This is a genomic window from Streptococcus sp. Z554, assembly GCF_053010305.1.
The window spans coordinates 173015-230685 of record NZ_JBRKNV010000002.1; the positions used below are offsets into that span (position 1 = coordinate 173015).

Below are 57671 nucleotides of genomic sequence, written 5' to 3' on the forward strand. Positions count from 1 at the left end.
TGGCATATTCACCAGCCCAATAGAGTTTCCCACAAGTCTTAACAAGCGTCATCTTGGCTCAAATCCTTTGTCTTTGATACAATCAAGCGATAGCGTTGACCTAAGAGTTCTGATAGATGTTCCAAGTCTTTCTCTAGACAAAGAACCTTGACATTAGGTCCCGCATCCATCGTAAAGTAGCAAGCTTCTCCTTGTTTGCGTAGTTGGCGAACAAAATCCATAGCCTCATAACTAGCATCTGTCAGATAAGAGAAGGATGGAGTAGCTGTCTTTGTCGTAGCATGCATAGCAAGGGCGTTCTTTTCTGTTAATTCTCCAACTTTTTTAAAGTCGTTCTCCTTGAGATAGACCAACATATCCTTGTAGTCTTGTTCAGACTGACGAACCCACTCATCAAAAGTCGTCGAAGTTTCCACACAGAGCTTCATGCCATCTCGACTAGAGATTGGTTTTTTCTGGTCTTCCAAGACCAACATAATCATAGCAAGTTTCAAGTCAGTTTCAACTGGATAAATCTCTCCACTATCCTTGTCCCAGGCCGCCAAGGGGCCATAAAAACTACGAGATGAAGAACCCGATGCAAACTTAGCTTCCAAGGCCAATTCTCTGCGATTCAACCCAAGTTGGAAATAGGCATTACAAGCTTTTACTAAAGCAGACAAACCACTAGAACTCGAAGAAAGACCTGCCGCTGTTGGCATATTGTTCTTAGTATCTATACGAACAAAACCTGCTCCTTCAGGGCGATAGCGATCAATGATTTTACTCATCTTGGCATGCTCTGCTTCGTTTTGCAATTGACCATTGATGTAAAAAGCATCCGCAGTTGCATCTGCTGGCAAAGGAGAAAGTGTCGTCTCCGTATACATATTTTCTAAAGTCAGAGAAATACTGCTAGTCGCAGGAACCATCTCTTTTTCTGCTTTCTTCCCCCAATATTTGATAATGGCAATATTGGCATAGGAACGTACTGTTACAGGCTTTCGATCCATGTCTGAACAGCTCCTTTCTCTTCTAATCTTTCTGCTAATTCTTGCGCTTGGCTCTCATTAGCAGCCAAAGCAATGATGCAACCACCTAGACCACCACCACTCATCTTAGCTCCTAGAGCGCCATATTGAAGAGCAGTTTCAACCAAGACATCTGCCTCAGGGCTACTAACCCCTATTTCTTTTAGATTACCATGTGCTTTTGTTAAAATCTCTCCCAGCTTCACGGCATCTTTTGTCTTTATTGCTTCTTCTGCTTGCTGGGTCAAGTCTCCTAGCGCATGCAAGAACGGTAAAGCATCCTTACCCTTACTCTGTACAACTTGGATAGCTTCACGAGTATGCCCATAGACTCCTGTGTCTGCAATGACCAGATAAGCCGACAAATCCATGGCTAGTTCTTCAAAACCAACATTCTTGATAAAACGAATAGGCTGGTCACTCAGACAAGTCTTGGCATCCAATCCACTAGGGTTCATATGGGCGATCATCTCAGCGCGATTGACCAAAATTTCTAATACATCATGAGGAAGTTCTGCTTCAAAATAATCAAACACTGCGCGAATGGCTGCAATGCTAATGGCTGCTGAGGACCCCATCCCCCGTTTTTCAGGAATAGCCGAGTCAATTTGGCAACGGATGCACGCTTCTTTGATATTCAGATACTCGAGAGAAGCATAGACAGCCATAGACAAAGTGTCCTCTTCAAAAAGGCGCCATGGTGTCGCTGCTGGTACGACCCGACAAGTCACTTCAACCTCTAAGAGAGGCAAGGAGATAGCTGGATAGCCATAAACGACCGCATGCTCTCCTATTAAAATAATTTTACTATGTGCCTGACCGACACCTACTTCTTTTGTCATTTAATCCTACTATCAGACGAACATCGTCTTTTTCTAGAACAATTTTTAGAACTTTATTCCTTTCTATTTTATTATATTTTCACAAAAAAAGCGATTGTTTCCTTCACAATCGCTTATCGTTGAGATAAAAATTTAAACTGATGATTTTCTCATCCCTTAAAATAGAGTCAAGCAATGGGTCAAAAAAGCACTTGCTTGTATGCAAGTGCTCTTCGACTTTAATTGATGAAATATTACTTCTTATTCTTGCATGGTGTAACCCACACCACGCACGGTTTTAATGTAACTTTTTTGACCTTTTACATCAAGTTTACTACGTAGATAACGGATATAAACATCCACGATATTGGTTTCGGTCGCACTTTCATACTTCCAAACACTTTCCAACAACTGCTCACGAGTTAATACCTTCTTACTCCCCATAAGAGTCGCTAAAAGATCGTACTCCCGGCGTGTCAGAGCAATCATCTCATCACCACGATAGACAGTATGGTGTTCAACATCCATACGGAGATTTCGATAGGATGTTGGAACTTTCATTTGACTACAATGCTGGTCAATGAAGTCCCGGCCTCGAAAAATGGCTGCAATTCGTTCTACCAAATTTTCTATAATCACAGGCTTATAGATGTATGAAACAGCAAAACGCTGGATAGTTTCAAGTTGGTCTTGCAACTCTTCTCGGTGGTCCAAAACCATGATCACTGAGGCTGGCTTTGTCCAACTCAGCTGTTCTGCAAAATCCTGGGCTGTCATATCCCCTAAATGAGCATTCAGTAAAATCAAGTCATAGTCTGTCTGAAGAGCCATGGAAAGGGCATTTTTGCCCTCTTCTACCTGATCAACTCGGTATTGCTCTTTTTGGAGTTCCAGACTTAAAAAATGAGCTAGATTTCTTTCCTTCTCAAGTAATAAAATCCGTTTCCCCATGGCTGACCTACTTATTTTTCGTCATACCAAGAGTAGTGGAATGTTCCTTCTTTGTCTTTACGTTGGTATGTGTGGGCACCAAAGTAGTCACGTTGTGCTTGAATCAAGTTAGCTGGAAGATCCGCTGAACGGTAGCTATCAAAGTAAGTGATGGCTGCTGAGAAGGTTGGTACTGGTACTCCAGCTTGAACCGCAAGAGCTACGATATCACGAACAGATTGTTGGTACTTAGCAGTGACATCCAAGAAGTACTCATCCAAAAGAAGGTTAGCAAGGTCTGCATCACGGTTGTATGCATCCGTGATCTTTTGCAAGAAACGAGAACGGATGATACATCCATCGCGCCAGATAGAAGCGATGTCTGCAAATGGCAAGTTCCAGTTGTTTTCTTTAGATGCTACACGCAATTGTGCAAAACCTTGCGCGTATGAAATGATTTTTGAGAAGTAAAGGGCTTGACGAATCTTTTCGATCAACTCAGCCTTGTCTCCTTCAAATTTGAAAGCAGCTGGTTTTGGAAGCACCTTGCTAGCGTGTACACGTTCTTCTTTGTAAGTAGAGATGTAACGGGCAAATACTGACTCCGTAATGAGTGACAATGGGACACCAAGGTCAAGCGCTGATTGGCTAGTCCATTTACCAGTTCCCTTGTTACCTGCAGCATCCAAGATATAGTCTACGATTGGTCCATCTTGACCTTCATCATCTTTACGTCCAAGGATGTCCGCAGTGATTTCGATCAAGTAGCTATCCAATTCGCCCTTGTTCCACTCAGTAAAGATTTCAGCCATATCTTGAGCTGAAAGACCAAGCAAGTGTTGCATCAAATCATAGCTTTCTGCGATCAATTGCATATCACCGTACTCAATACCGTTGTGGACCATTTTCACGTAGTGACCAGCTCCATCAGGACCGATGTAAGTCACACATGGTTTGCCATCTTCTGGTGCTTTTGCAGAGATTTCTTCAAGAACGTCAGCTACCAATTCATAAGCTTCTTTTTGTCCACCAGGCATGATAGAAGGACCTTCAAGGGCACCTTTTTCACCACCAGAGACACCGGTACCGATAAAGTTGATACCAGAGTTGGCCAATTCTTCATTACGACGGATGGTATCTTTGTAGAAAGTATTTCCTCCGTCGATCAAGATATCGCCTTTATCCAAATGTGGAAGAAGAGCTTGGATGGTTGCATCTGTACCAGGTCCTGCTTGAACCATAAGCATGATACGACGTGGTTTTTCAATTGAGTTTACGAAGCTTTCGATATCATAGCTTGGCACGAAGTTTTTATCAGGATGGCTAGCAATTACATCTTCTGTTTTTTCTTTACTACGGTTATAAATGGCAACTGTATAGCCACGAGATTCAATATTAAGGGCAAGGTTACGACCCATTACGGCCATACCCACAACACCAAAGTTAGCTTTTGTCATGTGACACTCCTCTTGTTTAATATGTTTTATTTTATCATGTTTATTTGTGAAAAGAAAGAATTTGCTAACAATTGACTAGTAGTCTAAATCATCAGCATGGCCTGAACCGTTCCCTACAAAGTATCCTGTCTTACAGTTTAGAGTGAAGAGATAAGTTCCATCTGGTTTATAAAGATTATAATATCCATTGCCATTCACAATGTTTACACGTTCCAAGATATACTGGTTTCCGGAGATATAACCACGCGCACGAGATGTCTCAAGAATCTGTTCAAGAACACCATCAGCAAAGTTCCATGCAGGATTACTGCTATCGTTCACAGCAGATTGATTGTATGGTACTCGGCTAGCGCTTCGTTGTAAATTAACGCCTTCGCTTGACAAGCCATAGTTTGTAGATGCTGCAGTCTCGTTTGTTGAAGTAGATGGACTACTTTCTGTAGTTGGACTTGATGCTTCTTGGCTAGCAACTGTTGTCGAAGCTGTACTTGTTGTTGTACTTGTTAATTGACTCTTACCGAGGCTGATTGCTTTATCTAGCAGTTTATCAATTTCTGTATTACCAGTCTTGATTTCCGTGAATTTAGCATTCGCTTTAATTTTCGCATTTGTATCCAAGACGCCATCTGTAATAGCTGGGGTTTCAAATTGAGTATTCACTTCTTGGATAGCTTTTATTTGTGTCTCTAAGCTATCGTATTTTGATTTAGCTAGAGTATATTCTCTCGCTCCTTCAAGTTTGTCTAGAAGTTCCTTCAATTGATTTAGTTGACTAAATTGGCTATTTTTAAGAGCTGTTTTGTTTTCATCCGTATAGAATGTGTCGTAGAGTGTATTAAATTGTTCATAGACTGACTGATTGCTTACCAAGCCTGAATCTGCTGCCTTAGTTTGAAGCTCTTGAGAAGAACGCGCAATTTGACGATAAACGTAATAGCCACCTCCAAAAATGAAAAGGAATACTAGAATAATGGCTGACAAAATGACCCATTTCTTTTTATTTTGTGGTTGATCATCTGCTTGAGCAGAACGAGACAAGGGTTGCAGTTGATCTTCATTTTCCTCAGAAACCACTGCAGCTTCGGAGTTAGCAACCTCAGCCATTTCAACAGCTTCCAATTCATCCTTAAAAGGTTGCTCGAGAACTCTCGTTTCCTCTTCTGCTGCTTCTTGAGCAATGATTTCAGTTGTCTCTGCAGCTACCGCAAGTGCAATTGCTTCCTCATCCGAATTTAATGTATTTTCTGGATCAGTAGTTTCTCTCACTTCCTGGATCATCTCATCCAGGCTTTGTGTAACTTCGTCTTTTTTCGTTTGTAGATTTTCGAACTTATCGGCTTCGATTTCTTCACGGTGTTGTTTGATATATTTGTCTAAAATGGTATCATCTGGAGTCACACCAGCCTCAACTTCTTCGTTCTTACGAATGACCTGACCAACCGTTAAATCTTTAGCTTCTTCAAACTCAAATTTAGATTCTTGCTCACCCTTGTGATGGCGATTGCGTCTTTTCTTACTCATTTGCATTCCTTTCTGTTTTGACATCTTGTCTTTTCACTCGTTGACCAAAATATTGATATAAATCAACTTTCAAAGTACCGTTATAGAGTTTCCGTTTTTTATCAGCCTGACTACCATATTTACTTTCAAAAGCTTCATCACTGGTCAGAATAAATTTACTCCAGGTTTTAAGTGGTGCAAATACCTCTCCCATTTCAGCATAGAGCTTAGTGACTCCAGCGTCATCGGATAAACGTTCTCCATAGGGAGGATTGGAGATAATGACACCATTAATCTTGTCTGTTCGCAAGTCCTGCACACGCATCTGCTTAAAGTGGATATCCTTAGATACTCCCGCCGCCTGGGCATTTGCCTTAGCAATTTCCACCATGCGTCCATCAATATCACAGCCCATGATGTCTAGTTCAATCTCACGATTGATTTTTTTGCTTGCTTCCGTACGAACTTCCTGGATCAAACGGTCACTAACCCAATTCCAATCCTCAAAAGCAAAGGAACGTCGCAAACCTGGCGCCATATTACGAGCAATCATAGCAGCTTCGATACAGAAGGTTCCTGAACCGCAGGTTGGATCAATCAAGGGTTTATCTGGATACCAGTTTGATAACTGCAGAATTGCTGCAGCCATATTTTCTTTGATTGGTGCTCCACCTTTTTCAGTACGATATCCTCGTTTGAAAAGACTAGAGCCACTTGTGTCAATCATGACAGTCGCAACATCTTTAAGAATCGAAACCTCTATTTTAAACTCTGGACCATTTTCCATCAGGGGAACGCCTTCTGGTCGAGCATAATGTTTCTGCAATTTCTTGACAACTGCCTTTTTAGAAATAGCTTGAACACTAGGTTCATTATGAAGTTTTGATTTGACACACTTAGCTTTTGAAATCGGGAAACGCGCTCCAAGTGGTAGATAGTTTTCCCAATCTAAGGCAAAAACTCCTTGAAAAAGTTCTTCAAATGTTTTTGCAGGGAAAGTTCCAACAACAATCTTAATCCTATCTGCAGCTCGAAGCCACAAATTGGTTTCAATAATTGCCTTCACATCTCCTTCAAAGCGAACGCGACCATTCTCAACTTGACAGTCATAGCCAAGTGCACGAACTTCACGACCTACAACGGCCTCTAAGCCTGCTGCAGCAGTCGCGATTAAATTAAATGTTTGTTTCATGTCAGTCTTTAAAGACCTTTCTCTTGTTCACCTTTAAAAAATGAGGTTGAGAAAATTTCTCAGCCCCAACCTATATGCAATTTTCTATAAGCCATGTTTTGTTCCAGAAGTGACTAGGACCACTTCTTTCGATAATCATCTGTCTACCACTAACAGCAAAATGCTGCTAGCAGTCAGAGTACTACGTTCGTTTCCGCGCACTCCATGCCCCGACCAAAATTTGGGTTGCTAGCTTGAGGGGTTTACCGCGTTCCACTCTCTCTGTTTCCAGAGAGACTTCGTCACTGTGGCACTTTCAGAGCTACTAAAACATATCCGAAAACTTAGTCTATTCACTCGCCGTAACGATTTCTCGTCCCTAGGCTTATGGTTTCGCCTAGCACAAACACTACAGGCATCACAGCCTGTGCTAGCATGGACTTTCCTCATGAAAAGGTAAACTCTCCACGCGATTATCCAAAAATTGCACAACTGTATGATTCTTAGAAATCAGAATTTTCTGCGATTTGTTTACCAAATACTTCTTTTTCCAGACGATTCAAGCGTTTCAAGATATCAAAGTTAGTCATAGAAGTCGTACTTCCAAGCTCGGCAGGTTCAGAAGTTACAGATACCGGTGCCGACTGAGGCTTTTTCGCCAATTCTTCTTTCAATTCTGCGACTTCCAAGCGTAGTGATTTCACTAGTGCAGCATAAGTTTCATAATCCTTGATAACGTCATCTAAGAATTCATCTACCTCTGCTTTACTGTATCCACGTACTTCTCTTCCAAAATCCTGTTCAAAAATATCCTTCGCTGTAAAAATAATACTTGCCATGTCTCTCTCCATTCTCAGTTACTAGTATTATTATATAAAAAAAGGCAAACAAAAAGCAAGGTCAAAGGCTCAATTTTCGGAAAAATTTTCGGACATTTCGTTTAAATCCTCAAATGTTAATCTTTTTGTAATATAGTTGTCTTTCTTTTTCATCAGTTCGTAAAAAAATCTCAGTTTTGTTTCGTTTTCTTCATCGTAAAAAAGATAGGCTCCGTCTGTGTTTTCGAGCAAAAAAATCTGATAATCTCTCAATTGACCTTTATGTTCATAAGTCGGATAGGCATACTTAATAAAATCTACCTGTTTAAAATCACTCAATTTGACCTGGTTAGCTTCATTCCAATTCGAGCCATGTGTCTCAAAGTCAAAAATGGTCGCTAGTTGAAATCCATAGTCATCTTTCATGTCTCTAGCCACTTCTAATACCCAGTGTTCAAAACCAAGAGATCCCGTAAACACTAGCCATTGCAAGCCTTCCTCAGCCAATCTTTCCAAATCTCTACGAATGGCTTTTTTGATAATTTTTAAGCGAATATCCTTATCATTGAATAAACCTAAATCAAAAGCAGAGTATCCCAAAACCAAGGCTGTATGCATTTTTTCACCCTTTCTGAAAACGTTTGTGGTATAATAGAGTGATGTTATTGTACCAATAAGGAGGACTATGGTCAACTATCCACATAAACTTTCATCTAAATCAAGTAAAAATTCCTTACCTCAAACTAAAAATTTCGCAAATCGAGGAATGAGCTTTGAAAAGATGATAAATGCTACGAACGACTACTATCTATCACATGGAATAGCGGTTATTCATAAAAAGCCAACCCCAGTTCAAATTGTTCGGGTCGACTATCCTCAACGGAGTCGTGCTAAAATTGTTGAAGCCTATTTTAGACAGGCCTCAACCACTGACTACTCGGGTGTTTATGAAGGATTCTACATTGATTTTGAAGCAAAGGAGACTCGACAAAAAAATGCCTTCCCGATGAAGAACTTCCATTCCCATCAAATTCAACATATGGAACAAGTTCTTGAACAAAAAGGGATTTGCTTCGTCCTCATCCATTTTTCTTCTTATCAAGAAACATATTTATTACCGGCGATTGACCTCATCCGTTTTTATCATCAGGATACGGGGAAAAAATCAATGCCGCTTGATTATATTCGAGAGCATGGTTATGTAATTGAACAACAAGCTTTTCCTCAAATTCCTTATCTCGATATCGTCAAACAACATTTACTAGGTGGTAAAACAATATGAATAAACAACTTATCTGGCGTATTGCTAAGTATCTAGGAATTGGATTCTTAGTAGCCTTTATCGCTTCGATACTCATCGGTGGGAGCCTCTTCTTTTATTATGTATCTAAAGCTCCAGAACTCTCTGAAAGCAAACTAGTTGCAACAACTTCGAGTAAAATTTACGACAGCAAAAACGAATTGATTGCGGATTTAGGAGCAGAGCGTCGTGTCAATGCTCAAAGCAGTGAGATTCCTATCGAATTGGTCAATGCAATTGTCTCTATCGAGGATCATCGCTTTTTTAACCACAGAGGGATTGATAGTATCCGTATCATGGGTGCTTTCTTACGAAACCTTCGAAGTAATGGCCTCCAGGGTGGTTCAACCTTGACGCAACAGTTGATTAAGCTAACTTATTTTTCAACTTCTTCGTCAGACCAAACTATCTCTCGTAAGGCTCAGGAAGCTTGGTTAGCAATTCAGTTAGAAAGAACTGCAACCAAACAGGAAATTTTGACCTATTACATTAATAAAGTCTACATGTCTAATGGTAATTATGGTATGCAGACTGCTGCTCAAAATTACTATGGTAAAGATTTAAAAGACCTATCTATTCCACAACTGGCTCTTCTAGCCGGAATGCCACAGGCGCCTAACCAATACGATCCTTATTCTCACCCCGATGAAGCCAAGGAGCGTCGTGATCTAGTTCTATCTGAGATGCAAAAGCAAGGTTATTTAACAGCTGAACAATATGAAACGGCTATAAATACACCTATTACTGATGGTTTACAAAGTCTGAAAGGAAGCAACACCTATCCTCCATACTTAGATAATTACCTTAAAGAAGTGATTGAACAAGTTGAAACAGAGACAGGTTACAACCTTTTAACTACTGGAATGGACGTCTACACCAACGTAGACCAAGACGTTCAAAAGCGTCTTTGGGATATATACAACACAGATGAGTATGTTTATTATCCGGATGATGAACTTCAAGCAGCTTCTACTATCGTAGACGTTACAAATGGTAAAGTTATTGCTCAGCTTGGTTCAAGACACCAGTCAAGCAATGTATCCTTCGGACTCAATCAGGCCGTTGAAACCAACCGTGACTGGGGTTCTACTATGAAACCAATCACAGATTATGCACCTGCTTTGGAGTACGATATCTATGATTCAACTGCTTCAATTGTTCACGATGTTCCTTACAATTATCCTGGAACGGATATTCCTGTTTATAACTGGGATAAAGCATACTATGGAAACATCACACTACAATATGCAATCCAACAATCGCGTAACGTACCTGCCGTTGAAACACTGGAAAAGGTTGGTTTAGACAAAGCCAAGACTTTCTTGAATGGTTTAGGTATTGACTATCCGGATATGCACTATGCCAACGCTATTTCAAGTAACACGACTGAGTCAAATAAAAAGTACGGAGCAAGTAGTGAGAAAATGGCTGCTGCTTACGCTGCTTTTGCTAACGGTGGTATCTACCATAAACCAATGTACATCAATAAGGTTGTCTTTAGTGACGGTAGTTCAAAAGAGTTCTCTGACGCTGGAACTCGCGCTATGAAAGAAACAACTGCCTATATGATGACAGAAATGATGAAAACTGTACTTACCTACGGAACTGGTCGTGGTGCTTACTTATCATGGCTCCCTCAAGCTGGTAAGACGGGTACATCAAACTATACTGATTATGAAATCGAAAATTACATTAAGAGATACGATTATGTAGCTCCAGATGAATTGTTCGTAGGATATACCCGCAAATATTCAATGGCGGTTTGGACAGGTTATTCAAATCGTCTCACTCCAATCGAAGGAGATGGTTTCAGAGTAGCGGCCAACATCTATCGCTCAATGATGAGCTACCTTTCCGAGGATGATCACCCAGGTGATTGGACAATGCCTGAAGGTCTCTATCGCAATGGTGAGTATGTCTTCAAAGTCGGCGCTCGTAGCAACTGGATTCCTCAAACTACCCAACAAGCTACAACAGAGGCTCCTACTACAACGACTGAAAATCAAACCTCAGTCGTTGAAACCACGAACCCAAATACCGCACAGAACCCAACTGCTCCAAATGCAAATCAAAACCCTCAACAAAATCCAAATCTGCAAGGACAACAATAATCTTAAAAGACCTAGGAAACATCTTCCTAGGTCTTTTATTAATGAAAAAGTGGAGTTAATTACTAACTCCACCTTCTTTTATTTTACATGGCTTGCAAGATCTTCTTGCGCTTTTTTATTAGATTCTTCTTTTTCTTTCTTCCATTTATCTTGAGCTTTTTGATATTCATCAGCAGTTACTGGTTTATCTTGAAGTTCAAGGTACTTGTACAAGAGGGCTTCACTCATACCCTTGTTACCTGAGTATGCAAATGGAAGGGTGAATGGCACCATCTTAGACAACATTGGACGTCCAGTTTGAGAAGTTGTTGGAATAATCAAAGCGCTATCTGTCAACCAAGCTTGGGCAGCGGCATATTTATCATAACGTTTTGAAACATCTGTGACTTCATTGTCAGCTTCAACAACCATCTTTTCGTAATCTTCCAAACCAACTTGCTTGGCAGCGGCGTTGTTTGTACCAGAATCAAATCCTAGATAAGTCTTAGTATTTTCACCTACAGACGGTTTGATGATATCAAGGTAAGTAGATGGGTCAATGTAGTCTGGAGACCATCCAACGTTATCTGAGAGATCCCAATCTTCTCCAGCAGCTGTTTCAGCAAAGTAGGTAACATTAAGAACTTCATCTTTTTGAAGTTGTTGAATGTCAATAACAACATTGTCAGTTCCTAATGTTGCTTCAAGCGATTGTTTCAATGATTGAACACGTTGAACTTTAGTAGTATTAGTCTGGTCTACTGGCATATCCAAGTGGATTGGGAATTGAACACCTTCTGCTTGAAGAGCTTTCTTAGCCTTTGCAAATTCTGCTTTCGCTTTTTCAGGATTGTAAAGACCATCTTGAGCGTCATCTAGATTGACATCTTTCCACTCATCACCATAGGTTACCAATTTTTCTTTAACTAATTCACCAAAGTTTTTACCATCAGCTTGAACAAATGTTGGTGGTACAAACAAGTTACGAAGAAGTTTGCTTGCTCCACTTTCTCCATTGACTTGAGAAGCATAGGCTGTTCTATCAAAACCAAAAGCAATGGCTTGACGGAAGTCTTTGTTTAGGAGAGCTTTTTTAGTTGATGTCTTTTGTTCATCCGTAGTCTTAGAAGTGTACTTGTAAGACTGACGGTCAATATTTGTACCTACTAAGAAAGTTGCAGAGTCCTGAGGTGTATATACGATGTTATCCTTAAACTCTTTTTCAAGTTCAGGATATCCTGCACTTGTTGGGAAGAGACGAGCCATTGAGAAGCCGCCATCCTTAAAGGTATCTGCAAGTTTGCCTGTATCTTGACCATCCCAGAATGATAGTTTTACTTTATCAATATGAACATTGTCCTTATCCCAGTAGTTTGGATTCTTTTCAAATTCTACTGATGATTTAGCTACCAATGATTTCAACAAGAAAGGACCGTTGTAAAGAATACTGCTTGGATCAGTTGCTTTGGCAAAGTCACTTCCTTTAGAAGTAAGGAATTCTTCATTGACTGGTGCAAGAATACCCATGGTTGTCTTAGAATTCCAGAAGCTTTCTGGTTTATTCAAAGTGTATTGAACCGTCTGATCATCAATTGCCTTGATTCCAACTTCTGAGAAGTCTTTTACTTCACCTTTGACATAAGCGTCAAGACCTTTAATGGATTCTTGAACAAGATAAAGGGCTTCTGACTTATTATCAGCTGCATATTTAAGACCTGTTACAAAGTCTTGAGCTTTCACAGGTGCATACTCTTCACCTTCAGAAGTGTACCACTTAGCATCTTTACGGATTGTATAAGTGTAAGTCAAACCATCTTGAGATACTGACCAGTCTTCTGCCATAGATGGCACGAAGTTCCCGTAACGGTCATTCTCCATCAAACCGTCAACAACATTACTTGTGATATTAGCAACCGCAGCCTTACCTGTTGTCAGATAGTTGAGGCTGTCTGGATCTGTTTCATAAACGTAAGAAAAAGTTTTCTCACCTTTTGCACTAGAGCCTGAACCTGAACAAGCTGCCAAAACACCTGACGCTAACAGAGTCACTCCTGCTAAGGCCATTACTTTTGAAAATTTCATAATAAACTCCTTTTTGACTTTTTATACATTATAGTCCCTTTTCAGCCATGTGTCAATACAATTTTCAGAATTTTTCAAATTAATTTGAAAATATTTTCTTCCTAGATTTCTAATGTGAAAATCTTTTTAGGAAAATTTCAATCATTGACATTTATCAACTATATCTTTATGATATAATGAAAGAAGAAAGTTGAAAGGAAATACCATGTCAAAAGAAGTTATTGTTGAAAGTTTTGAACTAGACCATACGATTGTAAAAGCTCCTTATGTCCGATTGATTGGAGAAGAGACTGGACCGAAAGGAGATATCATTTCTAACTTTGATATCCGCTTGGTTCAACCAAATGAAGACTCTATCCCTACTGCTGGACTTCATACAATTGAGCACCTCTTGGCTAAACTAATCCGTACTCGCATCGACGGTATGATTGATTGTTCACCATTTGGTTGTCGTACAGGGTTTCATATGATTATGTGGGGACGTCATACTAGCGCTGAAATCGCTACTGTCATCAAGGATTCACTGAAGGAAATCGCTGAAACAACAACTTGGGAAGATGTCCCAGGAACAACTATTGAATCTTGTGGCAACTACAAGGACCACAGCTTATTTTCAGCTAAGGAATGGGCAAAATTAATTCTCCAACAAGGAATCTCAGACGATGCCTTTGAACGTCATGTCATTTAATAATAAAAAAGAGGCTAGGACTTTTGTCCTAGCCTTTCAATTATCTATGGATTGTGGAGCAAGACGCAGTGGTTGAGTGGGCTCTACTACGCTGATTTCATCAACTTTTACAGCCCTACTCAACTGTGCGGAGGTAGGACGACGAAATCGAATTCTAACGAATTACCGATTTCTGTCCCACTCTCTTTTTTATTTTCGAAATCTTGATTTAGGCTTTTTCACGAATGACCAAAACACCATCTTCCATGTCAGCTTCTAGGTGTTTAGCATCAAGATTATCCAAGTGGAAATCTGTCACTTTATCTCGGATTTGTTGTTCAACCACACGACGGAGTGGACGAACCCCCATAACTTCATCATATCCTTCCTCAGTCATGTATTCTTTGGCTGCATCACTCACTGCCAAGTCAATTTCTTTCTTAGCAAGTGTCTTATTGACATCAACCAACATCAAATCAACAATTTTAGAAAGATCTTCCTTGCTCAAGTGTGAGAACTCAATCACTGCGTTAAAGCGATTCAAGAATTCTGGACGGAAGTAAGGTTTCAAACGATCCATGAGTTCTGGTTTGTCCGCATCTTCTGTCAAGTTAGCTTCATAACCAAAGCCAGCGTTTGAAGTTGCGATAATCACCGTATTCTTGAAGTTGACAGTGTTACCTTGACCATCTGTCAAACGACCATCGTCCAAGACTTGAAGGAGAAGGGTGATGACTTGAGGGTCAGCCTTTTCAATCTCATCCAAAAGTACGATTGAGTATGGATTGCGACGGACGCGTTCTGTCAAGGTATTGTTGTTGTCATCGTAACCAACATAACCTGCAGTTGTACCAATCAATTTAGATACGGCTGTACGATCACTGTATTCTGACATATCCAAACGGATGATAGCATCTTTAGTACCGAACATATCAAGCGCTAATTGTTTAGCCAACTCTGTCTTACCAACACCAGTAGGTCCTACAAATAGGAAGCTACCGATTGGACGGTTCCCTTCGTCAAATCCTGCACGGTTCCGACGGATCGCTTTTGCAACGGCTTCAACGGCCTTATCTTGACCGATAACCTTGGTTTGCAAACGGTGACCCATATCTTTCAAACGTTCGATATCAGTTGCACCCATTTGCGATACTGGAATACCAGTCATACGTTCGACAGACTCTGCTACGTCATTGACAGTTGCAGTTACCTTGTGATCCTCTGTATGGTTAGCAATTTGTTTTTCCAATTCTTCGATACGGACTTTTGCATTTAGAGCTGCTTCATAGTCTTCTTTGGCTGCTGCTTCTTCTTGTTTGATTTTTTCCGCTTGGATTTCGTGCTCAACCGCATGTACATCTGTTACTGGGTGTTGAGCCGCCAAGTGAGCAGCTGTCACGTCGACCAAGTCGATTGCCTTATCAGGCAAGCTACGTTGTGGAATGTATTGAACAGAGTAATCAACGGCAGCTTTCAAGACTTCATCTGGCAAGACAACATTGTGGTGTTGTTGATAAAGATCACGAATCCCTTGGAGGATCTTGAATGTATCTTCAGCAGATGGAGCATTAACCTTGACTTCGTTGAAACGACGTGCTAGGGCAGCATTTTTCAAGATGGTGTTACGGTATTCATCCTGAGTAGTTGCACCAATAACTGTCAATTCACCACGAGAAAGGGCTGGTTTCAAGATGTCCGCAAGGCCTTTAGAACCTTGACCATCACCTGTGCTACCTGCACCTAGGATTTGGTGGATTTCATCGAAGAAGAGAATAATATTTCCAGCTTCTTTGACCTCATTTACCAAATTTTGAATGTTTTCTTCAAAGCTACCACGGTATTGAGTACCAGCTTCAAGACCTGAAATATCTATAGAAATGATTTCTTTGTTCTTGATAGCTGCTGGAACATCACCATTTACAATAGCTTGTGCCAAACCTTCTACTACTGCAGTTTTACCAACACCAGCATCACCAACAAGAACTGGATTGTTCTTAGTACGGCGAGAAAGAATTTCAGAAGTTTCTTGAATTTCTTTATTACGTCCAATAACTGGATCCAACTTACCTTCACGAGCTTCTGCTGTTAAGTTACGTCCAAGTTTTGCAAGAATCCCATCTTGTTTCATAGCTTTACCTTGAACGTATTGAGCTTGTTCACTACCTTCGCTTGGTAGTTGACCTGTTTGACGGTAAATAGCAAATTCTTCAGGTGTTACTTCACGACCGTTAATCAAGTAACGACGGTTTTCTGAACTGTATCCACGCATACCACCCATCAATTGGTTAAATAAATCATCCATGTTGTTAAAGTTATTAAAGTTGTTGTTCATATTTCATACCTCGTTTGTTTTCAAATTTACTTAGTCAAAATAATTTGACTTACTCTGACCTTTGTTTTAAAAAATTTAGACTAGCTATTTGCTACTCTACGTATAATTTCAGGTTTTTCTTTATCCAATACAGGTTTTTCGATTGGACTTCTAAAAATACTAATGTTAACCATAGGTTGTACCTCTTTTCTAGGTTTTACCCATACTTTGATCTTAAGATACTATATACAATCACCTTAAAATCAAGGTTTTCTAAGGACTTTCCTTATCCTTATGTTCTTAGTATATCACTTTGGTCAGTTTTAGTCAAGAGATTTGACCAAATTTGACTAATTTTTTTTAAAAAATTTTTATAACAAAAAAACCAGTCATATTGACTGGTTTTTAAATTGCTATTTATGAATCTTAGCTCAATGCATCATCCATTGAAAGTACTTCGTGGAAGACACGTTGTGTCAATTCAGTTTTTTGTTCTGGAGTGAGGTATTTAGTGTTTACACAGTATCCAGAGATACGTACGATTACGTCTTCACCTGACATGATCTTTTCGTAAACATCGTTCAAGTCCATAACGTTCAAGTTCACGTGTTGTCCACCGTTTTCAAAGTAACCATCAAGGATTGTTACCAAGTTATCAACTTGTTCGTCACGAGTTTTACCAAGAGCACGTGGTGATACTTGAGTTGTCAATGAGATACCATCAGCTGCATAACCAAAGTCAAGGCTAGCAAGTGAGTTCAAGTTTTGCAACCATCCACCTTTAGCTTTGTTAGATGGGTTAGCACCTGGTGAGAAGAATTCCAATTTAGACAAGTTCACAGAACCATCTTCGTTGAGGTATACACCTTTGTGGACTGGTGAGTTACCAGTTTGTTTAGAGTAAGCAACGTTAGATGTGATTGTCAAAAGTGATACTGTAGCTTCTGCGTCTTTGTAAAGTTTGTGGCTACGTAGACGAGTTGTATAAGCTTCAATCAACCATTCTGCCAATTCGTTTGAACGTGGGTCATCTTCACCCCAACGTGGGTATTCACCGATTGTTTCGTAATCGTAGATGTAGCCATTTTCGTCACGAATTGGTTTAACTGTAGCGTACTTGATAGCTGACAATGTGTCAACAGTGTTAGCGAATCCACAGATACCGAATCCCATGTTAGCACGTTGTTTAGTTGGCAAGAAGGCCATTTGAACAGCTTCGTAGTTGTACTTGTCAGTCATGTAGTGGATGATGTTCAAAGCATCTACGTAAGTGTCAGTCAACCAGTCAAGAGATTTTTCAAAGTTAGCTTTAACTGATTCGAATTCAAGAACTTCGTCACGGATAGGATCGATGTCAAATACTTTGTAGTCTTTGTGAACATCGTCGTAACCACCGTTCAAACCAGTAAGAAGAGCTTTAAGAACGTTAACGCGAGCACCGAAGTACTGGATGTTGTGACGTTGTTCTTCGTTTTCTGGGTCAAGTGGAGACACACAACATGAGATACAGCTCATTTCACCGTATCCATCTTTAGCCATTGTTGTAACACCTTCGTATTGGATTGAAGAGTGTTTGTGGCTCATGTGCATACAGTAGCGACGGAAGTTGTATGGCAATTTGTCAGTCCAAAGAACTGTCAAGTTTGGTTCTGGAGAGTTACCGATGTTATCAAGAGTGTTCAAGAAACGGTAGTCCATCTTAGTAACACGGTGACGACCGTCGTTACCCATACCAGCCATAGAAGTTGTGATGAAGGTTGGGTCACCTGAGTACAATTGGTCATAAGCTTTTGTACGAGCAAATTTAACTGTACGAAGTTTCATAACGAAATCATCAACAAACTCTTGGATTTCTGATTCAGTAAATGTACCACGAGCAAGGTCACGTTCAGCAAAGATATCCAAGACGATTGGCACACGACCTAGAGATGTAGCTGCACCGTTGATAACGCGGCAGACAGCCATGAAGGCAATGTTTACCCATTGGATAGCTTCTTTAACGTTCATCGCTGGTTTACGAACATCAACTCCGTAAAGGTCACCTAAACGAACAACTTCTTGTAATGCTTGATATTGAAGGTAGATTTCTTCACGAAGACGGATTGTCTCTTCATCGATTTCTTTGATAGCATTCCAATCATTCAATTTTTCTTGCATCAAGAAGTCAGCTCCATAAAGAGCAAGACGTGCGTACACACCAATGATACGTCCACGTGAGTATGAGTCTGGAAGACCAGTTACAGTGTGAGCGTGACGAGCACGACGGATGTTTGAAGTGTAAGCACGGAAGATACCATCGTTAACAGTTGTTACGTATTTAGTGAAAATTTCGTGAACAGCTGGATCTGGTTCGTATCCATTTTCTTTCAAAGTAGTTTCAGCCATACGGATACCACCTTTTGGCATGAAGTTCAATTTGAAGAGTTCATCGTTTTGGATACCATAAATCAATTCGTTTTCTTTGTCGATAAATCCAGCAGGAATATCAGCAATAGAAGTTGGACGAGTGTCCATTGGGAAACGAGTTTCTTCGTAGTGTGCTTTAGTTTCTTCTACGATTTTTTTAATGTGAAGTGAACGCTCTGTTGGTCCTGCAAGGAAGCTTTCATCTCCATCATAAGGTGTGTAGTTAGCTTGTACAAAGCGTGTTACACTTGCTTTTTCTTTCCAGTCAACACCTTTAAAGCCTTCCCAGGCTTTGTCAAAAATGTCCTGTGCTTCAACAACTGTTTTAACAACCATGTTAATGTCCTCTTTTATCTTTCTAGTAACAGTCATCTGTTACATTCATGTATTCAGTATACCACACAGTAAACGATTTCAACAAGTGAAATCACTATTTTTAAACACTTTCTTTTATAATACAGTTGTTATTTTCTTATAAACTGTAGTATAGTTTTGAAAAAGAATTGACTATTTCCTATTTTTTCAGAAAAAAGGTATAATAAGGCTAGAAAATCTACCAAAGAAAGGCCATTTCATGCTGATATTTCCACTGATGAATGATTTATCCCGTAAAATTATCCATATTGACATGGATGCCTTTTTTGCTGCTGTGGAAATTCGTGACAATCCCAAGCTAAAAGGCAAACCCGTTATTATTGGTAGCGACCCTAGGAAAACAGGTGGTCGGGGTGTTGTTTCAACCTGTAGTTATGAAGCCAGAGCATTCGGCATTCACTCAGCCATGAGTTCCAAAGAGGCTTATGAACGCTGTCCTCAAGCTATTTTTATTTCTGGGAACTACGAAAAATATAGTACTGTTGGCCAACAGATTCGAGCTATTTTTAAACGATATACGGATAAAATTGAACCCATGAGTATCGACGAAGCTTATCTAGATGTAACTGACAACAAGCTTGGTATCAAATCTGCTGTTAAAATTGCTCGTTTAATTCAGCAGGATATTTGGAATGAATTACAATTAACAGCTTCTGCTGGTGTATCATACAATAAATTTTTAGCTAAATTGGCAAGTGACTATCAAAAGCCTCGCGGTTTGACAGTCATTCTTCCTGATGATGCTGAAGATTTTCTCAAACAAATGGATATCGCAAAATTCCACGGTGTGGGCAAGAAAACAGTTGAAAAACTCCATCAAATGGGTGTATATACGGGTACTGACCTTTTAGAGGTTTCTGAAATCACTCTCATTGATCGTTTCGGAAGACTCGGTTTTGATCTGTATCGCAAAGCTCGTGGCATTGATAATTCTCCCGTCAAATCAAATCGTATCCGTAAGTCCATCGGAAAAGAAAAAACCTATAGCAAAATTCTCAACATTGAAGAAGATGTCAAAAAAGAGCTAACTCTCCTTTCGGAAAAAGTCGCCCTTAATCTTCAAAAACATGACAAATCAGGAAAGATTGTTATTTTAAAAATTCGCTACTCTGATTTTACCACCTTGACGAAGCGAAAAACTTTAGAGCAGCAAACACAAGACCCTGAACAAATTGCTCAAAGTATTATCCAACTTTACGAAGCACTGAGTGACAAAGATAAGGGTGTTCGCTTATTGGGTGTCACTGTGACTGGATTTTAAAAACCTTGAAGGAATTTACCCTCAAGGTTTTTTTCTTATACAAATAAACGAACAAAGCTATAAAGTAGCAAGACACTACCAAGGACAATGCGGTATTTACCAAACACCGTAAAGTCGTGTTTTTTGACATAGCTAGTTAAGAAACGAATGGAAACCATGCTGACTGCAAAAGCCACTACCATGGCTACCAAGAGCAAGAAGAATTGACCAAAGCTCAAGACTTCTCCTGCTTTGATAAATTTAAAAATCTTCAAAGCGCTGGCTCCAAACATAACTGGAATTCCTAGATAGAAGGTAAACTCTGTCACCACCGAACGACTAGTACCGTTCAACAAACCACCTACGATAGTGGCACCTGAACGACTAGTACCTGGCAAAAGGGCCAAGACCTGGAAAAGTCCAATATAGAGGGCTGTTTTATAAGGTAATTTATCTAACTCAGTAACTGTTGGCTCAATTGCTTGCGCTTTGTTGCGTTTTTCAAGATAGATAAAGGCAACCCCATAAACAATCAACATAATGGCTACTGATACCATATTGTGAAAGTGAGTGTCAAACCAGTCATCAAATTTAAAGACTAGAAGAAGAGGTAAAGTCGCAACAAAAACTTTGGACCATAACTGCCAAGTTTTACGGACTTGTACCTTATCCTTACCTGGCTTGAAGGGATTAAGCTTGTTAAAGTAGATAACCATAACGGCTAAGATGGCACCCAGTTGAATGACTACATTAAACATAGACATGAAGGCTTCATTTTGATCTTTATACTGGATAAACTCTTCCGCTAGGATTAAGTGGCCAGTACTTGAAATCGGCAACCATTCCGTAATTCCTTCAACAATCCCAAAAAAGATTGATTTTAAAATTTCAATAAAATACATAGATTACTCCTTTTTCTATCTTTCATTATATCATACTTTTAAAGGCTGTGTTGAGTTTTCTTTAGAAAGCACCAACACTTCCACCACCGCCACCACCTGAGAATCCTCCACCAGAGCCACCACTCCCAGATGATACAGAGAAGGTACTTGCTGTATTTGCGACCGAAGTGTATTGATGAATGTGAGCAGTAGACGTATAAAACTGTTTATCCCATCCAGCAGATACATAAAGATTCATATCTGCATTTTCAAGTTGGATATTGCGAAGCTTCATGATTTTATTCACTTTCTTGGCGTATCCATAGAGAGTCGCATAGACCAAAAGGCGATTCCAAAGTACAATGCTCTCTAGTTCAGCCTTATCAAGATGAGCTATATCCCGAAGCATGTTTTCAAAACTTGTCCAGAGATAAAAGGCTTCTGCTCCCTCTTCATTTAAGACTCCATCACGAGAAGGACCTCGAGTCACAAAATGAACTAAAGTACTAGCTAGCAACCCCATGAAACCGAGTGACAGTAAAGGAAGTGAAAAATAACCATGTGTTCGTAAGCTATAGTAGAAGATGAGAAGGCCGACAATACCTGTTACAGCCGAGCAGACTTTCATTTTTTTGACAATATTATTTTCTTGATCCGTCAAAGGACGATAATAACTTGGAATTCGTAAAATGTTCACCTTGTCTCGAACACAACTTTGCATACGTTCAAGTCGTCTCTCGAAGGAACGTTTGAGGTGAAAGCCAAATTCTCGAATATGCTTCTCATCAGCTTCCTTAGCTCCATGGAACAAAACTGAAGAAACTTGATACTCAGGGAAAAGATCTGAAAGAGCCAGTTCTTTATTTGTAGAAAGAGTCATCCGTAGGCATTCCTTCTCAAAATTAGACAAACCCTTTTCATTGTTAATTTTGATCCATGGCTCTTCTTCACCTTGAAAAATGGATAAATTCCCGCGATCGACTAAATCTAACAAGGTTGCCTGGATTAGTTGTTCAAAACTGAACTTACCAAACTTCTGCTTGTTTAGAGGGCTAACTTCCTCTAAGGATGTTGAATAGATTGCTTCTGCCAAAACCATTGGAGGTAGGTCCATTGGGGGTTCGTAAAGACGATGATTCTTTGGATATACCTTTTTAAGAGTCGTATGCTGACGAAATTCTCTATAATAGTGGATTGTTACTAGCAACAGAGCCGTAAAGAAGATTGGAAAAATCCATTTTATCATGACCTTGGCGTGAACTTTTTCAGCCTTTATTTCTACCTCAACTCTTTTAAAGTTACTTAGATTATCTTCATCCAGTCCTTGGCTTGGAGCACTTGAGAAAGCTTCTCTCGGCCAATAGGCATGCAGCTCAACTTGACGATTTCTAGGAAGATTTTTCATCTTCACCCGATACATATCGTTTACCTTCTCTACACTCCCCTCATTGAGGAGTTTACCGGTATGGAAAAAGAGTTTTTCGGCTGGTTTGTCCGATGTTACTCGAAATTCTAAATCTTTAATATCCCCTGAACTATCTGTCAGTGGTTGCCAATTCAGCTCAGCAATATCCTGATATAAGAAAAGAAGATTTTTCAATTGCCAAGTAACAGTTACCCGAACAGTATCTCCTGCATTTCCCGGATTAAAGATGGTGACCTTGTAGCCTTCCTCTTCTTCCTTAGTATACGAGAGAACGTCTTGAACAAGTTGGCCATTTTTGGATACTAAGACAGTTGGTTCATCATCAATCTCAAAGCCTTCTGGCATTTTCCCTGCTTTTCCTAGTCCAATCAATTGACCATTAAAGTCATCTTTAAATTTGTAGGTGATTGTTTGTTGGAAAACTGCTGTATTATCTGCATGAATATTCAAATCACCCTTATAGGATAGAATGTCGAAGTCTACTGCAAAAACAAGGCTCGGTATAAATAGTAAAAAAGTAAATACCAGAGCAAGTAGCCATCTCTTTTTCATCTTACATTCCCTTTCACATTTTTTCACTATTATATCATTTTTTAGAACTTAAGATTTGCTTGTATTGAAAATCTCACCATTTTTAGATACAATAGAGGGAGCCATTTTTAGACTAGAAATAGGAGAAAACATGAAAAAATTATGCTTATCTATCCTTGCTAGCCTAGCCCTGACCCTAGGACTAGTTAGCCAGGTCCAAGCCGATGAATATTTACGCATCGGGATGGAAGCAGCTTACGCACCTTTTAACTGGACCCAAGACGACGATAGCAACGGTGCTGTCAAGATTGACGGAACCAACCAATACGCTAATGGTTATGACGTTCAAATTGCAAAAAAAATCGCTAAAGACCTCGGTAAAGAACCACTGATTGTTAAAACAAAATGGGAAGGACTCGTTCCAGCGCTGACTTCTGGCAAAATTGATATGATTATTGCAGGTATGAGCCCAACTGCTGAACGTAAGCAAGAAATTACCTTCTCAAGCAGTTACTACACTAGTGAACCTGTTCTCTTAGTAAAGAAAGACTCAAGCTATGCTAATGCTACTAGCTTAAATGACTTTGAAGGTGCTAAAATCACTTCTCAACAAGGTGTTTACCTTTATGATTTGATTTCACAAATACCAGGAGCTAAAAAAGAAACAGCTATGGGTGATTTTGCACAAATGCGTCAAGCTCTTGAAGCTGGTGTCATTGACGCCTATGTTTCTGAACGTCCTGAGGCTCTAACCGCTGAGTCAGCAAATGCCAAGTTCAAAATGATTCAACCTGAACCTGGTTTTAAAACTGGGGAAGAAGATACCTCTATCGCAATCGGTCTTCGTAAAGATGATGACCGTATCAGCCAAATCAATGCTAGCATCGAAACCATTTCTAAGGAAGAACAAGTTGCACTAATGGATCGTATGATCAAGGAACAACCTGTTCAAGCTACAACTACTGAAGAAAACAGTAGTAGTTTCTTTAGTCAAGTTGCTAAAATTCTAACTGAGAACTGGCAACAACTCCTGCGCGGTGCTGGAATCACACTTTTGATTTCAATTATCGGTACCATCGTTGGTCTCGTTATTGGTCTTGCTATCGGTGTTTTCCGTACTGCCCCTCAATCTGAAAATCAATTTATCTACCTTATCCAAAATCTACTTGGTTGGATTCTCAATATTTATATTGAAATTTTCCGTGGAACACCTATGATTGTACAATCTATGGTTATCTACTATGGAACTGCTCAAGCTTTTGGAATTAACCTTGACCGTACTCTTGCTGCTATCTTTATCGTTTCCATCAATACCGGTGCCTACATGACCGAAATCGTTCGTGGTGGTATCCTGGCTGTCGACAAGGGACAATTTGAAGCGGCAACTGCACTTGGTATGACTCATAATCAAACCATGCGTAAGATCGTTCTACCTCAAGTCGTTCGAAACATTTTGCCTGCAACTGGTAATGAGTTTGTTATCAATATCAAGGATACTTCTGTATTGAATGTTATCTCTGTTGTAGAACTTTACTTCTCAGGAAATACGGTAGCGACACAAACCTACCAATACTTCCAAACCTTTACCATCATCGCAGTTATCTACTTTGTCCTCACCTTTACAGTGACACGTATCCTCCGCTACATCGAAAAACGGATGGATATGGATACCTATACTACAGGTGCTAACCAAATGCAAACGGAGGATTTGAAATAATGAATCAACCCATTCTTGAAATCAAACACCTCAAAAAATCCTATGGACAAAACGAGGTTCTAAAAGATATTTCCCTTACTATTCACAAAGGTGAGGTTATTTCTATCATCGGAAGTTCTGGTAGTGGTAAATCAACCTTCCTACGTTCGATCAACCTTCTCGAAACACCAACTGAAGGTGAAATCCTTTATCACGGTGAAAACGTCCTCGAAAAAGGCTATAACCTCACTCACTATCGTGAAAAATTAGGAATGGTCTTTCAATCCTTCAACCTCTTTGAAAATCTCAACGTACTTGAAAATACAATCGTTGCCCAAACAACTGTACTCAAACGCGACCGCTCAGAAGCAGAGAAAATTGCAAAAGAAAATCTTGAAAAAGTTGGTATGGGAGAACGTTACTGGCAAGCTAAACCTAAACAACTTTCCGGTGGTCAAAAGCAACGTGTGGCTATTGCTCGCGCACTTTCAATGAATCCTGATGCCATCCTCTTTGACGAGCCTACTTCAGCGCTTGACCCTGAAATGGTTGGTGAAGTCCTTAAAATCATGCAAGACTTAGCTCAAGAAGGCTTGACCATGATCGTCGTGACCCACGAAATGGAATTTGCTCGCGATGTATCACACCGTGTCATCTTTATGGATAAGGGCGTCATTGCTGAAGAAGGCAAACCAGAAGAACTATTTACAAATCCTAAAGAAGAACGTACAAAAGAATTTTTACAACGTTATCTTCGATAAAAAAGACTGCAATTGCAGTCTTTTTTCTATTCCTACAAATGAAAAGGCAGATTCTTTTCGAACCTGCCTATATCCAAAGACTAATCTTCAAATTTTTCATGATTTTTATTGTAGAAATCAATTAAGCCGAGGGCTGTTTCAAAGGAAATGTTTTTAACTTTTGCACGTCCCTGAGCCAAAGCAATGATAGACATCTCACGCGCATTCGTTTCCTTAGAAATACGATACCCTGTGATTTTCTTATCACGAACCCAGCTAACAACTGCTTCTACTTTTTCAAAGTTAGACTTAGCCATGTTATTCTCCTATTGTTTTTCTTTACGCAATTTCATTCTATATATTTTTATAATATTTGTCAATTAAAACACATATATTAATAACGTTATTGCGTTAAGATTGTAATTATTTAGCTTTCAAAGCTGATAATATATGGGTTCGTATATCTTCAACTCCATTAGGATTTGCTGGCAAGAATATTGCATTATTTCCTTGTTTATCTGCAAAATTATTCAATGTATCCAAATACTGATTGGTTAATAGGATTGACATAATTTGTTCTTCAGTTAATTCGACATTGGCTCCTTTTAACTCTTTAATAGAATCAGCAAGTCCATCAACAATTGCTTTTCGCTGCTCTGCGATCCCCACACCATGGAGGCGATCTTTTTCTGCCTCAGCTTCTGCCGCTGTAACGATCTTAATCTTATCTGCTTCAGCCAATTCTTGAGCTGCCACTCTCTTACGTTGGGCAGCATTAATTTCGTTCATGGATTGTTTGACTTCTGCATCCGGCTCAACTTTGGTAATGAGCGTCTTAACGATAATATACCCATACGTCGACATTTCTTCTGCTACTTGCTTTTGAACTTCTAATGCAATTTCATCTTTTTTCTCAAACAATTCATCCAAAGTTAACTTAGGAACAGATGAGCGCAATGCATCTTCGATATAAGATTTAATCTGAGCTTCAGGTCTCATCAATTTATAGTAAGCGTCTGTAACGTTTAACTCATTTACACGGTACTGAGTTGCGACATTCATGGTCACAAAAACGTTATCTTGGGTTTTGGTTTCAACCACGATCTCACTCTGTAAAAGGCGTAGCTGCACACGAGCTGCAATTTTGTCAATGCCAAATGGTGCCCGTAGATGAATACCACTATTACTTAACTTTTGATACTTACCAAATCGTTCGATAATTGCAACAGACTGTTGACGAACGACATAAACAGAGCTCACTAACACAGCTCCTACAATAAGCATTAGAATTAATAGAACAAGTAAAACTTTTAAAACCATGGGAATCTCCCCCTTTCTTCACTTACATTATAGCACTCGTATATAGGTTAGGCAAATAATATGATAAAAATTTTATAGGATTTTAAACAAGCATATTATATAAGGTCTCGTTCCCATTCAAGTTAATATAAGACGGATCAAACTTCTCCATCCGGTGGATTAACCCAGCATAATCATGCTTGTTAGCAAGGGCAATCCCAATTAAGACAGGTCCTGTTCCCTTACTAGCACGTTTAATATACTCAAAACGAGTGATATCATCATTCGGTCCCAAGATATCATTTACAAATTCTCGAAGAGCCCCTGGACGTTGTGGGAAGTTGACCACAAAGTAATGCTTGATTCCATCATAAATCAAGGCACGTTCTTCCATCTCTGGCATCCGGTTGATATCGTTATTGCCTCCAGAGATGATACAACAAATGGTCTTACCTTTTATATAATCTGACAGTACTTCAAGAGCCGCCACACTAGCAGCACCTGCAGGCTCAGCTACAATCCCTTGTTTAGAGTATAGATCAATCAAGGTTTCAGAAATCAAACCTTCATCCACTCCGATAAGCGTTTCAACGTTTTTACGAGTTGCTTCATAGGTCAACTGCCCAACCTTCTGCACAGCAATCCCGTCCGCAAACTTATCAATTTCTTTGAGTTTAACCGGTCCCCCAGCCTCAAAGGCTGCCTTCATGGAACGAGCTCCGTTAGCTTCTACACCGATCACTTCAATTGTTGGATTTGTTTCTTTTATATAAGTAGAAACTCCCGCAATGAGCCCTCCACCTCCTACAGGCACCAAAACAGTATCAAAATCAATAGATTCTTTTCGTGCTTCTTCTAAAATTTCGTAGGCTACGGTTCCTTGACCTGCTTGAACATAGGAGTCATCAAAGGGATCAATAAAAGTACGATTTTCAGCAACTGTATAGTCTTGAGCTGCCTTGGCCGAGGCATCAAAGGTATCACCAACTAATTTGATGGTTACAAAATCTCCACCAAAGAAACGAACTTGCCCAATCTTCTGTTGAGGTGTTGTAATGGGCATAAAAATGGTTGCAGGAATTTTCATCTCATTACAAGTGTATGCTACTCCTTGGGCATGATTTCCGGCTGATGCACAAACTACTCCACGTTCACGCTCTTCCTTAGTCAGTTGCGAAATGGCATAATATGCTCCACGAATCTTAAAAGAACGCACTCGTTGGGCATTTTCTTTTTTGAGATAAATTTTTGCGCCGTATTTTTCTGATAGGTAATGATCATAGTCAAGCGGTGTTTCAGCTACCACACCCTTTAAAACTTTATGGGCTTTCACCACATCTTTTGCACTTATCATATTTTCTCTTTCTTGATAGGATCCAAAATGTGAAAGCGAGCTCGGTCCCCCCAACTCGCCTTCATGTTTACATATTAGTTGTAGATTTTGAATGCGTCATCGTCGTTTTTACCGACAAATGGCATTGCTTTACGCAATTCAGCACCAACCTTTTCAATTTCAAGGTTCGCAGCTTGTTCACGGTAGGCAGTTAATTTTGGACGTCCAGCTTTGTAGTCGTTTACGAAGTCATTTGCAAATTTACCATTTTGGATGTCCGCAAGAACTGCTTTCATGTTTTCTTTCACTTGTTCAGTAATGACACGTGGACCTGAAACGTAATCACCGTATTCAGCAGTGTTTGAAATAGATTGACGCATTTTCTTGAATCCACCTTCGTAAATCAAGTCAACGATCAATTTCATTTCGTGAAGGACTTCAAAGTAAGCCAATTCTGGTGCATAACCAGCTTCAGTCAAGACTTCGAAACCTGCTTCCATCAAGGCAGTCAAACCACCACAAAGAACGGCTTGTTCACCGAACAAATCTTCTTCTGTTTCTTCTTTAAAGCTTGTTTCAAGAAGTCCAACGCGTGCTGAACCAACACCTTTAGCCCAGTCCATAGCGATATCTTTCGCATTTCCTGTAGCATCTTGATAAACTGCATAAAGTGCTGGAACACCAAATCCTTCTTCGTAAGTACGACGTACCAAGTGTCCTGGTCCTTTAGGAGCACACATGAAGACATCAACATCTGCAGGAACTTTGATGAATTCAAAGTGAATGTTGAAACCATGTGCAAATCCGACAGCATTCCCAGCTTCCAAGTTTGGAGCCACTTCTTCTGCATAAAGGTCAGCTTGGATTTCATCTGGTGCCAAGATCATGATGACATCCGCTAATTTAGTTGCTTCTGCTACTGTGTAAGTATCAAAACCATCTTCTTTTGCTTTCTCAAAAGATTTACCAGGACGAACCCCGATGATCACATCATGACCTGAATCACGTAAGTTTTGAGCGTGTGCATGTCCCTGTGAACCATAACCGATAACGGCGATTTTTTTACCTTCAAGTGCTGCTACTTTTACATCTTTTTCGTATTCCATTTGAACTGCCATAGTTTTTTCTCTCTTTTCTATTTTTATTGCCTGTTAGGCTATTTTAACAAATTTAGGTTATTTTTTACTCAATGAAAATCAAAGAGCAAATTAGGAAGCTAACCACAGGCTGTACCTGAGTACGCCAAGGCGAAGCTGACGTGATTTGAATTTGATTTTCAAAGAGTATTAGTCACGGGTAAATCCAGTTGCACCAGTACGAGCAATATTCTTAATACCATATGGTCGAATAACCCGAATCAAGGCTTCACTCTTTTCTGCATTCCCAGTCATCTGAACGGTGATGGAGCTTGGAGCTACATCAACTACCGTTGCACGGAAAGGCTGGATAATCGCTAAGATTTCTGCTCGCTTCTCCGCAGGAGCTGAAATCTTTACCAAAATAACTTCGCGCTCTAAGTGCGGTTTATCTGTGATATCACGAACACGAATCACATCGACCTGGCGGTTGAGTTGCTTGATGATTTGTTCCACTTCATCCTGAGATGCGACATCAATGATAATCGTAATCCGTGACACATTGGGATTTTCTGTCGCCCCTACCGAAATACTCTCAATGTTAACTTGGCGTCTAGACAAGACACCAGTAAAGCGATTGAGAACTCCGGATCGGTTTTGAAGTTTGGCTGTTAACATTCTACGCATTAAACTTCACCCCCAACATTTCATGGTTACTCTTACCAGCTGGTACCATTGGTAAAACATGCTCTTTACGAGAAATGTCTACCTCGATAAACATTGGTACATCCTCTGTGATGACTTCCAGATCCTTCTCTAATGTTTCAGGATTGTCAAATTTATAATTCTTAATTCCATAGGCTTGAGCCATCAACTGGAAATCTGGAAGGCTATCAAAGACTGACTCTGATGTTCGTCCATCATAGAAGGCTTCTTGCCACTGACGAACCATGCCTAGTGAATGGTTATTCAGCATGATGACCTTGATTGGAATCTTATAAATGTTTAAGATTGCCAATTCCTGATTGGTCATTTGGAAACCACCATCACCGACAAAGAGAACGACTTCTTTATCTGGATTGGCAATTTTTGCTCCGATAGCTGCAGGAACTCCGAATCCCATAGTTCCTAGGCCACCTGATGTTACGAGTTGACGCTCGTTTTGGTATGGATAGTATTGAGCCGTCCACATTTGGTGTTGTCCAACGTCAGTTACGACAATGGCATCACCCTTGGTCAATTCACCAATACGTTCAATAACTGCTTGTGGTTGGACAACACGTTCCTTCTTATCATAAGAACGAACACGATTCTTATCTTTTGTAACTTTTTCAATCCATTTTTCAGTATTGTTACGAACGATTGGCTCCGCTAGTAACTGCTGCAAAGCCTTTTTCGCATCACCAACAACTGGAATATCAACTGCAATAATCTTACCAATCTCTGCGGGATCGATATCTATATGCGCTACTTTAGCATTCTTAGCAAAGGTCTTTGGATTTCCAGTCAAACGGTCATCAAAACGACAACCAATAGAAATCATGAAATCTGCTTCAGTCATAGCAATGTTAGCTGCAAAGGAACCATGCATTCCACCCATTCCCAAAAATAGAGGGTGGCTAGTTGAAATTGTTCCTTGTCCCAAAAGACTTGTCACAACTGGAATTTGATAGCGCTCTGCAAATTCATTTAACTCTGCAGCAGCCTCAGCATAACTAATACCACCACCAGCCAATAAGACTGGTTTCTTAGCCTTAGAGAGTTGTTTCAAGATTTTCTTGATTTGCATCTCATTTGGCTCTAGAGTTGGTTGATAACCTGGTAAATCTATCACTGATGAATAGACGAAGTCCGTTTCAAGGGCAGAAACATCTTTTGGTAAGTCAATGACAACTGGTCCTGGGCGACCTGTAGTTGCAATATGTACAGCCTCTGTAATCACACGTGGAATATCCGCCGTCTCTCGAACCTGATAGTTGTACTTGGTAATCGGCATGGTAATCCCAACAATATCTGCTTCTTGGAAAGCATCCTTACCGATTCCCGCTCTTGCGACTTGTCCTGTGAAAACCAAAAGGGGAACACTATCACTCATGGCATCTGCAATACCCGTAATGGCATTCGTAGCTCCTGGTCCACTTGTGACGACTGCGACACCAAGTTTTCCTGTTGACTTAGCATAACCTTCAGCTTCATGAAGACAACCTTGTTCATGACGACCTAGAATATGGCGAATACCTTTAAAATTATAAATAGCATCATATAAAGGCAATACAGCTCCGCCTGGATAACCAAAGATCGTGTCAATTCCTAAATCACGGAGTGTTTCCAAAACAAGTTCTGATCCCGACTTTGGTGAATCTAAAATGATTTTCTCCATCGTTCCCCTTTCTGTTCTCTTAAAATGACTTGTTTCTATAATACCATTTTTTCAAAAATTTTCAAGGCAAAATAAGCAATTTTCTGAATTTTCTATCTAGACGTTTTTTCACATACTTTTGCTTGCTTATCTTGATACTCGATTTCATTATTTTGAGAAATATAAAAAGGTTGAGACAGATCTGTCTTCAACCTTTTTTTTATATTTTCTACTTATTAAAGTGAGTTAACGTCAACCTTGATACCCACACCTTGAGTAGTTGTGATTGTCAAGCTTGTTACGTAAGTTCCTTTAGCTGTAGCTGGTTTAGCTTTTTGGATTGTTTCGTTGAATGCTTTGAAGTTTTCAACCAACTTGTCAGCTTCAAATGAAACTTTACCGATGATTGCTTGTACGATACCTGCACGGTCAGCACGGTAAGTGATCTTACCACCTTTAGACTCTTCAACTGCTTTAGCAACATCCATTGTTACAGTACCAGTTTTAGGGTTTGGCATCAAGTTACGTGGTCCAAGGACACGTCCAAGACGTCCAACAAGAGCCATCATGTCAGGTGTAGCGATAACTACGTCGAAGTCCAACCAACCGTCGTTGATTTTCGCAACAAGGTCGTCTTCACCAACGAAGTCTGCACCAGCAGCTTTTGCTTCTTCAGCTTTTGCACCACGTGCAAATACAAGAACGCGAGCTGTTTTACCAGTACCGTTTGGCAATACCATTGCTCCACGGATTTGTTGGTCAGCTTTTTTCACGTCGATGTTCAAGTTGTATGCAACTTCTACAGTTGCGTCAAATTTTGCAAAGTTAGTTTCTTTTGCAAGAGCTACAGCTTCTTCTACGCTGTATGCTTTTGTGCTGTCGATTTTCTCAAGAGCAGCACGAAGTTGTTTGCTTTTTTTAGCCATTTTCTATTCTCCTTGTAAGTGGTTCAATCGATTTTCATCTCCCACGTCACTTCTCGAAATGATGAAGTCTTGCGGGTTATATAGGGAAGTTATTGATTAGTCAACAACAGTGAATCCCATAGAACGAGCAGTACCTTCGATCATACGCATTGCAGACTCAATGTTTGCAGCGTTCAAATCTGGCATCTTAGTTTCTGCAATTTCTTGTACTTGTGCACGAGTAACTGTAGCAACTTTAGTTTTGTTAGGTGTACCTGATCCTTTTTCAACACCTGCAGCTTTTTTCAAAAGAACAGCAGCTGGTGGTGTTTTAGTAACGAAAGTAAATGATTTATCTTCGTATACTGAGATAACAACTGGAATGATCATACCAGCTTGATCAGCTGTACGAGCGTTGAACTCTTTTGTGAATCCCATGATGTTGATACCAGCTTGACCAAGAGCAGGTCCAACCGGTGGAGCTGGTGTAGCTTTACCAGCAGGGATTTGCAATTTTACAAGTTTTTCGACTTTTTTAGCCATTTTTAAATCCTCCTTTGTGGTTTTGGCGGTAATTTAGAGATTTTTACCTCCCACAAGTATGTTTTACACATACCCTACTATTATACACTAATCTCTCTCAAATGCAAGAGAAAAATTCTATTTTTAGAGAAATTTTATAACTGAATTCGACTATTATTTCTTTCGTTAAAAACCCCTGAACTACAAACAAAAAACCGCTCTATTTTGAGCGATTATAAGGGATACTAAATTTTGTAGGAGTCCAGCTTTAAGAGCAGGCTTGTCCCTTTTTCAGTACTTCCGCTCTCCACAAATCCAAGGGACTCAAAACATCGTCTGGAGGCATAATTGAAATCATAGATTTCCTGAACTTTTAATTCTTTCCATCCTCTTTGTCGAGCTAGATCAATCAAAGTCTTCAAAACCTTACATCCAAGTCCTTGATGCTGATAAGTTGGATTGCCAATCACAATAGGAATATTCTCCAGAGATAAGGTGACATCCCCAATCGGAAGCCACTCTCCCTTTTCTCGAAACTCAATCCAGAACAAATCCCCGTGTTCCTCTAAATAGGAATACATGGCATTTAATTTTTCCAAACTATAGGGAATTCGAATGCCATCTACCAGTTCCACCAAATCCACATCTTGATACCAGGATAAAGCTGTATCACGATGATCTGCTAAAAAATAGGGAACTAGACGTAGATAATCATCTATCTGAATAATCTTTGGCATCTTTTTTTACTCCTAACAACTGCTTCACTGCTTGATTAAAACCATCACACCAGTTGTACCATTTTGCTTCATACTCATCTTGTGGTAAGATACGATTTTTTAGATCCAGAATAGAGTATATTTTCTTTTCCTCGCAAGCTTGTGCATAAAGGTTATATAGCTCATCACCACCATCTTTATCCCATTCAGCAGAAATCGTATTTTGACCCGCCAACAAAGCTTGATAAGCTCTGTGATGTCCGTCTGTAATTAGCAAGCGATCTCCAAATGCAAGAACACTGATTGGATTAATACTTGGCTTTTCTACCGACTGATAAAGCATCTGAATATCTTGCAACTTCTTTTCTGATAAGTATAGTTGGGTCGGATGAAGATCTTTTATCTTGACTTCCATTTTTTCTCCTCAAGAAGAGTTAATAACTACTTTTGTTTGCCTGTGAAGCGCCATTGAAAGCGAAGTTTGTCATAAAACGGAAATTCAATGAAGAGAATTCCAAGACCTAAGCACAAGCTAGCTAGAACATCTGACGGATAGTGGACACCTAGATAGACTCTGGAAATGATCACACTTACTAGGTAGATTCCCAGTGAAATCTGGAGAATAAGTCTTACAGTCCTATCTTTCACTCTCTGACCCACAATGATGATTAGAGAGCCAATTAAAAGAGTTACTGCTAGAGAGTGCCCACTAGGGAAAGAAAATCCTTTCTCCTCCACTAAGTGTAGAATTTCTGGCCGTGGACGTTGATAGAGGAGTTTTAGAGACACAATTAAAATACCTGCCAAGCTAAGATTACCTGCTACTAAAAGACTTTCGGACTTCCACTTTTTTAGATAAAAGATTGCAGTCAATAGAATTGCCCAAGAAATAACGTTTGGCAAGTCAATCAGGCGAGTAATCCCCCGAAAGATAGTTGTCAATATAGCTGGTAAATCTCCACGGATTGCTGTCTGGATAGACGAATCAAATGGTATCAATTGTTCTGGATAAAACTTAACGACATAACCCAGAATTACAAATAGTAAAAGGGCGAAAGAGCCCTTTGTTAAATATGTTTGTTTATCTTTCATAACGTTTTAAAGTTACCTTTAGGAAGACATAAATCAACCAAAATGCTAGTGCAAAGATAATACCCTCAATTAAGTTAAAAGGTAAAACCATTGTCAACAAATAGTTACTAAGTCCTAGTATTTTCTCAATATCAAAATTAGCAAACTTAGCATATAATGGGACAGCATAAACATAGTTAAGAACTAGCATAGCCAAGGTCAAACCAATCGTACCAGCAAGAGAAGCTAGAGCAAAACGAATTGGCGTCCGATCTTTTTTCCAAATCAAACCAAATGCAAGAACAAAAACTCCTAAAGCCACAATATTCATGGGCAAACCGATATAGGTGCTGACTCCTTGATTGTTTAAAATTAACTTAAGCAAGGAACGGAGTAAAATTATCACAAAAGCTGCAGGTAAATCAAGTACTATTAACCCTACCAAAACCGGTAAGATGCTGAACTCAATCCTCAAAAAGGGCGCCGCAGGCAAGAGTGGAAAGTCAAAGTACATCAACACAAATGAAAGTGCTGATAAAATTGCAATAGTCGACAATCGACGTGTGTTTGTCATAACAGGTTCCTCCAATTTTCTATAAAATCAGAAGAAGTTGGAAAGTCCCACTCTATCTATCAACTCAACTATATCAAAAACAATCTATTGGTCAAAAACACCAAAAGAACTTCCTATATATTTAAGTGGAATAGATAAAATTATTCTTTCGTCTTCTCCCATCCAGACTATACTGTCGGTTGTGGAATCACACCACATCAGCTTGCGCTCGCGGACTTCTTTTAGAGTAAGGAAATGGAGATTTTTCTTTTAGACTAGGCGACAAGCTGTAGGCATAACTTTTGGTTAGGCAAAGCTTGGCAACAAAGTATAAAAGGAAAAGAATATTTCCGAGTAAAAGTCACCGCCGGTCGGGAATCTCACCCAGCCCTGAAGACCCTTTTATGATAACAAAAAAAGCATGCAAGCGCAAGCTTTTGATATCTTATAACTATTTTATTTCAACTTATCCGTTTCGTAGGTGTGTACTAATTCGAGACCTGCAAAGTTTTGCTGACGGAGAGCCTCGTAGACAATCATACATACTGTGTTGGATACATTTAGGCTACGAACATGTTCATCATTCATAGGAATTCTGAGAGCTTTTTCAGGATGATCGCGCATAAAATCCTCAGGCAAGCCCTTATCTTCACGCCCAAAGAGAAAATAGTGATCCCCTTCTGTCGTAAAGTCTGCATCTGAGTAGACCTTTTCTGCAAACTTAGAAATCAAGTAAACCTGGCCATTCATTTTTTCCATAAATTCATCTAAACTATCATAAAAATAGATTTCAAGCTTATCCCAATAATCCAGGCCCGCACGCTTCATTTTACGATCATCAATCGGAAAGCCCATCGGTTTGATAATATGAAGGGGCGCATTCGTCGCCGCACAGGTTCGTGCAATATTTCCCGTATTTTGTGGAATTTGTGGTTCAAACAATACAATATGATTGGCCATGCCTTGCTTCCTCTCACTGGTGCAAAAAAATAGCCACACTGCCCGGAGTCAAGCTCAGCAAACAGCGTGGTTAAGGCATCGTTAACTTACCTCACAACAGGTTTGAAGTAAATCAGCGAAACTACTTTTTTAGTATATCACTTTCAGCCTGATTGTCAATAGAAATGATTTGATTTTTTTCATTTTTTTTACAAGCATATTTACAAAAGTTAAAAATCCAACTTTCAACCACAAATTTCATAAAATTTACCTAGATTGGGAATTTTCGGAACAAGTTTTTTCATAAACATATGATGTTTAAAGCAAAATATTTATTCGAATTCCCCTAATCCCTTTATTAAAGAAGGAAACAGTCGGTTGTTGAGTGCATTTTTTTCTAAAAAAAGGTATGATAGAGACATATTGAAAAAGTAGGTTAACTAACTATGAAGATTATTCTTGTCGGAGGGGGAAAAGTAGGTTCTGCCCTCTGTCGTTCACTTGTTGCTGACAACCATGATGTTGTCTTAATTGAACAGAACGAAACTGTTCTAAAATACTTGACTAGCCGTTTTGATATTATGGGAATCGCAGGTAACGGAGCTGACTTTGCTATGTTAGAAGCAGCCAATGTTCAAGATTGTGATATTTTCATTGCCATGACTCAATACGACGAGGTCAACATGGTTTCGGCTGTTTTAGCCAAAAAAATGGGAGCAAAAGAAACCATTGTTCGTGTGCGTAATCCTGAATATTCCAACCCTTACTTTAAAGAAAAAAATATTCTTGGATTTTCACTCATTGTAAATCCTGAACTCCTAGCAGCTCGTGCTATCGCTAATATTATAGACTTCCCCAATGCTCTTTCTGTTGAGCGTTTTGTGGGTGGTTTAGTAAGTCTAATGGAATTTGTCGTTCGAAAAGATAGCAATATTTGTCAGATGTCTATTGCTGATTTTCGTAAAAAGTTCGGCAACGTTATCGTCTGTGCCATCGAACGCGATCATAAACTGATGATTCCTAGTGGAGATTTTGTTCTAGAAGATAAAGACCGCATCTTTGTAACAGGACATCGTGTCGATATGATGCTCTTCCACAACTATATTAAGTCCAGAGTTGTTAAGAGTCTGCTCATTATTGGAGCTGGTAAGATTGCATACTACCTACTAGGTATTTTAAAAGACAGTCGAATTGATATAAAAGTTATTGAGGTTAATCCTGAAAGAGCTGCCTTTTTCAGCGAAAAATTCCCTAAACTCTATATAGTCCAAGGTGATGGAACAACTAAGGACACCCTCTTAGAAGAAAGCGCCCAAAACTACGATGCTGTTGCCACTTTGACAGGAGTCGACGAGGAAAATATCATTACCTCTATGTTTTTGGATAATGTAGGCGTTCAAAAGAATATTACTAAGGTAAACCGAACAAGCCTATTGGAAATCATTCATGCGACAGATTTCTCAAGTATTATCACGCCTAAGACAATCGCTGTTGATACCATCATGCACTTTATCCACGGTCGTGTAAATGCGCAGTATTCTGACCTTCAAGCCATGCACCACCTTGCAAACGGACAGGTAGAAACCCTTCAGTTCTTGATTAAGGAAGCCAATAAAATGACTGGCAAACCTTTGTCTCAACTGAAGCTCAAAAAGGATGTCTTGATCGCTGCTATTATCCGCAATGGAAAAACAATCTTCCCAACTGGAGAAGACACACTTCAAGTCGGTGATAAGCTTGTGGTTATCACTTTGCTATCAAACATCACCAAGATTTATGATTTGTTAGAGAGGTAAGCTATGAATAGAAGTATGGTACGCTTTCTTCTTGCAAAGCTACTCTTGATTGAAGCTGTTCTACTCTTGGTACCAGTTAGTGTCGCTTTTTACTATCAAGAATCCAGTCAAGTATTTACAGCTCTTTTCTATACCATTGGAATCCTTGTTGTTCTGGGTCTTCTCGGAATTATCAAAAAGCCTAAAAAACAACGTATCTACGCAAAAGAAGGAGTCTTAATTGTAGCTCTATGTTGGATTCTCTGGTCTTTCTTTGGTTCCCTTCCCTTTGTCTTTTCGGGTCAAATCCCCAATTTTATCGATGCCTTCTTCGAAACTAGTTCCGGCTTCACTACTACGGGAGCAACTATCTTAAATGACGTTTCTGTATTAAGTCGTTCGCTTCTGTTTTGGCGGAGCTTTACCCACCTCATTGGAGGGATGGGGGTGCTAGTTTTTGCCCTAGCTATTATGGACAATGCAAAAAATAGTCACCTTGAGGTTATGAAGGCTGAGGTTCCTGGACCAGTGTTTGGTAAGGTAGTATCTAAGCTAAAAAATACAGCCCAAATCCTCTACATCCTTTACCTGGCAATGTTTGCCCTTTTTGTAGTGATCTATTACCTCGCTGACATGCCACTCTATGATAGCTTCGTTATCGCTATGGGGACTGCAGGAACTGGTGGTTTCACTGTTTATAATGATGGTATCGCCCACTATCACAGCTCTCTCATCACCTATCTAACGAGTATTGGGGTGTTGATGTTTGGTATCAATTTTAACCTCTACTACTACCTCATGCTCCGTCGTGTTAAAGAATTCTTTTTCGATGAGGAACTTCGGGCTTATCTCTTGATTGTAATCATTTCGACTGGCCTCATTACTCTTAACACACTTCACCTATATAGTGGGGTTTCACAAAGCTTTGAGATGGCCTTTTTCCAAGTTTCCAATATCATTACGACAACTGGTTTCGGTTACGGAAGCACAACCAATTGGCCTTTATTTTCTCAGTATATCTTACTGATGCTGATGGCCATTGGTGGTTCTGCCGGATCCACTGCTGGTGGTCTCAAAGTGATGCGTGTAGTCATTCTAGCTAAAATTGCTAAAAATCAATTTTTGTCAACCATTTCCCCTCACCGTGTTTTAACTCTCCATGTTAACCAAACGGTCATCGATAAGGATACCCAGCACAAGATTCTGAAGTACTTTGTCGTTTACATCATGATTCTACTCAGCTTAATGTTCATTATCAGTTTAGATGCTAACGATTTAATGATTGTTACGAGTGCCGTTTTCAGTTGTTTTAACAACATCGGTCCAATACTCGGAACAACTGCAAGTTTCTCCATTTTTAGTCCATTTTCAAAACTCGTCCTATCCTTTGCAATGATTGCAGGACGTCTTGAAATTTATCCAATCATACTACTCTTTATGAAGCGAACCTGGTCTAAACGTTAGCAATGTTATTATCAAAAAGCACATCCCTCAAAAAATGAGGGATGTTTTTTTCTGTGAACAGTATTTTTCAAAAAGACAATTGAGAGTCAAAAAATAACACTTGGGAAAAAGATGATTTTTCATGAATCATTTTAGTTATAATTTTTAAAAAACGTGGGGGTTTTATATGGAAAAAATGAACAAATCAATCCAACTTCTTTTATTGATTTCCTTGGTATATTTAGGCTGCTGTAGTTGCTTAGTTTGGCCTGGTATTGCATTAACACTCAAACAATCCTGCTTTTACTTTTTACTTCTCTTAATGTTATTAGCAGGTATCTGTACATTTATCCACTATCTTTCAGGACATAATCATGTAAAAAGTCAACTACATAATCGTAGTCGATCCTTCTTTTTATTGTATAGCAGTATGGTTATCATTAACGTTGCTGGAGTCTGTTTTATTTTATTTGAAAGTATAAGCACTGACACTCTACTACAAAAAGAAATAGTTGACTTGTTACTAATCTCTTTCTTTTTCCTTTTCGGACTTGATCTTGCTACCTTTCTGCCATTAAACAAATGGAAAAAATTACCAACTCACAAAAAGTCAGGCAAGCTAACGATTCTTATCTTTTTTAGTTTGTTTTTTCTGCACAATCCTTTAACCATACTTTCTGTCGCCTTTTATATCCTTTTGGGAGCTAGCTTTCTAAACTTTTTATTTCCTAAAACCTTAAGACAAGATTTATCCTTTTATAGCCATATCATCCGAAACATCTTACTTGTATTATCGGTACTTATGTTCTGGTAGTTAATAGAATTCCTGTCAGAAATATGCTATAATGTAATAAATTTTTTAGGAGATATATGAATGAATTTTTTTAAAGATTATCGTAAACGACTTGCATGGTTTGGTATTTTACTGGTAGCAATCGTTCTTTCACAGACTCCAATGGCACTTCTGGGTTTGCTAGCCCAGACTGAGATTCCTTCCATCTGGTCTGGACTCATTGTTAGCCTTGTTTCTATACTTGTTTTAGCTATCTTTTTGTATGGTGCTCATAAAAGTAAGCTTTTAGTGATTAAGAAGAAACTCTTTAGTATCAATGATTTGCCAAGAATTGCCTTGAGTTACCTAGCTATCTTTGTTGGAAATCTCATAGGTGGTATCTTGTTACAGTTACTTAATCAAACAACAACTTCCAACCAACAAATTCTCAATGATCTCTTCTCAGAAAGCTCACTTATTGCTATGTTCTTTCTTGTGGTTTTAATTGCGCCGATTTGTGAAGAGATTATCTGTCGCGGCATTATCCCAACCAAGCTCTTCCAAGGTTATGAAAAAGTCGGCTATGTACTAGGGTGGCTACTCTTTCTCCTAGCTCACGTTCCTTCAAATTTCCCGTCATTTTTAATCTACGGTTGGATGTCTGCCGTCCTCACCTGGACCGCTTACACAACGCGTCGATTAGAAATGTCTATCGCCATTCATATGGTCCTAAATAGTGTCAGCTTTATCTTGCTTACCCTAATAGTATTATTATCAAGATATATCGGCATGTAAGCTAGGACAGATAAAAACTTAAAACAACTACATAAAAACCCATGAATATTACTATTCATGGGTTTTCTATTTGATTACGAAGCCAGGGCTTTAGAAATGTAATGATAAATTCTTTCTATTACATTCACCGTCTTTGGCAAATCGATTCTATTTGCTAAACGTAGTTAGTAAGGCAGTTAGAGAGTGGGACAGAAATCGGTAATTGGTTAGAATTCGATTTCGTCGTCCCACCTCCGCACAGTTGAGTAGGGCTGTAAAAGCTGATGAAATCAGCGTAGTAGAGCCCACTTAGCCACTGCGTCTTGCTCGACAATCCAAAGACAATTGAGAGGATAGGACTTTTGTCCCTGACTCGTAGTCTACTTAGATTGCTTTGCAATCAAGTAGACTTACTGAATCACATTTTCTCTTCTAACTCTACGTCTGGATACTTGTCTGCAAACCAACGGAGAGCAAAGTCGTTTTCGAAAAGGAAGACAGGTTGATCAAAGCGGTCTTTGGCCAAGATATTGCGGCTTGAAGACATGCGCTCATCTAAATCTTCTGGTTTAATCCAACGAACAGTCTTTTTACCCATTGGAGTCATGACAACTTCAGCGTTGTACTCACCTTCCATGCGGTGCTTGAAGACTTCAAATTGGAGTTGTCCAACAGCACCCAACATGTACTCACCCGTTTGGTAATTCTTATAAAGCTGGATGGCTCCTTCTTGTACCAACTGTTCCATTCCCTTGTGGAATGATTTCTGTTTCATGACGTTCTTAGGAGAAACCTTCATGAAAATCTCTGGAGTAAAGGTTGGCAGTGGCTCAAACTCAAACTTGTTTTTTCCAACAGTTAGCGTATCTCCAACCTGGTAGGTACCTGTATCATAAACCCCGATGATGTCTCCTGCTACAGCATTGGTGACATTCTCACGACTTTCCGCCATAAACTGGGTGACATTAGATAGCTTAGCACTCTTACCAGTACGAGGCAGATTGACACTCATCCCCCGCTCAAATTCGCCCGATACAATACGGACAAAGGCGATACGGTCACGGTGACGAGGGTCCATGTTGGCTTGGATTTTAAAGACAAATCCTGAGAAATCCTTATCATAAGGATCCACAATTTCTCCATCTGTTTTCTTGTGTCCATGAGGTTCTGGAGCAAATTTGAGGAAGGTTTCAAGGAAGGTCTGCACACCAAAGTTAGTTAGGGCTGATCCAAAGAAGACTGGTGTCAAATCACCTGCAAGAATAGCTTCTTCTGAGAATTCATTTCCTGCTTCATTCAAAAGCTCAATATCCTCTTTTACTTGTTCATAGAATGGATTGCTAGCAAAAAGTTTATCGCCATCCTCTAGGCTAGCAAAACGTTCGTCCCCTTTATAGAGTTCCAAGCGTTGGTTATAGAGATCATAGAGCCCCTCAAAGGCTTTCCCCATCCCGATTGGCCAGTTCATTGGATAACTGGCAATCCCTAGGACTTCCTCCAATTCTTGCAAGAGGTCTAGTGGTTCACGACCGTCACGGTCTAGCTTATTCATAAAGGTAAAGACTGGAATCCCACGGTGTTTGACAACCTCAAACAATTTCTTAGTTTGGGCCTCGATACCCTTGGCAGAGTCCACTACCATGACCGCAGCATCCACTGCCATCAAGGTACGATAGGTATCCTCTGAGAAATCCTCGTGCCCTGGTGTGTCTAGGATATTTACGCGTTTGCCATCATAGTCAAATTGCATCACAGATGAGGTTACCGAAATCCCACGTTGTTTCTCGATATCCATCCAGTCTGACTTAGCAAAGTTTCCTGTTTTCTTCCCTTTTACAGTACCTGCCTCACGAATCTCTCCTCCAAAATAGAGCAATTGCTCAGTAATGGTTGTCTTCCCCGCGTCCGGGTGAGAGATGATGGCAAAGGTACGGCGTTTCTTAATTTCTTCTTGAATACTCATAACTTCTCTTTCTTTCTACTTTTTAATGATTTCGATTGATAATCTGCTCTTTGTTACATCGGACTCTAACATTCCTTTCAACACTCCATTATATCGGATTTTAGAGAGTTTTTCAATCGCTTATAAAAGAAAAGCAGGCCAAGATAGTTGACCTGCTTTTTATATTCTTTTGTCGATTATTGATATTGATTACTCTTAATCTTGCAGCACAGTTAAATTGTTTCTAGAGCCATTTTCTTTTGCCAACGTCTCTTAAACAAGATATCAAAGAGTACTAGAGCCGCAGATAGAATGATTGAAACCAGAAGATACTTTATCCATATAGGAGCATCTGAAATAAACGGTGTCGTATTCAAAAGCCCGTAATTCCCTCCTGTTACTTGGTTGACTCCAACTAGGAAAAGATTGAGAACAAAAGTGTAGGCGATAATTCGATACTTTTTAAGCAAGGTCTTATCGTAGTGATTCATCAGATAAACCAGAGAATTAACCAAAAGAGCGTAATGCCCTATCAAGAATGAAAAACTAGTGATATGCGGGAAATCATATGGATCAAAAACGGGATAGCCCAAAGCAAATACTGCCCCACTGGCTCCCATAAGGGCAAAATACTGCTTGGTTTTCCATTTATCTGGTAAGAAAACAACCGCAAACATGGCCAAACGACAATGGTAAAGAGGCAGGCTGTTAGAAAATGGAATACTAAAACCTATATACCAGGTATAAAGAGCCAGCAGTTGCGCTATTTGAATCCACTTAAACAATCTAACAAATTTAGGATTTTTATAGTAGGTAAGAGACCCATAAATAGATAAGGCAAGAAGGCCTATCATCACTCCATACCAAAAAATCGGAATAGGAGGCGGTGCAGTTGATTCAGTTGAAAAAAATGATGCATAAAGTCTCCTTATGGTAACAAATTTCAGGTCTTTGTTTGCCTGTTTATATGTTTACATTTAACAAGTTGATTAAGAAGAACGAGAGCCCCTGTCATCAAACTAGTCACTATCAAATAGTTAAGCAAAACGCCATAATTCCCAATCACAGGGGGTTTGCTCATAAAGCCGTAATTCCCTCCTGTCAAGAGGTTGGCTAGACAGATAATGGCATTGACTCCAAAAGTCATCTGGCATATTTTCCAAATATCCCCTTTTTCAACCTCATAATAGCTAACAAGATAAATCAAACAGTTGGCTAAGAGTGCCCAGTGTCCGAAAACATTGTTCAGCGAGGAGACATGAGGGAAAGGAAAGGGATAAAAGACTGGATAAACTAAAGCCATGATAGAACCAAAGACTCCCACTAAGGCAAAATATTGCTTAAAAAATATCTTATTAGGGGCAAAAAGAATGATCCACATAGCCATACGACTATGGTAAAAGGGAAGGGCCTCAGATAGCGGTAGACGAGCTGAAATATACCATGCGTTGATAATCAGCAGTTGAATCAATTGTCCCCAATACCAAAATTCTCGATAACGTTTAGAGCTTGCATAGCGAATCGATAAAGCCGCTACAAGCACCAAAGATGTTGGCAATAAAAAGTACCATGCTCCCAAGTGAGGAGGAACAGTCTTTTTGCTGGTAAAAAATAACTCCCAAATCGTCATGTGTCATCCTTAACTTCCAGTAATTCATAAAGAATTCTATCTTTTTGGAATACCAAAATCCCATGCAATTGTATCATCTAATTTCAACCATTATATCGAAATAAAAAGTATTTTTCAATTTCTACTTCTTTTCAGCTTGACTTGCCTTATTTAGGGGAAAATATGGTAAAATAGAACAGATAAAGAATCATCATTTCACGAAAGGATATCAGATGAAAATTACGCAAGAAGAGGTGACTCACGTTGCCAATCTTTCAAAATTAAAATTCTCAGAAGAAGATACTGCTGCATTTGCGACAACACTCTCAAAAATTGTAGATATGGTCGAATTGCTAGGCGAAGTCGACACAACTGGTGTCGCACCTACTACAACTATGGCTGACCGTAAAACTGTTCTCCGACCTGATGTGGCTGAAGAAGGAACAGACCGTGACCTCTTATTTAAAAATGTACCTGAAAAAGATAACTACTACATCAAGGTACCAGCTATCCTAGATGATGGAGGAGATGCCTAATGACTTTTAACAATAAAACCATTGAAGAGTTGCACAGTCTCCTTGTTTCTAAGGAAATTTCAGCAACTGAACTAATGCAAGCAACACTTGAAGATATCAAATCTCGTGAGGAAGCTATCAACGCTTTTGTGACAATCGCTGAAGATCAAGCTCTTGCTCAAGCTAAAGCTATTGATGAAGCTGGAATCGATGCTGACAATGTCCTTTCGGGAATCCCACTAGCTGTTAAGGATAACATCTCTACTGATGGCATCCTCACAACTGTTGCCTCAAAAATGCTCTACAACTACGAGCCAATCTTTGACGCGACAGCCGTTGCCAATGCAAAAGCTAAGGGCATGATCGTCGTTGGGAAAACCAACATGGACGAATTTGCCATGGGTGGATCTGGTGAGACTTCTTACTACGGTGCCACTAAAAACGCTTGGGACCAGACCAAGGTTCCTGGTGGATCATCGAGTGGTTCGGCAGCAGCTGTAGCTTCAGGTCAAGTCCGCTTGTCACTTGGTTCTGACACTGGTGGATCTATCCGCCAACCTGCCGCCTTCAACGGAATTGTTGGTCTCAAACCAACCTACGGAACAGTTTCACGATTCGGTCTTATTGCCTTTGGTAGCTCCCTAGACCAAATCGGTCCTTTCGCTCCTACCGTTAAGGAAAATGCCCTCTTGCTCAATGCTATTGCCAGCGAAGATGCCAAGGACTCTACTTCTGCCCCTGTTCGCATTGCTGACTTTACTTCAAAAATCGGCCAGGACATCAAGGGCATGAAAATTGCTTTGCCAAAAGAATATCTTGGTGAAGGGATTGACCCAGAAGTTAAGGAAACGATTCTTAACGCTGCTAAGCACTTTGAAAAACTTGGTGCTATCGTTGAAGAAGTTAGCCTTCCTCACTCTAAATACGGTGTAGCAGTCTACTACATCATCGCTTCATCAGAAGCTTCATCAAACTTACAACGCTTTGACGGTATCCGTTATGGCTACCGTGCAGAGGATGCGACTAATCTCGATGAAATTTATGTAAATAGCCGTAGCCAAGGATTCGGTGAAGAGGTTAAACGCCGTATCATGCTTGGTACTTTCAGTCTTTCATCAGGTTACTATGATGCCTACTACAAGAAGGCTGGACAAGTCCGTACCCTCATCATCCAAGATTTCGAAAACGTCTTTGCGGATTATGACTTGATTTTGGGACCAACTGCTCCTAGCGTTGCCTACGACTTGGATTCACTCAACCACGATCCAGTTGCTATGTACTTAGCTGACCTCTTGACTATCCCAGTTAACTTAGCTGGTCTCCCAGGTATTTCTATTCCTGCTGGATTTGTTCAAGGTCTACCAGTAGGACTCCAATTGATTGGTCCTAAGTATTCAGAAGAGACTATCTACCAAGCTGCTGCTGCTTTTGAAGCAACAACAGACTACCACAAACAACAACCCGTGATTTTTGGAGGTGATAACTAATGAACTTTGAAACAGTCATTGGACTTGAAGTCCACGTAGAGCTCAACACCAATTCAAAAATCTTCTCACCTACTTCTGCCCACTTTGGAAACGACCAAAATGCCAACACCAACGTGATTGACTGGTCTTTCCCAGGCGTACTGCCTGTTCTCAATAAAGGTGTTGTTGATGCCGGTATCAAGGCAGCTCTTGCCCTCAATATGGACATCCATAAAAAGATGCACTTTGACCGTAAGAACTACTTCTACCCTGATAATCCAAAAGCCTACCAAATCTCTCAGTTTGATGAGCCAATCGGTTACAAGGGCTGGATTGAAGTTGAACTAGAAGATGGTACAACTAAGAAAATCGGAATCGAACGTGCCCACTTGGAAGAAGACGCAGGTAAAAATACCCATGGAACTGATGGCTACTCTTATGTAGACCTCAACCGTCAAGGGGTGCCTTTAATTGAGATTGTATCTGAGGCAGATATGCGTTCACCAGAAGAAGCTTATGCTTATCTAACAGCCCTCAAGGAAGTTATCCAGTACGCTGGCATTTCTGACGTCAAGATGGAAGAAGGCTCTATGCGTGTGGATGCTAACATCTCCCTTCGTCCTTATGGTCAAGAGAAATTCGGTACCAAGACTGAGTTGAAGAATCTCAACTCCTTCTCAAATGTCCGCAAGGGTCTTGAATACGAAGTCCAACGCCAGGCTGAAATCCTTCGCTCAGGTGGTCAAATTCGCCAAGAAACACGCCGTTATGACGAAGCTAACAAAGCTACTATCCTCATGCGTGTTAAAGAAGGCGCTGCAGACTATCGTTACTTCCCAGAACCTGACCTACCACTCTTTGAAATCTCAGACGAGTGGATCGAAGAAATGCGTACTGAATTGCCAGAATTTCCAAAAGAGCGCCGTGCTCGTTACGTATCTCAACTCGGCTTATCAGACTACGATGCTAGTCAGTTGACTGCTAATAAAGTCACTTCTGACTTCTTTGAAAAAGCTGTTGCCCTCGGTGGTGATGCCAAACAAGTCTCTAACTGGCTCCAAGGGGAAGTCGCTCAATTCTTGAACGCTGAAGGTAAGACACTGGAACAAATCGAATTGACTCCAGAAAACTTGGTAGAAATGATTGCCATCATCGAAGATGGTACTATCTCCTCTAAGATTGCTAAGAAAGTCTTTGTTCACCTAGCCAAAAATGGTGGCAGCGCTCGCGAATACGTTGAAAAAGCTGGTTTGGTTCAAATCTCAGATCCTGAAGTCTTGATTCCAATTATCCACCAAGTCTTTGCCGATAACGAAGCTGCTGTTGCCGACTTCAAGTCAGGGAAGCGTAATGCAGACAAGGCCTTTACTGGTTTTCTCATGAAAGCAACTAAAGGACAAGCAAATCCACAAGTTGCCCTCAAGCTACTTGCCCAGGAATTAGCTAAGTTGAAAAACGATTAATAATCAATCTAAATATAACTGTCACAAGCTAATGAAAATAGTTATAGCTTGATGCCTTGCACTTTGTACTCACATAGTTAGGAGACACATGAAAAAGTTATATACTCTAATCGCTACTTGCTTGCTTCTTCTATTTGTGACACCCCTACAATCCATCGATGCTGGTGTCGGCCATTCTCGAAGTGGTAGCTCTAGCCGCAGCAGTTCTCGAAGTAGCAGCAGCTCACGAAGTAGTAGCAGTTCTCGAAGTAGTTCAAGTGGCGGTAGTTCTTCTTCCAGAAGTAGCTATCGGTCTGGTGATAGTTACTCGAGTTTAGATGGTTCTTTAGGGACCGGAATGACCATTCTTATCATGTTTGGTGTCGGAGCTTTTTTACTCTACCTTCTCATCAAATATTTGAGTAACCAAAATTCATCATCTGGTAAATCTTATGGAAGCTCGCCCGCCTATAATGTTGAACCTACACTTCACCGTCGAGTTGCTAACAACACCTTGGCTATCGATCGTGTTCGCCACGGTGATCCAAACTTTGATGCAGATGCTTTCACTTCATGGGTTAAAGAAGTCTACATCCAGTTACAGGCCGCCTGGACTAAAAAAGATTGGAATGCCGTTCGTTCTCTAGAGAGTGCCAGTCTCTATTCACAACACAGTTCACAACTGGAAGACTATATCCAATCTCAAACAACTAATGTTTTGGAACGTGTCTATGTTGAGAATATTAGAATCAAAGATTTCTACGAAAATCCAGATGGAAACGATACTTTAGTCGTTATCTTATCATCTACCTTGAGAGACTATGTCATCGAAGACAAGACTCGTAAGGTTATTGAGGGAGACCCTCAAAAAGATTTATTTACAGTTTATCAAATGAACTTCATCCGCAAACATGGCAGTCAAACTGAAAGCTCTGTCCAAGATGAAGCCGTTAGCGACCGCTGTCCAAACTGTGGCGCACCATTGAAAATATCAGCTATCAGCAAATGTGACTATTGCGGATCTGATATCACCCGTAGTCCTAACCAATGGGTACTTGATACCTACGATGTTGTGGATGAAGACGAACTATATAATTAGGAGGAAATTATGGGATTTATTCGTGTTGCCAAAGAGCAAATTATGGGAGTTATTGATGTTGCCAAATCTGCAGGGATCAATAGTATTAATGATAGTAAATATAAGGAAGCCGTTGTGCTTCCAGAACACGTATCATCAGATGCATTAGCTGTTAAAGGAACTCTTCTTACAAAAGACCCTGACGGAATTTCCAGACAAGGTAATCAACATACAGGACTTTTAACAGATGGTTCTGTGGTAATTGTGCCACAAGGTTATGTTGCTATCCTTGTAAATAACGGTACTTTCCTTGGTGATGTTTTAGAAGCAGGTAGCCATGAATGGCGCTCTGGCGACAACGCTTGGCTTCTAGAAAAAGGCGGAATAAGAGGAACTTGGGAAAACTTCAAGCACCGCTTTTCATTCGCTGGTCAAGTCGTTACCCAACAAGAAATCATCTTTGTCCGCATCCAACCGATTGCGGGGAATAAATTTGGCACTCAAAATGCTGTAGAATACTTCAGTGAACGTTACCAACAATTGCTCAATATCCGTTTCTATGGTTTGTTCGATATCAAGATTTCTGACCCAGTTCTTTTCTACGTTAGCTCTATCAGTCAACAAATTGACGAATATAAACCGTTTACTATTCAAGATATCGCTCAAGGTACTTTGCGTCAAAATATCTCTCCTAAAATTGCGATTGCGATTGCAAAATTCACCAATGAATACCGCGTTGATATCTATAGCCTCAATGCCAATCAAGATATTTTCAATGAAATCGCTAAACAAGAAGTCAACAAGGTATGGACTGGTCTTTACGGAATTGAAGTAACCAATATCCTTCTTGAAGACTTGAGTTATGACCAAGAAAGTCTTGAAATTGTTCGTAAGCTTGATAGCGAACTAGTTGCCATGAAATACAACACGATTGAAATTGAAGAACGTCGTGCTCGTAACGAAGCTCTCATTGCTGCTGCCAATAATGAAGGTAATGGCAATGGTATGAACATGATTATGGGAATGAACCTAGGACAAACGCTCGGTGGTCAAATTAACCAACAAGCTCAACCTATGAATCCAAATCAAAGCTATACCCCAGCACAACCTGCGGATCCAAACCAACCTTTGACTCCAAGACAAACTGCAAATTTTGAACAAGTTGCTAGCCCATTCCAAACTGCTAGTCCTGAACAGACTGCTAACCCAGCAGAATCTACTAATCCCGAAGTGACGACTCCTGCGGAAGAAACTACTAGTCAAGAAGTGACGACTCCTGCAGAAGAATCTACTAGTCCTGAACAAACTACCAACTCTAAACAAACCGCTAATAAAAACTTCTACATTGAAGTCGATGGCAAGTACGTATTGGTAACCAAAGACGAAGAAGGAAACATCGTTCCTGTCAACTAATCTCACTTCCCTGATATTTGAGAAATCTCACGACTTATGATACAATAAAGAGTAAATTATTTTATTAAAGAGGTAAAAACATGATTGAAGCAAGTAAATTAAAGGCTGGTATGACCTTTGAAACAGCTGATGGAAAATTAATCCGCGTTTTGGAAGCTAGCCACCACAAACCAGGTAAAGGAAACACGATCATGCGTATGAAATTGCGTGATGTCCGTACTGGTTCAACATTTGAAACAAGCTACCGTCCAGAGGAAAAATTTGAGCAAGCGATTATCGAAACTGTGCCAGCACAATACTTGTACAAAATGGATGATACAGCTTATTTCATGAACACTGAAACTTACGACCAATACGAAATTCCTGTTGCTAATGTTGAAAATGAATTGCTTTATATTCTTGAGAATTCTGAAGTTAAAATTCAATTTTATGGAACTGAAGTAATCGGTGTGACAGTACCTACAACTGTTGAATTAACAGTTGCTGAAACTCAACCATCTATTAAAGGTGCTACTGTTACAGGTTCTGGTAAACCAGCTACAATGGAAACTGGACTTGTTGTCAACGTTCCAGACTTCATCGAAGCTGGACAAAAACTTGTGATTAATACTGCAGAAGGAACTTACGTTTCTCGTGCCTAATCTCTAGAAAGAGGTCATCCTATGGGAATTGAAGAACAATTAGGCGAAATCGTTATCGCCCCACGTGTACTTGAAAAAATCATTGCTATCGCTACTGCTAAAGTAGAAGGTGTCCACTCTTTTTCAAACAAATCAGTATCTGACACCCTTTCAAAACTTTCACTCGGTCGTGGCGTCTATCTAAAAGAATCTGAAGAAGAATTAACAGCTGATATCTATCTCTATCTTGAGTATGGCGTTAAAGTTCCTAAGGTTGCAATGGCTATTCAAAAAGCTGTAAAAGATGCCGTTCGTAATATGGCTGATGTTGAACTCAGTGCTGTGAATATTCACGTCGCTGGTATTGCACCAGATAAAACACCAAAACCAGCATTGAAAGATTTATTTGATGAGGACTTCCTCAATGACTAGTCCATTATTAGAATCTAGACGCGAACTACGAAAATGTGCCTTCCAAGCACTGATGAGTCTTGAATATGGTTCTGATATTGAAACTGCTTGTCGCTTCGCCTATACTCATGATCGAGAAGACGACGAGGTAAAACTCCCTAGTTTCCTAATCGATCTTGTATCTGGTGTTCAAGCTAAAAAAGAGGAACTAGACAAACAAATCGCTCAGCATTTAAAGTCTGGTTGGACGATTGAACGGTTAACCTTAGTTGAAAAAAATTTATTGCGTTTAGGAGTTTTCGAAATCACTTCCTTTGATACTCCTCAACTTGTAGCTGTGAATGAAGCTATTGAGCTTGCAAAAAGCTTTTCAGATCAAAAATCTGCCCGTTTTATCAATGGATTGCTTAGTCAATTTGTAACGGAAGAAAATTAGATTAAAAAAAGTGTTTGACAGTTATCAAACACTTTTTTATTTATCTTCTAAAATTTCTATCTAAAAAACCGATCATAGACTAAATTAGAAAGAAGTAACCAGATGAAATCTGCATGAATGAGAAAATTTATAAAACTATGGCACAGGATTGTGATTTTTAGATTCTTTGTACAACGGTAGACTAAAGCAAAGAAAAGACCTGAAAAGCTATAAACCATCAAACTGATGGGATCACGATGGGACAATACCAAATGACTAAGCCCAAAGATAAGAGCTGATAAGATGACATCCAAGTAGTATCTGGACTTAGGAAAGAAGGTATTCATAAAATAGCCTCTATGAACTACCTCCTCCAACAGAGGCCCTAAAATGACAACTGAAACAAAAGAGAAGCAAGTCGTTAAAATAGTAGATTCCCCACTGATGGATATGACTGAAAGAAGGTCTTCAAAGATATAGTGATTATTAATGTAGTGCCTAAACTGTAAATAAAAAGCACTTAACAACTGACGGACAAAATAAGTAGCCACTAGACTAACTACAAGGTAAAAGAATATGGACCCCTTCGAGCCCTTTTTCTCAAAAATATAGAGCATTTTTTTCTTTTTAAGCCAATAGAACAATAGTCCTAAAAGGGCTAGTTGCTCTACTGCTACAATAATAGAATAGCCATCCATGCCCCAGACAAACATCTTAGCCAGATAAAGACTGCTGAAATCTAGTAGATAAATTGATAGGAATACCAGTAATGTATAGATTCCCAAATGACCTAGTTTTTTCATACTCACTCCAAAAAATCTTGGTTGACTTATTTTATAGCATATATATCTTTTGTCATATTAACAGTTTCTTTTACAAAAGTCAATTTTCATCCTGAAATGTATTTTTAAAATCCAAAAAGCTAGAACCATTTCTTAGTTCTAGCTTTCTTTTTAATATTTTCTAAAGCGTAGATAACGCTCTTTCAAAAGTTCCTCCAACGATAATTGTTTTAATTGTTCAATTTCTGCCTGAAGTTCATTTTTTACACGAGCCAACAGCTCTTTAGCAGAGAGTCCTCTCTCTGAAATAACCTTATCTACAACTTCCATCTCCAAAAGTTCATGGGAAGTTATTTTCATCAATTCAGCCGCTTCCATAGCACGACTGCCATCTTTCCAAAGGATAGATGCAAAGCCCTCTGGACTGAGAACTGCATAGATCGAATTTTCCAACATCCAGACACGATCTGCTACCGCTAGAGCTAAAGCCCCTCCTGAACCACCTTCACCGATAATAATAGCGATAATCGGCACCTTAAGGTCGCTCATTTCCATGAGGTTACGGGCAATCGCTTCCCCTTGACCACGTTCTTCTGCTCCGACCCCTGGATAGGCACCAGCAGTATTGATAAAGGTTACAACTGGTCGTCCAAATTTTTCAGCTTGTTTCATCAAACGGAGAGCTTTTCGATAGCCTTCTGGATGAGGTTGACCAAAGTTTCTGTTCAAATTATCTTGTAAGCTCTTACCTTTTTGGATTCCAACTACAGTTACCGCTTGTTCTCCCAACCATCCGATACCACCAATAATAGCACCATCATCTCTGAAAGAGCGATCACCATGTAGTTCTACAAAGTCATCAAATATTCCTGTTGCAAAGTCCAAGGCAGTTAAGCGGGTTTGTTCACGTGCTTCTCTGACGATTTTTGCAATATTCATCAACAATCCCCCTTATGTAACCTTACTAATCGAGCAATCATATCTGACAATTCTCTCCGTTTAACAATCGCATCCACAAATCCATGTTCTAACAAAAACTCTGCCTTCTGGAAATCCTCTGGCAAATCTTCCCTTACGGTATTTTCAATCACACGGCGTCCAGCGAATCCCACTAAACTTTGTGGCTCTGCCAAGATGATATCCCCTTCCATAGCAAAGGACGCTGTCACTCCCCCAGTTGTTGGATCCGTAAGGATAGTCAGATAAAAGAGACCTGCATTGGAATGACGTTTAACTGCAGCAGAAATCTTAGCCATCTGCATCAAACTCATGATTCCTTCCTGCATACGTGCTCCACCAGATGCTGTAAACAATACGACTGGTAATTTTTCAGCTGTTGCGTATTCGAACAATCTTGTGATTTTTTCACCAACGACTGTTCCCATGGATGCCATGATAAAGTTAGAATCCATGATGCCGAGAGCAACTTTTTCGCCCTTAATCAAAGCAGTTCCTGTGACAACAGCCTCATCAAGACCAGTTTTTTCACGCATAGAGGCTAATTTCTTTTGATAGCCTGGAAATTTCAAGGGATCCTGCGTTTCAATTCCAGTAAACATCTCTAAGAAACTTCCCATATCGATGGTTAAAGCTAGACGCTCTTGAGCTGAAATACGGAAAGTATAGCCACAGTGAGGACAAATACGGTCACTCCCCAAATCTTTCTGGTAAATCGTGTGTTTACAACCCGGACATTTTGAGAAGAGTTCGTCTGGAACCTCAGGCTTGGCTTGAGGCTTTTCTCTAAGTGAACGATTGGGATTAATTCGTATATATTTATCTTTTTTACTAAATAGAGCCATACATCCCCCTTTTTTCAGTCTCTTACTCTTTTTACATTATTCTTTTTCTTGATAGTGTGGTAAGAAAGTTTCCATCAAGAAGGAAGTATCGTAGTCCCCTGCTATCACGCGACGATCTGAAATCAAATCGAGTTGGAAATCTGCATTGGTAACGACACCTTCAATTTCGAGTTCATATAGAGCTCTTTGCATTTTCATGAGTGCATCAAAACGATTTTCCCCATGAACAATAATTTTAGCAATCATACTATCATAGTATGGTGGAATGGTATACCCTGGATAAACTGCAGAGTCAACACGCAAGCCAACACCACCGCTTGGTAGATAAAGATTAGTAATCTTACCTGGGCTTGGTGCAAAATTAAAGGCTGGGTTTTCTGCGTTGATACGGCACTCAATGGCGTGTCCTTTTAGAACAATGTCTTCTTGTTTCAGAGTCAAAGGTTGACCTGACGCAATACGGATTTGTTCTTTAACAATATCCACACCAGAAACAAATTCGGTTACTGGATGTTCTACTTGGACACGAGTATTCATCTCCATAAAGTAGAATTTGCCACTTGCTTCATCTAGTAGGAATTCAATAGTACCAGCATTTTCATAACCAACAGACTCCGCTGCACGGACTGCTGCAGCACCGATTTCATTCCGAAGTGTTTTCCCAATAGCAATGGAAGGACTTTCTTCTAAAACCTTTTGGTTATTCCTCTGCAGCGAACAGTCACGTTCACCTAGGTGAATCACATGTCCCATTTGATCAGCAAGAATCTGTACTTCAATATGGCGGGCAGGATAAATCACACGCTCGAGGTACATAGCCCCATTACCAAAGTTTGCTTTGGCTTCACTAGAGGCTGTTTCAAAGGCTGCTACAAGATCCTCTGCCTTTTCAACCTTACGAATTCCTTTTCCGCCTCCTCCAGCTGATGCTTTCAGCATGACAGGATAACCAATTTTTTCTGCAATGGCCAGAGCTTCTTCTGCAGTATGAACTTCTCCATCTGATCCTGGAATTACGGGCACATTAGCCTTAATCATTTGAGCACGGGCGTTAATTTTATCCCCCATGACATCCATTACACGAGCTGATGGTCCGATAAATTTGATTCCAACTTCTTCACACATAGTTGCAAATTTGGAATTTTCACTTAAAAAACCAAATCCAGGGTGAATAGCTTCAGCTTCAGTCAATACTGCAGCTGAAAGGATCGCATTGATGTTCAGATAAGATTCTGTAGCCTTTCCAGGGCCGATACAGATAGCCTCATCAGCCAAAAGAGTGTGGAGAGCTTCCTTGTCAGCAGTCGAATAAACAGCAACTGTGGCTATTCCTAATTCTCGTGCCGCACGAATAATACGAACAGCAATTTCACCACGATTGGCAATTAAAATCTTACGAAACATGGAAAACCTCCCTAGTTTCCAATAGCAAAGGTCAAAGTGCCGCTTGCTGCAAGCTTACCATCTACTTCTGCCTTCGCTTCTACTACGGCGATTGTGCCACGACGTTTGACAAAAGTTGCTGTCATGACAAGCTGATCACCAGGAACAACTTGCTTCTTAAATTTAACTTTGTCCATCCCAGCATAGAAGACCAGCTTCCCTTTGTTTTCAGGTTTTGAGAGTTCTAAAACGCCTGCTGTCTGTGCCAAGGCTTCCATGATCAGTACACCTGGCATCACAGGGTAAGCTGGGAAGTGTCCGTTAAAGAAAGGTTCATTAATCGTTACATTTTTAATGGCAACGATTGTATCTTCACTGACTTCTAAAACACGATCCACTAAGAGCATGGGATAGCGGTGTGGCAAAGCTTCTTTTATTCCTTGAATATCAATCATTTGATACGTACCAAGCCTTTCCCGAACTCAACCATTTCTTCATTTTCAACCAGAATTTCTGTGACGACACCATCTTTAGGTGCTGGAATTTCATTCATGACCTTCATAGCTTCGATAATGACTAGTGTTTGACCTTTTTTAACAGCATCACCGACTGAAACAAAATTAGGTTTGTCTGGTCCGGCAGCCAAGTATGCAACTCCGACAAGCGGACTTTCTACAAGGTCCCCTTCGGCTACAGCTTCACCAGCACCTGATTCTGAAACTTCTTCTACAACTGGAGCTACAGTTTGGGTTTGTGGTGCAACAGTAGATTCAGTTGCTGAAACCACTGGTTGAGGTGCTGGACTTGTTTCTGAAATAAGTTTTGCTTCATTCTTACTGAAGAGCAACTCATCCGTTCCATTTTTATAAGAAAATTCTCTCAAGCTTGACTGGTCAAATTGTGCCATCAAGTCTTTGATTTCATTTAAATTCATCTTTACTTATTCTCCCAACGTTTGAAAGCAAGAACTGCATTATGCCCACCAAATCCAAAGGTGTTTGAGATAGCATATGGAATTTCACGTTCCACGCCTTGTCCATAAATAACGTTTGCTTCGATGTAGTCTGACAACTCTGTAGTTCCAGCTGTCATCGGTACATAGTTGTTACGGATTGCTTCAATGGTTGCAATGGCTTCAACTGCACCAGCTGCACCAAGTAAGTGACCTGTAAATGACTTGGTTGACGATACAGGTACTTCCTTACCAAGAACAGCTACGATTGCTCCACTTTCTCCTTTTTCATTAGCAGGAGTTGAAGTACCGTGAGCATTAACATAAGCTACTTGATCTGGAGTAATCTCTGCTTCATCCAAGGCAAGTTTAATAGCTTTAATAGCTCCTTGGCCTTCTGGATGTGGAGAAGTCATATGGTAGGCATCACAAGTGTTACCGTAACCCACAACTTCAGCTAAGATAGTTGCTCCACGTTTTTCAGCGTGTTCTAAGCTCTCAAGTACCAGCATACCTGATCCTTCACCCATAACAAAGCCATTACGATCTTTGTCAAATGGAATAGAAGCACGCGTTGGATCCTCTGTTGTTGAAAGAGCTGTCAACGCTTGGAAACCAGCAATGGCAAATGGAGTAATAGAAGATTCTGATCCACCAACCAGCATGATATCTTGGAAACCAAATTTGATAGAACGAAAGGCATCTCCGATAGCATCATTTGATGAAGCACAAGCTGTGTTGATAGATTTACAGATACCATTGGCACCAAAGCGCATAGCAACATTCCCTGCTGCCATATTCGGCAAGGCTTTTGGAAGTGTCAATGGTTTCACTCGTTTTGGTCCTTTTTCA

54 protein-coding genes, 1 other RNA gene and 1 riboswitch (2 of these 56 running past the window's edge) are annotated in these 57671 nt (G+C 39.9%); of the genes, 17 read left to right on the forward strand and 38 right to left on the reverse strand.

Annotated elements, in window-relative coordinates:
• The 10 genes from ACVC7R_RS03240 to ACVC7R_RS03285 form a co-directional block, all read right to left on the reverse strand.
• Window positions 1-52: the 5' portion of a phosphomevalonate kinase gene (locus ACVC7R_RS03240; protein ID WP_447263516.1), read on the reverse strand. It extends 962 nt beyond the left edge of the window; only the first 52 of its 1014 coding nucleotides appear in the window; its start codon is at window positions 50-52; its stop codon lies off the left edge, out of view.
• Window positions 39-992: a diphosphomevalonate decarboxylase gene (mvaD, locus tag ACVC7R_RS03245; protein WP_447263517.1), complete on the reverse strand. Its 954-nt coding sequence runs from the start codon at window positions 990-992 to the stop codon at window positions 39-41. The genes ACVC7R_RS03240 and mvaD overlap by 14 nt, the downstream gene beginning before the upstream one ends.
• Complete coding sequence (gene mvk, locus ACVC7R_RS03250) at window positions 974-1852, reverse strand: mevalonate kinase (protein WP_447263518.1); 879 nt, start codon at window positions 1850-1852, stop codon at window positions 974-976. Before mvk ends, mvaD begins: the two co-directional genes overlap by 19 nt.
• Before the next feature lie 240 nt (window positions 1853-2092).
• Window positions 2093-2782, reverse strand: coding sequence for a response regulator transcription factor (locus tag ACVC7R_RS03255; protein ID WP_447263519.1), 690 nt, complete (start codon window positions 2780-2782; stop codon window positions 2093-2095).
• An 11-nt stretch (window positions 2783-2793) separates the two neighbouring features.
• On the reverse strand, window positions 2794-4218 hold the full coding sequence (gndA, locus tag ACVC7R_RS03260; protein WP_447263520.1) for an NADP-dependent phosphogluconate dehydrogenase: 1425 nt from the start codon (window positions 4216-4218) through the stop codon (window positions 2794-2796).
• Between the two features lie 75 nt (window positions 4219-4293).
• Entirely contained in the window at window positions 4294-5739 is a 1446-nt protein-coding gene (gene mapZ / locus ACVC7R_RS03265) for a cell division site-positioning protein MapZ (protein WP_447263521.1), read from the reverse strand.
• Window positions 5732-6910 carry a THUMP domain-containing class I SAM-dependent RNA methyltransferase gene (locus ACVC7R_RS03270; RefSeq protein ID WP_447263522.1) on the reverse strand — a complete coding sequence of 393 codons (1179 nt, stop codon included), beginning with the start codon at window positions 6908-6910 and terminating at the stop codon, window positions 5732-5734. Before ACVC7R_RS03270 ends, mapZ begins: the two co-directional genes overlap by 8 nt.
• Before the next feature lie 82 nt (window positions 6911-6992).
• An RNA gene (gene rnpB, locus ACVC7R_RS03275) (RNase P RNA component class B) lies at window positions 6993-7374 on the reverse strand.
• An 18-nt stretch (window positions 7375-7392) separates the two neighbouring features.
• Window positions 7393-7728, reverse strand: a complete 336-nt coding sequence (gene gpsB / locus ACVC7R_RS03280; protein ID WP_447263523.1) for a cell division regulator GpsB — start codon at window positions 7726-7728, stop codon at window positions 7393-7395.
• Window positions 7729-7797: 69 nt separating this feature from the next.
• Complete coding sequence (locus ACVC7R_RS03285) at window positions 7798-8325, reverse strand: DUF1273 domain-containing protein (RefSeq protein WP_447263524.1); 528 nt, start codon at window positions 8323-8325, stop codon at window positions 7798-7800.
• Window positions 8326-8392: 67 nt separating this feature from the next.
• On the opposite strand from ACVC7R_RS03285, the gene recU reads away from it, so the two are divergent.
• A complete protein-coding gene (gene recU, locus ACVC7R_RS03290; protein WP_447263525.1) occupies window positions 8393-8989 on the forward strand; it encodes a Holliday junction resolvase RecU in 597 nt (198 codons plus the stop codon).
• On the forward strand, window positions 8986-11118 hold the full coding sequence (pbp1a, locus tag ACVC7R_RS03295; protein WP_447263526.1) for a penicillin-binding protein PBP1A: 2133 nt from the start codon (window positions 8986-8988) through the stop codon (window positions 11116-11118). The genes recU and pbp1a overlap by 4 nt, the downstream gene beginning before the upstream one ends.
• A gap of 78 nt (window positions 11119-11196) precedes the next feature.
• On the opposite strand, the gene ACVC7R_RS03300 is transcribed toward pbp1a, so the two are convergent.
• Window positions 11197-13179 (reverse strand): peptide ABC transporter substrate-binding protein, encoded by a 1983-nt coding sequence (locus ACVC7R_RS03300; protein WP_447263527.1) that lies wholly within the window; start codon window positions 13177-13179, stop codon window positions 11197-11199.
• Window positions 13180-13384: 205 nt separating this feature from the next.
• Here ACVC7R_RS03300 and ACVC7R_RS03305 point away from each other — a divergent pair, with 205 nt between their 5' ends.
• Window positions 13385-13867 (forward strand): S-ribosylhomocysteine lyase, encoded by a 483-nt coding sequence (locus ACVC7R_RS03305; RefSeq protein WP_447263528.1) that lies wholly within the window; start codon window positions 13385-13387, stop codon window positions 13865-13867.
• 208 nt (window positions 13868-14075) lie between these two features.
• Here ACVC7R_RS03305 and ACVC7R_RS03310 read toward each other — a convergent pair whose 3' ends face one another.
• Complete coding sequence (locus ACVC7R_RS03310; protein ID WP_447263529.1) at window positions 14076-16178, reverse strand: ATP-dependent Clp protease ATP-binding subunit; 2103 nt, start codon at window positions 16176-16178, stop codon at window positions 14076-14078.
• Window positions 16179-16583: 405 nt separating this feature from the next.
• Entirely contained in the window at window positions 16584-18899 is a 2316-nt protein-coding gene (gene pflB, locus ACVC7R_RS03315) for a formate C-acetyltransferase (protein WP_447263530.1), read from the reverse strand.
• Window positions 18900-19137: 238 nt separating this feature from the next.
• On the opposite strand from pflB, the gene dinB reads away from it, so the two are divergent.
• On the forward strand, window positions 19138-20199 hold the full coding sequence (gene dinB / locus ACVC7R_RS03320; protein ID WP_447263531.1) for a DNA polymerase IV: 1062 nt from the start codon (window positions 19138-19140) through the stop codon (window positions 20197-20199).
• A 35-nt stretch (window positions 20200-20234) separates the two neighbouring features.
• On the opposite strand, the gene ACVC7R_RS03325 is transcribed toward dinB, so the two are convergent.
• Window positions 20235-21080, reverse strand: a complete 846-nt coding sequence (locus tag ACVC7R_RS03325) for an undecaprenyl-diphosphate phosphatase (protein ID WP_447263532.1) — start codon at window positions 21078-21080, stop codon at window positions 20235-20237.
• Between the two features lie 61 nt (window positions 21081-21141).
• A complete protein-coding gene (locus ACVC7R_RS03330; RefSeq protein WP_447263533.1) occupies window positions 21142-23037 on the reverse strand; it encodes a DUF2207 family protein in 1896 nt (631 codons plus the stop codon).
• A gap of 130 nt (window positions 23038-23167) precedes the next feature.
• Here ACVC7R_RS03330 and ACVC7R_RS03335 point away from each other — a divergent pair, with 130 nt between their 5' ends.
• Complete coding sequence (locus ACVC7R_RS03335; protein WP_447263534.1) at window positions 23168-24733, forward strand: ABC transporter substrate-binding protein/permease; 1566 nt, start codon at window positions 23168-23170, stop codon at window positions 24731-24733.
• A complete protein-coding gene (locus ACVC7R_RS03340; RefSeq protein WP_447263535.1) occupies window positions 24733-25473 on the forward strand; it encodes an amino acid ABC transporter ATP-binding protein in 741 nt (246 codons plus the stop codon). Before ACVC7R_RS03335 ends, ACVC7R_RS03340 begins: the two co-directional genes overlap by 1 nt.
• 80 nt (window positions 25474-25553) lie before the next feature.
• On the opposite strand, the gene ACVC7R_RS03345 is transcribed toward ACVC7R_RS03340, so the two are convergent.
• The 13 genes from ACVC7R_RS03345 to ACVC7R_RS03405 form a co-directional block, all read right to left on the reverse strand.
• A complete protein-coding gene (locus ACVC7R_RS03345; protein ID WP_004251963.1) occupies window positions 25554-25769 on the reverse strand; it encodes a capsule biosynthesis transcriptional regulator in 216 nt (71 codons plus the stop codon).
• Window positions 25770-25875: 106 nt separating this feature from the next.
• Window positions 25876-26772, reverse strand: coding sequence for an SPFH domain-containing protein (locus ACVC7R_RS03350; RefSeq protein ID WP_447263536.1), 897 nt, complete (start codon window positions 26770-26772; stop codon window positions 25876-25878).
• Window positions 26773-26854: 82 nt separating this feature from the next.
• Window positions 26855-28105, reverse strand: a complete 1251-nt coding sequence (ilvA, locus tag ACVC7R_RS03355; RefSeq protein WP_447263537.1) for a threonine ammonia-lyase IlvA — start codon at window positions 28103-28105, stop codon at window positions 26855-26857.
• Window positions 28106-28179: 74 nt separating this feature from the next.
• Window positions 28180-29202: a ketol-acid reductoisomerase gene (gene ilvC / locus ACVC7R_RS03360; RefSeq protein ID WP_447263538.1), complete on the reverse strand. Its 1023-nt coding sequence runs from the start codon at window positions 29200-29202 to the stop codon at window positions 28180-28182.
• A gap of 168 nt (window positions 29203-29370) precedes the next feature.
• Window positions 29371-29847, reverse strand: coding sequence for an acetolactate synthase small subunit (ilvN, locus tag ACVC7R_RS03365; protein ID WP_447263539.1), 477 nt, complete (start codon window positions 29845-29847; stop codon window positions 29371-29373).
• Window positions 29840-31540 (reverse strand): acetolactate synthase large subunit, encoded by a 1701-nt coding sequence (locus ACVC7R_RS03370; RefSeq protein ID WP_447263540.1) that lies wholly within the window; start codon window positions 31538-31540, stop codon window positions 29840-29842. The genes ilvN and ACVC7R_RS03370 overlap by 8 nt, the downstream gene beginning before the upstream one ends.
• Before the next feature lie 215 nt (window positions 31541-31755).
• Complete coding sequence (gene rplA, locus ACVC7R_RS03375) at window positions 31756-32445, reverse strand: 50S ribosomal protein L1 (RefSeq protein WP_001085672.1); 690 nt, start codon at window positions 32443-32445, stop codon at window positions 31756-31758.
• Between the two features lie 96 nt (window positions 32446-32541).
• Window positions 32542-32967: a 50S ribosomal protein L11 gene (gene rplK / locus ACVC7R_RS03380; protein ID WP_001085808.1), complete on the reverse strand. Its 426-nt coding sequence runs from the start codon at window positions 32965-32967 to the stop codon at window positions 32542-32544.
• Between the two features lie 224 nt (window positions 32968-33191).
• Window positions 33192-33683, reverse strand: a complete 492-nt coding sequence (locus ACVC7R_RS03385) for a GNAT family N-acetyltransferase (protein ID WP_447263541.1) — start codon at window positions 33681-33683, stop codon at window positions 33192-33194.
• Window positions 33658-34077, reverse strand: coding sequence for a chromosome partitioning protein ParB (locus ACVC7R_RS03390; protein ID WP_447263542.1), 420 nt, complete (start codon window positions 34075-34077; stop codon window positions 33658-33660). The genes ACVC7R_RS03385 and ACVC7R_RS03390 overlap by 26 nt, the downstream gene beginning before the upstream one ends.
• A gap of 26 nt (window positions 34078-34103) precedes the next feature.
• On the reverse strand, window positions 34104-34754 hold the full coding sequence (locus ACVC7R_RS03395) for a phosphatase PAP2 family protein (RefSeq protein WP_447263543.1): 651 nt from the start codon (window positions 34752-34754) through the stop codon (window positions 34104-34106).
• Entirely contained in the window at window positions 34744-35307 is a 564-nt protein-coding gene (locus ACVC7R_RS03400; RefSeq protein ID WP_414291155.1) for an ECF transporter S component, read from the reverse strand. The genes ACVC7R_RS03395 and ACVC7R_RS03400 overlap by 11 nt, the downstream gene beginning before the upstream one ends.
• A 146-nt stretch (window positions 35308-35453) precedes the next feature.
• A riboswitch (FMN riboswitch) is annotated at window positions 35454-35688 on the reverse strand.
• Between the two features lie 54 nt (window positions 35689-35742).
• Window positions 35743-36246: a tRNA (cytidine(34)-2'-O)-methyltransferase gene (locus ACVC7R_RS03405; protein ID WP_447263544.1), complete on the reverse strand. Its 504-nt coding sequence runs from the start codon at window positions 36244-36246 to the stop codon at window positions 35743-35745.
• Window positions 36247-36671: 425 nt separating this feature from the next.
• On the opposite strand from ACVC7R_RS03405, the gene trkA reads away from it, so the two are divergent.
• The 3 genes from trkA (at window position 36672) to ACVC7R_RS03420 (ending at window position 41010) form a co-directional block, all read left to right on the forward strand.
• The gene (gene trkA, locus ACVC7R_RS03410; RefSeq protein ID WP_447263545.1) at window positions 36672-38021 is read left to right on the forward strand and encodes a Trk system potassium transporter TrkA; all 1350 of its coding nucleotides are present in this window, start codon (window positions 36672-36674) and stop codon (window positions 38019-38021) included.
• A gap of 3 nt (window positions 38022-38024) precedes the next feature.
• Window positions 38025-39464: a TrkH family potassium uptake protein gene (locus ACVC7R_RS03415; protein WP_447263546.1), complete on the forward strand. Its 1440-nt coding sequence runs from the start codon at window positions 38025-38027 to the stop codon at window positions 39462-39464.
• An 853-nt stretch (window positions 39465-40317) separates the two neighbouring features.
• Window positions 40318-41010 (forward strand): CPBP family intramembrane glutamic endopeptidase, encoded by a 693-nt coding sequence (locus ACVC7R_RS03420; protein ID WP_447263547.1) that lies wholly within the window; start codon window positions 40318-40320, stop codon window positions 41008-41010.
• A 397-nt stretch (window positions 41011-41407) separates the two neighbouring features.
• On the opposite strand, the gene ACVC7R_RS03425 is transcribed toward ACVC7R_RS03420, so the two are convergent.
• From ACVC7R_RS03425 to ACVC7R_RS03435, 3 genes are all read right to left on the reverse strand, one after another.
• Window positions 41408-42952: a peptide chain release factor 3 gene (locus ACVC7R_RS03425; protein ID WP_447263548.1), complete on the reverse strand. Its 1545-nt coding sequence runs from the start codon at window positions 42950-42952 to the stop codon at window positions 41408-41410.
• 212 nt (window positions 42953-43164) lie between these two features.
• Window positions 43165-43863, reverse strand: coding sequence for a YwaF family protein (locus ACVC7R_RS03430; protein WP_447263601.1), 699 nt, complete (start codon window positions 43861-43863; stop codon window positions 43165-43167).
• Window positions 43864-43874: 11 nt separating this feature from the next.
• Window positions 43875-44561 carry a YwaF family protein gene (locus ACVC7R_RS03435; protein WP_447263549.1) on the reverse strand — a complete coding sequence of 229 codons (687 nt, stop codon included), beginning with the start codon at window positions 44559-44561 and terminating at the stop codon, window positions 43875-43877.
• Window positions 44562-44773: 212 nt separating this feature from the next.
• Between ACVC7R_RS03435 and gatC the strand changes: the two genes are divergently transcribed.
• The 8 genes from gatC (at window position 44774) to nusB (ending at window position 51921) form a co-directional block, all read left to right on the forward strand.
• On the forward strand, window positions 44774-45076 hold the full coding sequence (gene gatC / locus ACVC7R_RS03440) for an Asp-tRNA(Asn)/Glu-tRNA(Gln) amidotransferase subunit GatC (protein ID WP_447263550.1): 303 nt from the start codon (window positions 44774-44776) through the stop codon (window positions 45074-45076).
• Entirely contained in the window at window positions 45076-46542 is a 1467-nt protein-coding gene (gatA, locus tag ACVC7R_RS03445) for an Asp-tRNA(Asn)/Glu-tRNA(Gln) amidotransferase subunit GatA (RefSeq protein WP_447263551.1), read from the forward strand. The genes gatC and gatA overlap by 1 nt, the downstream gene beginning before the upstream one ends.
• The gene (gene gatB, locus ACVC7R_RS03450) at window positions 46542-47984 is read left to right on the forward strand and encodes an Asp-tRNA(Asn)/Glu-tRNA(Gln) amidotransferase subunit GatB (RefSeq protein ID WP_447263552.1); all 1443 of its coding nucleotides are present in this window, start codon (window positions 46542-46544) and stop codon (window positions 47982-47984) included. Before gatA ends, gatB begins: the two co-directional genes overlap by 1 nt.
• 88 nt (window positions 47985-48072) lie before the next feature.
• Window positions 48073-49062 (forward strand): zinc-ribbon domain-containing transport protein, encoded by a 990-nt coding sequence (locus ACVC7R_RS03455; protein ID WP_447263553.1) that lies wholly within the window; start codon window positions 48073-48075, stop codon window positions 49060-49062.
• 9 nt (window positions 49063-49071) lie between these two features.
• The gene (locus ACVC7R_RS03460; protein ID WP_447263554.1) at window positions 49072-50454 is read left to right on the forward strand and encodes an SPFH domain-containing protein; all 1383 of its coding nucleotides are present in this window, start codon (window positions 49072-49074) and stop codon (window positions 50452-50454) included.
• A gap of 80 nt (window positions 50455-50534) precedes the next feature.
• Complete coding sequence (efp, locus tag ACVC7R_RS03465) at window positions 50535-51095, forward strand: elongation factor P (protein ID WP_447263555.1); 561 nt, start codon at window positions 50535-50537, stop codon at window positions 51093-51095.
• Between the two features lie 21 nt (window positions 51096-51116).
• On the forward strand, window positions 51117-51506 hold the full coding sequence (locus ACVC7R_RS03470; RefSeq protein WP_214262352.1) for an Asp23/Gls24 family envelope stress response protein: 390 nt from the start codon (window positions 51117-51119) through the stop codon (window positions 51504-51506).
• Window positions 51499-51921, forward strand: a complete 423-nt coding sequence (gene nusB / locus ACVC7R_RS03475) for a transcription antitermination factor NusB (protein ID WP_447263556.1) — start codon at window positions 51499-51501, stop codon at window positions 51919-51921. The genes ACVC7R_RS03470 and nusB overlap by 8 nt, the downstream gene beginning before the upstream one ends.
• Window positions 51922-51977: 56 nt before the next feature.
• On the opposite strand, the gene ACVC7R_RS03480 is transcribed toward nusB, so the two are convergent.
• From ACVC7R_RS03480 to fabF, 7 genes are all read right to left on the reverse strand, one after another.
• Window positions 51978-52703 carry a CPBP family intramembrane glutamic endopeptidase gene (locus ACVC7R_RS03480; RefSeq protein ID WP_447263557.1) on the reverse strand — a complete coding sequence of 242 codons (726 nt, stop codon included), beginning with the start codon at window positions 52701-52703 and terminating at the stop codon, window positions 51978-51980.
• A 150-nt stretch (window positions 52704-52853) separates the two neighbouring features.
• Window positions 52854-53621, reverse strand: a complete 768-nt coding sequence (locus ACVC7R_RS03485) for an acetyl-CoA carboxylase carboxyl transferase subunit alpha (RefSeq protein ID WP_447263558.1) — start codon at window positions 53619-53621, stop codon at window positions 52854-52856.
• Window positions 53621-54484, reverse strand: coding sequence for an acetyl-CoA carboxylase, carboxyltransferase subunit beta (gene accD / locus ACVC7R_RS03490; protein ID WP_447263559.1), 864 nt, complete (start codon window positions 54482-54484; stop codon window positions 53621-53623). The genes ACVC7R_RS03485 and accD overlap by 1 nt, the downstream gene beginning before the upstream one ends.
• Window positions 54485-54520: 36 nt before the next feature.
• A complete protein-coding gene (accC, locus tag ACVC7R_RS03495; protein WP_447263560.1) occupies window positions 54521-55888 on the reverse strand; it encodes an acetyl-CoA carboxylase biotin carboxylase subunit in 1368 nt (455 codons plus the stop codon).
• An 11-nt stretch (window positions 55889-55899) separates the two neighbouring features.
• Window positions 55900-56322, reverse strand: coding sequence for a 3-hydroxyacyl-ACP dehydratase FabZ (gene fabZ, locus ACVC7R_RS03500; RefSeq protein ID WP_006145014.1), 423 nt, complete (start codon window positions 56320-56322; stop codon window positions 55900-55902).
• The gene (accB, locus tag ACVC7R_RS03505; RefSeq protein ID WP_447263561.1) at window positions 56319-56801 is read right to left on the reverse strand and encodes an acetyl-CoA carboxylase biotin carboxyl carrier protein; all 483 of its coding nucleotides are present in this window, start codon (window positions 56799-56801) and stop codon (window positions 56319-56321) included. Before accB ends, fabZ begins: the two co-directional genes overlap by 4 nt.
• A gap of 2 nt (window positions 56802-56803) precedes the next feature.
• Window positions 56804-57671, reverse strand: partial view of a beta-ketoacyl-ACP synthase II gene (gene fabF / locus ACVC7R_RS03510; RefSeq protein WP_447263602.1) — the 3' portion only. It continues 368 nt past the right edge of the window; the window shows 868 of its 1236 coding nt (coding positions 369-1236); the start codon falls outside the window, past its right edge; its stop codon occupies window positions 56804-56806.

What these genes read in the sequence shown, in the direction of transcription:
- mvaD (WP_447263517.1), bottom strand. Translation starts at nt 992, where the DNA reads ATGGATCGAAAGCCTGTAACAGTACGTTCCTATGCCAATATTGCCATT.
- mvk (WP_447263518.1), bottom strand. Translation starts at nt 1,852, where the DNA reads ATGACAAAAGAAGTAGGTGTCGGTCAGGCACATAGTAAAATTATTTTA.
- ACVC7R_RS03255 (WP_447263519.1), bottom strand. Translation starts at nt 2,782, where the DNA reads ATGGGGAAACGGATTTTATTACTTGAGAAGGAAAGAAATCTAGCTCAT.
- gndA (WP_447263520.1), bottom strand. Translation starts at nt 4,218, where the DNA reads ATGACAAAAGCTAACTTTGGTGTTGTGGGTATGGCCGTAATGGGTCGT.
- mapZ (WP_447263521.1), bottom strand. Translation starts at nt 5,739, where the DNA reads ATGAGTAAGAAAAGACGCAATCGCCATCACAAGGGTGAGCAAGAATCT.
- ACVC7R_RS03270 (WP_447263522.1), bottom strand. Translation starts at nt 6,910, where the DNA reads ATGAAACAAACATTTAATTTAATCGCGACTGCTGCAGCAGGCTTAGAG.
- gpsB (WP_447263523.1), bottom strand. Translation starts at nt 7,728, where the DNA reads ATGGCAAGTATTATTTTTACAGCGAAGGATATTTTTGAACAGGATTTT.
- ACVC7R_RS03285 (WP_447263524.1), bottom strand. Translation starts at nt 8,325, where the DNA reads ATGCATACAGCCTTGGTTTTGGGATACTCTGCTTTTGATTTAGGTTTA.
- recU (WP_447263525.1), top strand. Translation starts at nt 8,393, where the DNA reads ATGGTCAACTATCCACATAAACTTTCATCTAAATCAAGTAAAAATTCC.
- pbp1a (WP_447263526.1), top strand. Translation starts at nt 8,986, where the DNA reads ATGAATAAACAACTTATCTGGCGTATTGCTAAGTATCTAGGAATTGGA.
- ACVC7R_RS03300 (WP_447263527.1), bottom strand. Translation starts at nt 13,179, where the DNA reads ATGAAATTTTCAAAAGTAATGGCCTTAGCAGGAGTGACTCTGTTAGCG.
- ACVC7R_RS03305 (WP_447263528.1), top strand. Translation starts at nt 13,385, where the DNA reads ATGTCAAAAGAAGTTATTGTTGAAAGTTTTGAACTAGACCATACGATT.
- ACVC7R_RS03310 (WP_447263529.1), bottom strand. Translation starts at nt 16,178, where the DNA reads ATGAACAACAACTTTAATAACTTTAACAACATGGATGATTTATTTAAC.
- pflB (WP_447263530.1), bottom strand. Translation starts at nt 18,899, where the DNA reads ATGGTTGTTAAAACAGTTGTTGAAGCACAGGACATTTTTGACAAAGCC.
- dinB (WP_447263531.1), top strand. Translation starts at nt 19,138, where the DNA reads ATGCTGATATTTCCACTGATGAATGATTTATCCCGTAAAATTATCCAT.
- ACVC7R_RS03325 (WP_447263532.1), bottom strand. Translation starts at nt 21,080, where the DNA reads ATGTATTTTATTGAAATTTTAAAATCAATCTTTTTTGGGATTGTTGAA.
- ACVC7R_RS03330 (WP_447263533.1), bottom strand. Translation starts at nt 23,037, where the DNA reads ATGAAAAAGAGATGGCTACTTGCTCTGGTATTTACTTTTTTACTATTT.
- ACVC7R_RS03335 (WP_447263534.1), top strand. Translation starts at nt 23,168, where the DNA reads ATGAAAAAATTATGCTTATCTATCCTTGCTAGCCTAGCCCTGACCCTA.
- ACVC7R_RS03340 (WP_447263535.1), top strand. Translation starts at nt 24,733, where the DNA reads ATGAATCAACCCATTCTTGAAATCAAACACCTCAAAAAATCCTATGGA.
- ACVC7R_RS03345 (WP_004251963.1), bottom strand. Translation starts at nt 25,769, where the DNA reads ATGGCTAAGTCTAACTTTGAAAAAGTAGAAGCAGTTGTTAGCTGGGTT.
- ACVC7R_RS03350 (WP_447263536.1), bottom strand. Translation starts at nt 26,772, where the DNA reads ATGGTTTTAAAAGTTTTACTTGTTCTATTAATTCTAATGCTTATTGTA.
- ilvA (WP_447263537.1), bottom strand. Translation starts at nt 28,105, where the DNA reads ATGATAAGTGCAAAAGATGTGGTGAAAGCCCATAAAGTTTTAAAGGGT.
- ilvC (WP_447263538.1), bottom strand. Translation starts at nt 29,202, where the DNA reads ATGGCAGTTCAAATGGAATACGAAAAAGATGTAAAAGTAGCAGCACTT.
- ilvN (WP_447263539.1), bottom strand. Translation starts at nt 29,847, where the DNA reads ATGCGTAGAATGTTAACAGCCAAACTTCAAAACCGATCCGGAGTTCTC.
- ACVC7R_RS03370 (WP_447263540.1), bottom strand. Translation starts at nt 31,540, where the DNA reads ATGGAGAAAATCATTTTAGATTCACCAAAGTCGGGATCAGAACTTGTT.
- rplA (WP_001085672.1), bottom strand. Translation starts at nt 32,445, where the DNA reads ATGGCTAAAAAAAGCAAACAACTTCGTGCTGCTCTTGAGAAAATCGAC.
- rplK (WP_001085808.1), bottom strand. Translation starts at nt 32,967, where the DNA reads ATGGCTAAAAAAGTCGAAAAACTTGTAAAATTGCAAATCCCTGCTGGT.
- ACVC7R_RS03385 (WP_447263541.1), bottom strand. Translation starts at nt 33,683, where the DNA reads ATGCCAAAGATTATTCAGATAGATGATTATCTACGTCTAGTTCCCTAT.
- ACVC7R_RS03390 (WP_447263542.1), bottom strand. Translation starts at nt 34,077, where the DNA reads ATGGAAGTCAAGATAAAAGATCTTCATCCGACCCAACTATACTTATCA.
- ACVC7R_RS03395 (WP_447263543.1), bottom strand. Translation starts at nt 34,754, where the DNA reads ATGAAAGATAAACAAACATATTTAACAAAGGGCTCTTTCGCCCTTTTA.
- ACVC7R_RS03400 (WP_414291155.1), bottom strand. Translation starts at nt 35,307, where the DNA reads ATGACAAACACACGTCGATTGTCGACTATTGCAATTTTATCAGCACTT.
- ACVC7R_RS03405 (WP_447263544.1), bottom strand. Translation starts at nt 36,246, where the DNA reads ATGGCCAATCATATTGTATTGTTTGAACCACAAATTCCACAAAATACG.
- trkA (WP_447263545.1), top strand. Translation starts at nt 36,672, where the DNA reads ATGAAGATTATTCTTGTCGGAGGGGGAAAAGTAGGTTCTGCCCTCTGT.
- ACVC7R_RS03415 (WP_447263546.1), top strand. Translation starts at nt 38,025, where the DNA reads ATGAATAGAAGTATGGTACGCTTTCTTCTTGCAAAGCTACTCTTGATT.
- ACVC7R_RS03420 (WP_447263547.1), top strand. Translation starts at nt 40,318, where the DNA reads ATGAATTTTTTTAAAGATTATCGTAAACGACTTGCATGGTTTGGTATT.
- ACVC7R_RS03425 (WP_447263548.1), bottom strand. Translation starts at nt 42,952, where the DNA reads ATGAGTATTCAAGAAGAAATTAAGAAACGCCGTACCTTTGCCATCATC.
- ACVC7R_RS03435 (WP_447263549.1), bottom strand. Translation starts at nt 44,561, where the DNA reads ATGACGATTTGGGAGTTATTTTTTACCAGCAAAAAGACTGTTCCTCCT.
- gatC (WP_447263550.1), top strand. Translation starts at nt 44,774, where the DNA reads ATGAAAATTACGCAAGAAGAGGTGACTCACGTTGCCAATCTTTCAAAA.
- gatA (WP_447263551.1), top strand. Translation starts at nt 45,076, where the DNA reads ATGACTTTTAACAATAAAACCATTGAAGAGTTGCACAGTCTCCTTGTT.
- gatB (WP_447263552.1), top strand. Translation starts at nt 46,542, where the DNA reads ATGAACTTTGAAACAGTCATTGGACTTGAAGTCCACGTAGAGCTCAAC.
- ACVC7R_RS03455 (WP_447263553.1), top strand. Translation starts at nt 48,073, where the DNA reads ATGAAAAAGTTATATACTCTAATCGCTACTTGCTTGCTTCTTCTATTT.
- ACVC7R_RS03460 (WP_447263554.1), top strand. Translation starts at nt 49,072, where the DNA reads ATGGGATTTATTCGTGTTGCCAAAGAGCAAATTATGGGAGTTATTGAT.
- efp (WP_447263555.1), top strand. Translation starts at nt 50,535, where the DNA reads ATGATTGAAGCAAGTAAATTAAAGGCTGGTATGACCTTTGAAACAGCT.
- ACVC7R_RS03470 (WP_214262352.1), top strand. Translation starts at nt 51,117, where the DNA reads ATGGGAATTGAAGAACAATTAGGCGAAATCGTTATCGCCCCACGTGTA.
- nusB (WP_447263556.1), top strand. Translation starts at nt 51,499, where the DNA reads ATGACTAGTCCATTATTAGAATCTAGACGCGAACTACGAAAATGTGCC.
- ACVC7R_RS03480 (WP_447263557.1), bottom strand. Translation starts at nt 52,703, where the DNA reads ATGAAAAAACTAGGTCATTTGGGAATCTATACATTACTGGTATTCCTA.
- ACVC7R_RS03485 (WP_447263558.1), bottom strand. Translation starts at nt 53,621, where the DNA reads ATGAATATTGCAAAAATCGTCAGAGAAGCACGTGAACAAACCCGCTTA.
- accD (WP_447263559.1), bottom strand. Translation starts at nt 54,484, where the DNA reads ATGGCTCTATTTAGTAAAAAAGATAAATATATACGAATTAATCCCAAT.
- accC (WP_447263560.1), bottom strand. Translation starts at nt 55,888, where the DNA reads ATGTTTCGTAAGATTTTAATTGCCAATCGTGGTGAAATTGCTGTTCGT.
- fabZ (WP_006145014.1), bottom strand. Translation starts at nt 56,322, where the DNA reads ATGATTGATATTCAAGGAATAAAAGAAGCTTTGCCACACCGCTATCCC.
- accB (WP_447263561.1), bottom strand. Translation starts at nt 56,801, where the DNA reads ATGAATTTAAATGAAATCAAAGACTTGATGGCACAATTTGACCAGTCA.